The following is a 57,671-nucleotide window of genomic DNA, read 5'->3' as shown; positions in this document are numbered from 1 at the left end:
CTTTATGAACTCCAGAGTTAAACAGGCTCAGAAAGAGGGTGTTTCAGTAGGAGATATCTCGGCAGGTCTTTCCTATTCTGTTATTAAAAATGCCATTACCAAGGTTATCAAGATCAAGAATCCCGATGATCTCGGAAAGAAGATCATCGTTCAGGGAGGAACCTTCTATAACGAAGCGGTTCTGAAAAGTTTTGAGTTGATTTCAGGACGGGAAGCCGTCAGACCTGATATCTCCGGAATCATGGGAGCCTTCGGGGCAGCCATTGTAGCAAAAGAGAGAAGTGATGAAGACTCAATCTCAACCATACTCAGTGCAGAAGAGGTCGACTCATTCCAGGTGGAGACAAGCCTGGAGAGATGTGGTTTCTGCGGTAATAACTGTCAGCTGACCCTGAGTACCTTCTCTGATGGAAGAGTCTTTACATCGGGGAACCGTTGTGAGAGGGGTGCTGGTATTCAGAAATCCGAGGAAGAGAAGCTTCCTAATCTCTATGACTATAAATATAAGAAAGTATTTGCATATAAACCCAGGAAGAAAGAGGATGCCGTCGCCACAGTGGGGATACCCCGGGCACTGAATATGTATGAGAATTATCCCTTCTGGTTTACCTTTCTGGACAGTCTGGGCTACAGGGTTATCTTCTCTAAACCTTCAAGCAAAGCCCTTTTTGATTCGGGTCTGGAGACCATTCCCGCAGAATCTGTATGCTATCCGGCAAAGCTGGTGCATGGTCATATAACGGATCTTATAAAGAAAAAAGTAGATCTGATCTTTTATCCCTCCATCCCCTATGAGAAGCAGGAGGATCCATCTGCAACCAATCATTATAACTGTCCCATAGTTGCTACTTATCCTGAGGTTATCAGGACCAATATGGATGGCCTCTCCTCTGAGGGGCCTGAGTTTCTGGCTCCTTTTTTGAGTCTCAATGATACGGATAAACTGGCAAAGAGACTTACTCAAATATTTGCTGAACGTGGTTTTTCACGTCAACAGATTTCAAAAGCCTTGAAGCTTGCTGTACAGGAGAGAGATAAAGTCAAACAGGACATTCAGAAGAAAGGGGAGGAGACTCTCGATTTTGCCAGACGAAATGGTATCAAATCAGTAGTCCTTGCCGGAAGACCCTATCATGTTGATCCTGAAATCAACATGGTATCCCCACTCTGATAAATGAAATGGGCATGGCGGTTCTCTCTGAAGATTCTGTTTCACACCTTGGAAATGTTGTCCGCCCCTTAAGAGTATTTGACCAGTGGGTCTATCATACCCGTTTGTATGCAGCAGCCCATTTTGTTGCTACTGACCCTCTCCTTGAGATGGTTCAGCTAAACTCATTCAGCTGCGGTATTGATGCCGTCACCACCGACCAGGTTCAGGAAATACTCCAGGGAGAGGGGAAAATATTTACTGTTCTGAAAATTGATGAAGGCAATCAGCTTGGAGCAGCCCGAATAAGACTCAGATCACTTAAGGCAGTTATGGATGAACGGGCCAGGAAATCCTCTGTATTGAAGAAAACATATAAGCCTGCAGAGAGGGTTCCTTTCACAAAAGAGATGAAGAAGAATTATACGATTCTGGCTCCTCAGATGTCACCCATTCACTTTCAGTTTATCGAAAAAGTTTTCAGGCTCAGTGATTATAATCTTCATATTCTACCGTCGGTAGATAAGGATGCTATCGATTATGGCCTGAAGTATGTAAATAATGATGCCTGCTATCCCACCTTAATTACAATCGGGCAGATTCTGGAAGCCATTGAGTCGGGTGATTATGATCCCCATAAGGTCGCAGTAATATTAAGTCAGACCGGAGGCGGATGCCGGGCAACCAACTATATTGCCTTCCTGAGGAAAGCACTGGCTGATGCGGGGATGTCCCATATTCCTGTAATATCTCTCAATGCTCTGGGAATGGAAAAAAACCCGGGATTCTCCCTGTCATATAAAATGATAAATCTCAGCATTCAGGCCCTTGTCTATGGGGATACCCTTATGAGGATACTTCTTAAAACACGCCCCTATGAAATGTTTCAGGGCAGTGCAGATAAGCTATACGATAAATGGGTGAAGATCTGCCTGGACTCCCTTGAGGGTGGCAGCAGAAGAATTTTTAACCGGAATATCAAAGGAATGATCCAGGAGTTTGACAGGCTTGAACTGTTTGATCTCAAGAAGCCCCGGGTCGGTCTTGTGGGAGAAATACTTGTGAAATTTCACCCCACTGCAAACAATCAGATCGTTGATGTTGTGGAAAGTGAGGGCGCCGAGGCTGTTGTTCCGGATCTTCTGGATTTCTTTCTCTACACATCCTATAACTCGAAATTCCGTTTTACTTCCCTTTCAGGCAGCCGTAAATCGATGGTAATAAACCGTATGGCGATCGCCTTTATTGAGTCCTACAGGAAAAAGATGCGGACCTGCCTTAATGAGAGCCAGCGTTTTGCGGCTCCCGCCTATATCCATGAACTGGCTGAGAAGGCCAGTTCCATTGTCTCTCTGGGAACCCAGATGGGGGAAGGATGGTTCCTGACTGCCGAGATGATAGAACTTATTGAAAGCGGGGCTGATAATGTAATCTGTATGCAGCCCTTTGCCTGTCTTCCTAATCAGGTAACCGGAAAAGGGATGATCAAGGCTCTTAAGGAGCAGCACCCCCAGGCCAATATTGTTGCCATCGATTACGATCCCGGGGCAAGTGAGGTCAACCAGCTCAACAGGATTAAATTGATGCTCTCTGTTGCCTTCAAGAAGATTGAATCTGAGGAAGGTATATTGGAAACTGCATCTGCGGCAGCTGGTGAAACTGAGGCTGAGGCTGTTCTGGTATGATGGTGTACGATGAAAAGATGGGAACAAAAGAGAAATTAATTTATGCAGCGGGAAGATGCCTCCTGGAGAAAGGGAGTCATGCGGCAAGTGTCAAAACTATTGCATCCATGGCCGGGGTGAACCATGGCCTGGTTCATCATTACTTCGGTTCCAAGGAAGGACTCTTTATCGCGCTGTTGAAAAAGTACTTCGAGCTTATTATCCCATCATCCGTTCATATTCATCCGTCCCGGGATGAGTTGATCAGTTATCTTGCAGAGACGGTGATTCTGAATTCAAGAATGATGATTGAACTCAGAGCCTTATCTTTTCATATGCCTGAACTGGACAGAGAGCTGATTCTCCTCACAAAAGAATTGAGGAGAAGGTTGATGAGCATACTTGGTATCAATTATGACAAAGCAATTCTTCTACAGGGGGCTGTCTCAGGTCTGGGATTCCAATCAAGCATTGACACATCTCTCGACGTTGAGAAGTACATTAGGATGATTGTGGATCTTGTTAATGATAATTAAGACAGAGTTCCGGTCTTTACATCTCTTCAACAAGCTGAATCTTATATCCGTTGGGGTCAAGAACAAAAAAGAATCTAATATTCGGATTGGGCTGAAAAGGTCCTGAGTGAATATCTATTTCTTTTTCTTTCAGAAACTCCATAAACTTATCAGTTGATTCAATTTTGAAGCCCATGGATAAGGAATCTCCAGTTTTGATATCCTTTACTTTCTCATTATAGATTAGTTCGAGTTCTGTCTCTCCATCAGCTAAAAAAGCGAATTCCATCCCCGGAGCAGGACTGAACTTTCTTTTTAATGTTAATCCCAGAATATTCTGATAAAAATCCAGGGATCTTTCCATCTCTTTTACGCTGAGTGTTGTCCATAAGTATTTCATTTTATTACTCCATTTTTACCATAATAGCAGATATTCAATTCTATATGGTATTGCTTTTGCCAGGCATTGCAGCCAATGCTTTTAAAATTTCATCCTGAGCCTTCTGGGCCATCTCTTTCCTGTTCCCTGATTCGACTGTATTCTCCAGATAATGGACCCGGGCAGTAAACCAGGGCATCATCAAAACTCTGCATACATGGACTAAAAAGGGGGTCCAGTCTCCCCAGGCTATTATACGGGATGCTCTGGGCCAGCCCCGGCAGCTCTCATACTCCAATGCGGCACAGTAAACCGGTTTTTTGAGCCTCACAGCGGCTTCAAAGAGTGAAGATTTAAAGGGAAGGCTTTTCTCTGTCTCACCGTCTATGGTGGTCGCTTCGGGGAAGAATATGACAGATTCTCCCTGTGCCATTTTCTCTTCCACCCCTTCAATAATGGGTTTAATATCCCTGACGGATTCTCTATCAATATAGATATTCCCAAGTGATCTGATCAGAAATCCTATGATTGGCCAGCTGGATGAGTCCTTTGTTACGATGAATGTCACAGCTCTGTCGTTAAGGTAGATAAAGGCATCCATCCAGGAGCGGTGATCGGAAACCATCAGAGATCCTGCCGGTGGAATCGTACCATTCTTCTTCACTCTGGCTCCGACAAATAGTGTGCAGAAACTGCCTGAAAAATGGTGTAGAAACTTTCTGCTTCTTTTCAATTCCAGTCCTGTTGTCTTCGTTATAAGACCGAGAATCACTAGAACTGATGCCATCAGGATGAGAAAGAGGAGTAAGAGGGGTAAACGGATAAGAAGAAGGGGCGGGCCGGCAATCCAGAAGTAGAAGGGTAGCTTAATGGGGTATCTTTCCGGATAGGTCGGCGGCATTATCTATTCTCCAGCTGATATAATTATCTATGAACACGATACAATATACAAATCGTAGTTCAGTGACAATCCTTTTTCACTCAGCAGAGAGATCATATTCCATAAGTTTTTCAATACCGGGAATAATGGATTTCACATATTCCCTGATATCCTTTATTTCATCTTTTGGAAAGCGGAAACCTATGGCTCCCGGGTGGCCGCCACCATTTTCAATGTTGAATTCTTTCAGTATAAGTCTGAGATCAAGATCCTTATAGGACTGACTCCGTCGTATTCGGAATTGAATCAGATCAGAATCTTTCTGGTCATCGTAATAGGCCACAAGGCTGAGCAGACGGCTGTGTTCGGCTAGAGAGTCTGCAGTATAACGGGCAACGGTCACAATGGTTTCATGATCGTATAGCTCTCTCATCTCCTCTATCACATCCTGAGGAATTATTACCGTACCGATTTTCGGCGATATCTCAGCCATCTGCTTCATCATCAGTCTGAAGCAGGCATCCTCCTGGCGGGAGAGTTGCTGCAGTCCGTCGAAGACCTCGTCCATAGAGGAAAAATTACTGGAGTTTTTACGGGTTATATTTGAAAGGATTTCACTGAACATGGTGCTGAAAAGCTCATAGAACCAGCGCTCTCTCCGGGTTTTCAGGTATTTGCCCATCTTGGAATCACCTATGATTCCTGTGAGTACCGCCAGTACGAAGTTCCGGGAAAAGAGTTCCTGAATATTATATTTGTCTATCAGGTCTTCCCTGTTTTTAAGTTTGAAGGCAAGCATTCCTACCAGTTCGCTGGCCGATGAGGCTTCATCCACCAGACAATATCCCTTGTCACCGCTGCATTCACTGTCCGCTTCCAGATGATGATCAATTTCTATTTTTAGAATCTTCTGATCTTTAAATATTTTTTCACGTTCAGGGAATTTCTCCTTCATTACCGGTTTGGGAGTATCCATCACGAATACCGTGGTAATCTTATGGGGAATTTTCTCAGTGTTATAGAGTATCTGGATGGCATTGTAGCGACATATATTCAGGAGGTACTGAAAGTTCTCATTTATCTTCTTAGGGATCATTATGTATGCGATCTTTGAAAATTTATTCAGCAGAAGAGCCATGGCAATCATGGATGAGATACAGTCTTCATCAGGGTTCTGATGTCCCATAACAAGAAATGAATCCCTCTGATCGATGGCCTCGAGTATATTGCTGATGATCTGGTTCCGTTTCTTAATGCTGAAAATCCAGGATTTAGTCAGTGTCCTGCCCTCCTGGTTTTTCCAGAGTCTTGCTGTATTCCGGCCCTCTTCCTTTGCTTCATAGAGTGCTTTATCCGCAAAGCTTTTCAGTTCGTCAGCAGTCTCCCCATGACAGGGGTAGCATGATATCCCTATACTCGCGCTGACATTTTTCAGTTCTCCATTCATCTTTTTCAGCAGAGTGATTTTTCTCAGTTCCTTATTCAGTTCAGAACAGAGCTCAAGAGCTTTATGTCCGTCGGTTCCGGGAAGAATAAATGTGAATTCGTCTCCACCGTAACGGGCCAGAATGTCATCTTCCCTGAATAGCTTTCTAAAGACCCTGATAACCTCCAGAAGAACTTTGTCTCCCAGTTCCTGGCCGTAGAGATTATTCAATGTTCCGAAGTGATCCAGGTCTATCATTATGACAGACAGAATATCTTCTGCGGCTTCGGCCTCGGTAATTCTCTCAACCAGGGCTTCATCAAGGAAACGTCTGTTGTAGAGACCTGTAAAGTCATCTGTTATGGCCCTGACTCTGGCCTGTTCACCCCATGTAACCATGTCGGAGAGAAAGGCCCCCGTATTTTTCAGCCGTAAAGTAGTGGTGTTAAGCATAGGATGCATGATGGCTATTCCGGCTTTGGGATTGTCTTCGATAAATTGGTAAAAGTCATCGGCCTTCAGGCTGAGTACTGTTGTATCTGCTTTGGGAGTACAGGTTGCAGATCTGGGGGATCTGTCGAATATGGACATCTCTCCAAGAAAGTTGCCTTCGGGTATCTCTGCAATCTCAATAAGCTCGTCTTCTGCTGTGTTTACCAGGATTGCCACTGAGCCTGACAGGACGATATACATGATATCCCCGTTGTCTCCTTCATTGAAGATCGGCTCTCCTGAGATGTATTTTTCTTCATTCATATGGGAGTAGAGATTAAGCAGGTCTTTTTCAGACAGGGTAGACAGGATTTTAATTGATCTAAGAACTTCAACAGCCGTTTTACTCATTCTGCTCCATCTTCGGGAAAGAGTATGCAGTTCCCTCCACGATTTCGTCCGATCAATGGGAGTTCGTGGGTTTTAAATACAAGCTCTTCGGGATCTGTATAATGATCGGGAAACAGGGCTATACCGACACTGGCACTCAGTTTAAACTTCTTTCCTTTTGTCACTTCGCTTATATCCAGGCCTTTAAGAAAATTCTGTACTCCCTTTGCCGCATTATAGGCCTCATCCCTATCAACATCAGGAAGCATGACGGCCATGGCGTTTCCCTTATAGCGTACAGTACGCTTGTCGTCTCCCGTATAGTCTCTCAGCTTCCTCGCCATTAATTTAATAACGATATCACCGGCTTCATGACCGTATTCGTCATTCAGTTCCTTGAAATTATCCGGTTTGGAGATGATCAGGGCAAAGGATAATCCTATGGATATATTCTTTCTGACTCGTTCAAGCAGGTATGTATCGTTGTAAATTCCCGTAAGTTTGTCTCTGTATACCTGCTTTTTCAGTTCTTGTATGATTGGGGAATTTTCTTTTACAAGGGCATTAGCGCTGCGGATGCGGCTGGATATACCTGCAAGCAGTTTATGCAGAATACGAGCGGATATCTCGGGATGATTGTTCAGTATGTCGGCAAAGGAGGTGCCGGATTTCGGGAAGATAAGGAGTTCCGTATTCCCTGTCGCATGGGCGGATACTCCTCTGTCGCTTTCGGTAAACATATCAATTTCACCAAAGCAGTTACCGTCAATGAAGCGGGCAATATCGATAACAGGTCCGTAGGGTTCCTGTTTGGATATCAGTACCTCTCCCGATCTGACTATATACAGAGCATCTCCGGGCTCATCGATTTTAAAGACAGAATCTCCTTTCCTGTAAGTTCTAAACTCGCTGTGGTCGGCAATGACCTCAAGTTCATGATCCAGAAGGGAAGAGAACATATCCGTTTTTTTGAGAAGCTCAGATTTTAGCGGCAGCAGTTTATCAGCCATGTCTACCGTTTTTAATCTCCTTCAATAATGATTGTGCGTACAATTATATTTCTTTTAGTCATAAAAAGAAAGGAAAGTATTAAAGATCATCAATCTCTTATAATTTAACTCTGCTGCACAATACAGTACTACCTATTTTTGATCAATTTCAGGATTACCAGTCAATCTCCATAACTGCTTTGAGGATCTCAATTTTTTTAAGATTGGTATCATTGGCATTGACGGCAATAACCAGATTTTTTTCCGGTACAAAAGCGAGTATTGCTGCGTAGCCGGGGCCTCCACCGCTATGCCCATACACCCTTGAACCAGTCATTTTCCATACTTTAAGTCCGTATCCAAATTGTTTAATCTTTCTGTACTTTCTCTCAAGCTCGTTTTTTGTAAAGGGGCGCTGCATCTCTTTAAGGAGTTCCTTATTCTCTATCTGCTGACCTTCCAACCCTTCTGCTTCCATGAGAAAATATCCAAATTTTGCCAGATTTTCAGCCGTACCGCTCAATCCGGTTGATGGAGTGTAGTCAGTATAAACAGGTTCAAACCACATCCTGTGATTATCCTTCTCCCGGACAAGCTGCTTTAACAGACCCCTGTCGCCGTAGACCCTCAGTAATACGGTGAAGATATCTATTACAGGTTGTGATCCTGTGGCCGTTCTTTTTTGAAGTTCAGCTGTCCTTACAAAGGAGGTGCTTTCCAGGTTCAGGGGCTTCAGGATATTTTCACTTACATAATTCTCATAACTCATCCCTGTTATTTTTTCGATAATCACACCCAGGACAATATAGCCGGTGTTACTGTAACTGGTATCACTCCCGGGAGTGAAATTTACAACCCTGTAGTCTTCTTTAATCCTGTTTTCAAAAAACTCACTCTGTACAACAGGAGCCTCGGAGGCAAAATGAAGCCATTTCAGGCCCTCGGGGATAATCTCAGGGAGTCCTGATTCATGGTTCAGAAGCTGTTCCACCGTGATTGTTACTGATTCTCCGTCCTTGTTAACTGTGTTGTAAGCCGGGAGATACTTTTTAACAGGATCACCGAGGCTCAGTTTTTCCTCATCAACAAGTTTCAGTACAGCAGTGGATGTAAAAAGCTTTGTGGCCGAATACCAGGGATAGACAGTGGTTGTCCGTGCAGGGATATTCCGTGGAATATCGGCCATCCCGAATGCCTTTTTGTATACCCATTTTCCATCTTTCAATACTGCAATGCTTAGAGAAGGAGGCGTACTGTTTGATGTAATTTCTTCCAGGTAAAGGTCCAGCTCCTGTGTTGTGGATATTTTCCGGGGTGGAGAAGGTTGTGAAGGTTTAAGAATCAGAAGGAGAACTGCTCCCAGAATCAATGTTCCAATAATTATAGCAACGATAATAACTGCTTTTTTCATTTATATATTCCTTGAATAGTCTTTATGACTCTTACTACAAGATCCATGCCAATTCTGTTTCTTTTGCTTTCAGCTGTCTTGAGGCAGATTCCTCGGGATGATTCTGGTTTATTCCGCCATCTTCTGGTGAATGGAAATAGATGATAGACTCCTGTCTATGATGCAGGAAGATGAGAATCAGAAATTCCTTATGGAAATGGCGAATACTAAAATGCCCTTCGGCAAATATGAAGGGCGCTATCTGATAGATCTGCCTGAAGCCTATGTTCTCTGGTTTAAGCAGAAGGGTTTTCCCAAGGGAAAGCTGGGGCTGATGCTGGAATCCGTAATGGAAATCAAGGCGAACGGTCTGGAGTATCTTGTCCGGCCTCTGCGCAAACGGCAATTCTAGAATAGATTATCAGAGTCTTTCAGGGCAACAGGAGGAGAAAGGATCTCCTTCCATATTACGGCTTTTCTCAGGGCTGACTGTTTTTCAATTCTGCCAAATACAGAGTTCTTTTCAGTTCTTAGCTTTTCGGCGGCAGGAATCACAATTTCGGGCTGAATAATCCTGTATTGTTTTACATCATTATTATTGCTGAGAATTCTTTGCGCATAAGATTCGACACTTTGATAAACCGGATCTTCCCGGGGTGGACGATCAGCCTTTTTTTTATCAGCTTTCATAATAAATTTCCTGAACAGCGGGTTAAATACAAAAACCAGCAGCATCAGCAGAGAAAAAATACTGACTATGAGGTCTCCTTTGTCCATTTACTTACTCTCATCCTTATTCATATCGCCTCCGATGCTGTTTCTCATGGAAGTATCCGCCTTGACATTGTTCATTCTGTAATAATCCATGATTCCCAGATTCCCCTTGCGGAATGAGTCGGATATCGCTTTTGGTATCTCCACTTCAGCCAGGACAACCTTGGCTCTGTTTTCCTGAATCTCTGCCATCATTTCCTGTTCTCTTGCCTTTGCTGCGGCACGTCGCTGTTCTGCAACAGCCTGAAAACGTCTCATATCCGCTTCGGCCTGGTCTGCCTGAAGCTTGGCTCCGATATTGGAACCCACATCTATATCTGCAATATCTATGGAAAGAATTTCAAAGGCTGTTCCCGCATCCAGCCCTTTCGCCAGGACTGTTTTTGAGATATTGTCCGGATTCTCCAGCACATCTTTATAGGTCGCAGCGGATCCGATGGTAGTTACAATCCCTTCACCTACACGGGCTATAATTGTCTCTTCTGTAGCTCCCCCGATAAGGCGTTCTATATTGGTACGTACAGTTACACGGGCTTTGGCCATCAGCTGAATCCCATCCTTTGCAACTGCTGATATGGCCTCTTTGCCTTTTTCCGGACTGGGACAGTCGATTACCTTCGGGTTTACACAGGTCTTTACCGCTTCCAGGACATCCCTTCCTGCCAGGTCTATGGCTGCGGCTTTGGAAAAGGAGAGGTCCAAAGTTGCCTTATTGGCTGCGATCAGAGCCTTACTTACACGGATGATATCTCCACCTGCCAGTAGGTGGGTTTCCAATAGATCTGAATCCATATCCAAACCGGCTTTTACCAGCATTATACGGCTGTCTACAACAACTTTTGATTTTACTTTCCTGATCCACATTCCTATGATTCTGCTCATCTTTACAGGAGCTCCTGATATAAGAGCCCGAAACCACAGACCGAAGAACATGATAAAAACCATCAGGATCAGAAGACTGAAAAGTCCAATAACAATATACAGTGCAATAATCATATCAACCTCTTTTGACTACCAGACGCAGTCCCTCTTTACGTACAACAATGATCTGTGAATCTTTTTCTATAAATTCGCCGTCTGTCTGAACAACCAGTACTTTTCCATTAAAATCGGCCTTTCCCACAGGTCTCAGATTGGTCAGTGCTACAGCTCGTGCACCACTGCTGATCTCTTCTTCCTCTGACTCTTCAATCTTTTTCATCGCCGGGCTGGTATTCTTTAATACAAGTCTTCCGAAGAGATGGGAGTGGGGGAGTGTGACCATCAATACCCCGATAAGTATCAGGGACCCTACCAGACTCAGGGATACAAAGAGCAAATTCTTTCTGAACAGATCCCACTGCCATGTAAACTCGGGGATCACAAAATCCTGCCGTGTTAAAACAAGAGCGAGGAGGATCAGAATGATTCCGCTGACTCCTGTAACTCCGAATCCGGGTATTATGAAAACTTCAATAAGAAGAAGAACTACCCCCAGCATAAAAAGGATCAGTTCCAGTGATCCCAGATTCCCGATTAATGTACTTGAGGCAAAGACAATGGCAAAACAGATCAGGGCTATGGTTCCGGGTACACCGAAACCGGGACTCGTTACTTCCATATACAAGGCGACCATTCCCAGCATCACAAGCAGGCTGGCAACGGCTGCACTGCTTAGAAAGGCAATTACCCAGTCGGCATTTGTTTTTTCGAGAATAACCAGAGAGTCATTATCAACAGAAAGGAGTTTATGCAGATCTGCTCTGCCTGAAACGGTTGCCGATGAGACCCCGTACTTCTCCATCTCTCCTGCCGTGAGGGTAAGGAGTTTTCCTACTGCGGAAACAAGCTTTCCCTGAACCGGTGCTACTCCGCTGATTCTTTCAGCTTCTGCTATCTCATCAGGAGTCAGGAGGATCATGCTCTCTCCTGTATCCACTTCATACAGTTCAATATCCGGATCAACCATGGCAAGAGCAATAGATGAGGAGTAGCCGTTCTTCTCGGCAAGGGCCGACATCTGTCCACGGACAGCGCTCACAACCTTTTCTTCGGCCATAACCATACCTTCGGCACTCTGATAAACAGGAGCCGCAGCACCGATCGAGGTCCCCGAGTCCATATAAATGCTGTCACATGAAAAGGATATCAGTGCCCCTGCAGACCAGCTTACACCGGTCCCTCCCGCTCCCGAGGGAATATAGGCTACAGTCTCAGCCCATTGGACGGAACCTATAAGTGATGTAATCTCCAGAGCCGAATCCACTCTTCCCCCAAAAGTGTTTAATTCGAAGATGATAAGAGAGGCTTCTGCAGCCTCTGCCTTCAAAATGCTTCTTTTGAGAAATACGACAAGAAAGGGGCTTATCTCTTCATTGACAGGAATAATAAATACGGGGGCTTCCGAAGACGAAGGCGTTTCTACAGCTGGGACTTGAGAAGAGAGGATGAAAAAAAGTGAAGAAAGGAAAAATAATCTTCTGAACATACAATTCCTCTACTTGATAATTATAATTCACCAGGGTTCTGATGTCAAAAAATGACCCCGAATCAAATCTCATACCAGTTATGCGTGACCCTGATCGGTTCTCAATTTTCTCCTTATCTTCTTCATTTCCCTATGTAGCACTTTCCTGAGCATTTTCTCCTTCGGCGGTGGACCAAGGGGGATGCTTTTACCATTGATATATAGGGCGTCGGTAATTCCTCTTTTCTTAATATCCCCGGGCTCAATATTTTCAAATACTGAATATTCAAGAGGACCTTCATAATCTTTCAGAATCTTTTTGATCCTTTCGTGGCCGATATTTGCCGCGGGACAGACCCCGTTAATATAGGAAATGACTTTGAGTTTCTCATCAGATTCAGGATTCAGATCAGAGGATGCTTTACGCCATACAGGTTTTACAGCATCTTCAGACAAAGGCTTCCACATAAGGAGGGCCATTCCATCTTTGTCTATGGCTCTATATCCCTGCTTTTTATACCAGGATGCCCTCATCCATACGGGGATACTCAATCCCCAGGCAGAAACACCTTTTCCACCGCGACTGAGGATATCTTCTTCCGCCGCTTTAAGCAGGGCCCGGCCTATTCCTTTTTTCCGCCAGTCTCCCACACCCTTTCCCTTATAGGCATGAACCCAGCAGCAGTGAATATGGTAATTCCCAACCCCCTCCACAGCAGTAAATTCTGAAGGAACATACTGGATCATCCCCACGTATTCCCCTTTACCGTTGCGGGCCATCTGAACCCCCAGTCCCCGGTCTTTCATCTTCTCCACCCAACGGCATTTCAGATCTCCGGCTTCTTTCATCTCATGGGACCACTCTTCAAGACAGCTGCAGTAGGGCCCCAGGCTCTCATCATTCAGAGATTCAATTGTAAATAGATCTTCTGTCATGATAATTTCTCCTGTTACAACTAAATATTACGGTCTAATCATCCAGCAGTCGTTTCTCTCCTTCCAGAGCCCTCAGGGGGGCAATATCCTGGCTGACCTCGATGACACCTTTATAAACACCCTCTTCAAAGAGGGGAAAGTAGCGGATATGGATGAATTTTTCTCCCATTCTGATCCAGAACTCAGCAGAATCACGGCGCTGTGCCTTAAAGTCTTCTACAATCTTCTGTACCACATGGACTGAGGAGGGGGGATGGCAGTTCTGAACATCCCTGCCGATGATACCCGGTGAACGGGGGAAGATTCTCTCCCTGCCCTGGCTGTAGTAACGAACCTTGTCATTCTCATCCACATAGGTCATATCCAGAGGAAGATTCTTCAGCAGCAGGTCTATCTGGCCGGGTAAAAGCCGTCCTACTGAGAGATCAATCTCCGGCCCCGCAGTTCCATTTGATCCCCGGGATTCTTCAGAACCTGAAGGCTTTTCAGCCTTTGACTGAGGTAGGGGCACTCCGAAGGAAGTGCCGAACTCTTCAAGTTCTCCCAGCATCTTTATAAACCGCTCTTCCGTCACAGCACGGTAAACAACGGGATAGAGGATAAATTCCTCTCTATAGGATATGGACGACATCTTAAGGAAAATATCTCCAAAGACTTTGTTGAACTCCTTATCAAGGGGGTTTTCCTCACTCTCAAGGCGTTTGATCAGAGACTTCAGTCCATTCATTATCAGATCGTGTAAATGCCACATCAGTTTGCTGCATAGAAACTCATCCATACAGTCTTCCATGGCGGAGAACAGAGGGTATTCTATCTTGCGGTAGTGAGCTGTGATTTCTGCTATTATGTTCAGCTCCAGAAGAAGCTCCTGTCGTCTCTCTTTATCTTTACCATCTTCCGGGTTGGATACTGTCAATTCCTTGAAAAGCTTTGTCAGTCTGCCGCGAAGTTCAGTAAGCTTGTCATTTTCCCTCTGCAGAAGGCTCAGGAAGTGATCTTTTTTAAGTTTCAGAGGAGTCTGTTTGTCAAGACCTTCGGCACATGCTCTGATAAACCGGGCAACGGCAGTCTCAATTTTATTAAAGTCGTCATGCTCTCTTATCAGAAAATCAATTGCCTGATTAACCTGCCAGGGATCTGCGGATTCAATAGAAGGTCTGAATTGTTCATACTGATCTCTGCTTCTGTTTCCACTGTAGAGCCCTTCAAGAAAATCAATCAGAGGATTCTCAGCTTTTATACCTGCACTCATTGTCAGCTCCTTCCTTTTCTGTCATAGCTTTCTGTTTTAAGTATTAATAATATAAGCCCTTAATGCCAGTAAAAGCTTCAGAATGAATATGACTGCCGGAGTACAAGGTAAAATGATCGTTTGCTTTCTCCTCAGGGATGTATCATTATAAAACTAAAGATAGTTAACCATCAAATGAGACAGGAATCCGTAGTTAATGAAAAAGATTTTCAAAGCAATCCTTAAATACATATCATCTCTCAAACTCACTGTAGGGGTAATTATCAGTATTATTGTTGTCAGTATTCCGGCAACACTCATTATGCAGAATCAGAGTCATGATTTTTACCTGCAGCGATTTCCGGGGAATTGGGGACATCTTATTCTGGCCCTGGAGCTGGATCATTTCTTCTCATCTTTTATCTTTCTGGCTCTTATTGGAGTTTTCTGGATCAACCTTTTCAGCTGTACTGTTAAACGTTTCATCAGGCAGGTTAAGAACTTGGGGAAGGGACTATTCGGGCCTGACATTCTCCATATCGGATTACTACTTCTTATTGCTGCCTCTCTGATCAGTTTTATGACAAGACAGGAAGGCTCAATATTTCTGAAAGCAGGAGATTCCATGGTTCTGCCCAGTGGACGCTACATGAATATGGAAGAATTCATATTTGAACAGTATCCTGACGGAAGACCCAAAAGCTGGATCTCCAGAGTTAATATTTCTGAGTCTTCTGATATGACGGGAGAGGCTGCTGAGATTGCTGTAAACAGACCATTGAGGATTGACGGTCTTGTGCTGTATCAGGCCAGTTATCGGCCTTCAGAGATAGTGGGTCAGTATGAGACCGGACTGCTGGTCACATCTGACCCTGGAAGGTTTTATATTCTCGGCTCATTCTTCATCATTATATGCGGACTTATGATGATATTTATTCAGTCCCACCGCAAAAAGGGAGTATCAAATGATTCTTAGCCTCGTGACTTATATATGGGCGGGCCTTTCTGTGCTGCTTCAGGTTATCTCCTTTTTTGCAGATAGTCTTCGTAAAAGACTTCTGGTTCCTGTTTTGAATCTGAGTGCTTCTGTACTGCTTCTGATTGTATTGATTTACCGTTCTGTAAAGATCAATTATGTAGCTCTGACAGGAACTTTTGAATCACTTCTTTTTTATGCTTTCTGTATTTTTCTGATTTCAGGTTTCTACGGCCTGCAGAAGAAGGTGAAGGTTATTCAGGTTATTCAGTTTTTCGCAACTATAACGGCTCTTGCTCTTCTGCTGGTCGCCTCTTCTCCCCTGGTATCAAAGGATTTAAATCCGCCTGTTCCTGCATTGCAGTCAGCCTGGCTTATCCTTCATGTAGCCTTCTCATTTATCGGGGAGGCTTTTTTTGCCTTCTCATTTATTACGGCCCTGATGGCTCTCTTTTCAAAGGATGAGGAGAAGATGAAGGAGTACGATGTTCTGACCTATAGAGCCATCATCGTTGGCTATCCAGTCTTTACAATCGGAGCACTGCTTTTCGGTGCCATCTGGGCAGAAGCTGCCTGGGGAGCATTCTGGACCTGGGACCCTAAAGAGACCTGGGCACTTATCACCTGGCTGTTCTATTCTCTGTATCTGCACTTCAGGCTGTTTGCCAAAAAGGGCGTACGTCTCTGTTCCTGGATAGCTGTTATCGGATTCCTTTCTACTCTTTTTACATTCTTCGGAGTCAATTACCTGTTGAGCGGACTTCACAGCTACCGCTGATTAAAGAGCTCTTTCCTCTTCAGTCTATCGAATAAAAAAGCCCATCGGAGATGGGCTTTTATGATTAAATTTATCCTGAATTAAATATTATAGGCTCTCAGTATTTTCTGTGTGGACTTATGAGCCAGGTCTGTTGCCATGCTCAGGTTGCTGTGGGCCAGCTCGGAGTTATGAAATCCGGTGGAGTTGGCGCTGGCTGTAAAATCCCAATACCACTGGGCTTCTCTCAGGATCGCCTGGGCGTCACTGATTGCCAGGTTGGATAAGCCGTCACTTGCAGCTTTTTCGATGGTCAGGTGAGCCTCTTCAATTGCCAGTCCTGCACGTCTCAGGCTGTCAAATACTGAATCCTGAATATAACGGGCTCTCTGGAGCATCCAATCTTCGGTTTTTCCCTTATGACAGCTCAGGCAGGATGTATCGATTGTTTGAAGAGGACTGGTTATCCAGTGCTGGGTAATGGTTTCACTGCTGCCGTCGGCCGCAGTTACCGCAGTCTCAGGCATATGGCACTCTGCACATGAGAGACCGGCTGCCGCGTGAATCCCGGACTGGAAGGTCTCGTAGTCGGGGTGCTGAGCCTTGACCAGTCTTGTATTAGAAACAGGGTTGGTATAATCGCCTGTAAATCCTGAAGGTTCTTCCTGGTAGTAAGAGTACATCTGCTCAGGAGAGAGTCCCCTGGCCCAGGGAAAGATCACCTTTGTTGTTCCTGGTTCAAAATAATATTCAGAGTGGCACTGGGCGCAGACATAGGTTTTCATATCCTGTTCACTGGCTTCTTCTACGGGTTTACCTCTCATGGCCATGGCTTCAATAAAGGCAGGCTGTATGACTCTCAGATGCCTGGTTTCAGGATCATGACAGCTGAAGCAGTCGATGCCCGAATGTCCGCTCTCTTTAAAATCATACATCTTCATGGATGCATAATCCCAGCCGTATTCATCAAAGATCAGTTCAAGATCTGAAGTCTTACATGTGATACAGGCGCCGGGGCTTTTTTCAGAGGTTCTTGCAGTTTCAAAGATATCTTCCCAGGCATATACGTGTCCCCTGTCTTCTTTATAGTCTTTACTGAAGGCAATGCCCCTGAAGTTTACTTTAATTTCAGGAGTCCATTCCCATCTCTGAATGGGTTTACTCCCGTTATATCCGGTGGGTGAGGATTGTTCTATATGATTTTTATCATTACTTGCTGCCTGCAGAGGAAAGGCTTCCTGCCATTTTACAATGTCTCTGCCCAGTACATCTGCCGATGCTGCGGTGGATTCCAGAGTCTCTGATGACTCCTGATATGCCTGTTCTGGACTAGCAGTTTCGGGTTTACATGCTGTAAGGAATAATAATATAAGTCCTGATAAGAAAAGAAGAAATATCTTTTTCACAGTAAACCTCCGTAATATTTTAATAATAAATCTTATTTCAGCTGCAGTCAAAGTTAATATGCCTTAACCATTAACAATCCTGTAATCTTTAATTCATTTTTATCTGTTGCAGATTTCAATTCCCTCTCTATTTTTTCTTTTTTGTTCTAAGAGATTCTGAATCTTTACAAAAGATGCCTCTTTATATATAATCACATGCTAAATCAATATGATGAGAAGGACTGTCCATGCCCATTAATCGTGAATTAATAATTCCCCTCGGAGAACTTGTAGATTACGAAGGAAATATGTACGAATTAACTAATGCTACCATACATAGAGCTGAACAGATCTCTGTTGCCGGTAGTGATTTACTGGAAAAGAACAAAGGAAAGATTGTCTCTACTGCTTTGGAAGAAATTATTTTAAAGAAAGTTGAGTACGAATACCAGAAATAATGCCCCTCTCCCTCCTGTTATCTGCCTCTTTGGTCCGACGGCGGTAGGGAAGACGGATCTTCTGGAGGAGCTTTTCAGTACTTCCGGTGAGATTATCAGTGCCGATTCCATGCAGGTTTATCGTCAGCTGGATATCGGCAGTGCCAAACCCGAACCCTCTTACTTACAACGCATGCCTCACCACCTCATTAACATCCTGGATTATAAGGAACAGTTTAATGCCGGAGACTTTGTTCGCCGTGCGGAAGAGTGTATTCTTGATATTCACAGCAGGGGTAAACTGCCCGTAATTTCAGGCGGAACGGCATTCTATTTTAGAAATTTTCTGTATGGACTGCCTGATATACCCCCTGTACCCGAGGGCTTGAGGGATGAATTGAATCTCCGGCTGGAAAAAGAGGGGCCTCAGGCTCTTCACCGGGAGTTGGAAACTGTTGATCCTGAAACCGCACAGCGTCTGGAACCGGCAGACAGAGCCCGTATTGTCCGGGCACTGGAAGTCTTTAAAGGATGCGGAAAGCCCCTCTCCAGCTATAAAGCAGGAACATCCCCCCGTGAAGATCTGGAATATCTTTTGATCGGTCTTGAACGGCCCAGGGTTGAACTCTATGAGAGAATCAATCTGAGGGTGGATATTATGTTTAATCAGGGTCTATATAAAGAGGTAAAGGATCTTTTTACCGGTGGAGCAAAGGAAGATGATCCGGGGATGAAGGGAATCGGCTACAGTGAGTTTTTTCCTTTTCTTAAGGAGGGGTGTATGATTCTGGCAGATGTTAAATCCCGTATTCAGCAGAATTCCAGGCGTTATGCAAAGCGTCAGATGACCTTTTTTCGCTCTCTTCCGGAGGTTAACTGGTTCCATCCGGAGGATATGGAAGGCCTTGGCGAAATGATTAACAATTTTACTAAAAAGAGGTCTTGACCTGAAGGGCCAAAAACAGCATAATATTCAAGCTCTTACATCTGTAGATGGATTTTATAATACCTGTGGGGCATGAACCGACAGGATGGACACATAAGGAGATTACGAATATGCCCTGTGGTAGAAAACGTAAAAGAAAGAAGATTGCAACTCACAAAAGAAAGAAGAAATTAAGAAAGAATAGACACAAACACAAATAGTTTGTAGACATTGTGAGATAGGGCGGTATTATTTAATACCGCCTTTTATTTTGGCACTTCTTGTGCTAATATCCCCTCTCAGAGGTGATTTGTGAACAAATACCCAATTCTGTCCGGTATCAATCATCCGGATCAGCTTAAAAGCCTGTCAATGAAGCAGTTGAAAGAACTTGCTGCGGAAATCAGGACCTTTATAATTCAGACTGTCAGTCAGAACGGCGGTCATCTTGCATCAAACCTCGGGGTCGTTGAACTGACCCTTGCTATGCACCGTGTCTATATATCTCCCAGGGATAAATTTATCTGGGATGTGGGACATCAGTGTTATACCCATAAACTTCTTACCGGACGTTTTGATCAGTTTCATACTATCAGGAAAGAGGGTGGACTGAGCGGTTTCCCCAAACGGGAAGAGAGTCCCCATGATATTTTCAATACAGGCCATGCCTCAACTTCCATATCAGCAGGTATCGGAGTACTCATCGGAGACCGTCTTCAGGAGAAACAATCCAAGGTCCTCTGTGTTATAGGAGATGGTGCCCTTACGGGTGGTCAGGCTCTTGAGGCTCTCAACTTTACAGGTCATATCAAGAATGATCTTGTGGTCATACTCAATGATAATGAGATGTCTATTGGTAAAAATGTGGGAGCTATCTCTTCCTACATGTCCCGTCTGGCTCTGACCGGAGGCTATAAAAGGTTCCGTAATGTCGTTGACTTTACAATCTCTCATATTCCCTTTTTCGGGAAAGCCCTTCTCCGTTCGGTATACCGTCTGAAACGGGGAGTAAAGGGTGTTGTCTATAAAGAGAATCTTTTCACGGATCTTGGTTTTAAATATGTGGGTCCTGTTAATGGTCATAATCTTGAAAAGCTGACGGATGTCCTGCAGCATGTCAGGGATATTGAAGGACCGGTACTTCTTCATGTTCTTACCACCAAAGGGAAGGGATACAGCCCTGCGGAGGGTGATCCCTCTTCCTATCACGGTGTCGGTCCTTTTGCGATTGAAACCGGCAAGGTGGATCCATCATTAAAAACTGACCCGGATCAGGTTACTACAACGGCCGCCTTTGGCTGTGCAGTTATGACCGAGGCTGAAAAGAATGGAAATGTTGTGGCTGTTTCAGCTGCCATGGCTTCGGGTACCGGGCTGATGCCTTTTAAAGAGAAATACCCCCATCGCTTTTTTGATGTGGGTATTGCCGAAGCTCATGCACTTACATTTGCAGCAGGTCAGGCGGCAGCGGGGCTCAGACCGGTTGTCGCTATCTATTCCACATTTATGCAGAGATCCGTGGATCAGTTGATTCACGATATTGCACTTCCGGGACTTCCTGTTGTGATTTGTATGGACCGTGCAGGACTTGTGGGAGATGACGGAGAAACTCATCAGGGCATTTTTGACATTATTATGTTCAGAAATGTTCCCGGTATCTCCTTTCTGGCTCCCTTGAGTGTTCGTGAGATTGAGATGGCCATGGAATGGGCCTGTGCTTCAGATAAGCCGGTTCTGATCCGTTATCCCAAGGGTGTGTCATACTGCAGCGGTGAAAAACAGGATACTCCTCTGGTGGAAGGGAAGGGTGTCCTTGTCAGTGTAAGAGAGAAGTCCTCTGTTCTGCTGATCTCCCTGGGTGGTCTTCTTGAAGAAGTTGTGGCGGCCTCAGATATACTGGAAGAAAAGAACATCAGCTGTGATGTCTACCATATGCGTTTTATCCGTCCACTGGACAGGAAATCCCTTATCGATTTAATGAGCCGCTATGAGCAGATTCTGTTTGTGGAGGAAGGGCTGGCTGCCGGTGGTATGGGCGAGGAGATCGCCTCTATGCTGCGGGATGAGAGCCTGGATGTTCTCTATACGGCAATGGGTGTTCCTTCCGAGTTTCTGTCACAGGCAACACGTAAGCAGTTGATTAAGAGATGTGGACTGGACAGGAAATCAATTGCCGCCAAAGTTGAGGACGTTCAGTCGGAACTCCGCTTCAGCAAGGTTGTGGATATGGTAAAGAATGATAAATGGAGTCCCCATAATATTTAAGGATCTTCATCCTTTCGGATATAAGTTATTGCAGTGACAAAAAAAATCCCCGAAAGGGGATTTTTCATTTATAGAACATTGACTGGCAGTCAGATGGGGATTCAGTTTTTCATAAATACTGCTGTATAGATCTGCCTGTCCAGGGTATTCCCCATGTCAAAATCATCAAAATCTTTAAGTATGGATTTAACTGTGCTTTCCGGATCTGCGGAAGCATGATTACTCAGAACTCTATAAAGGGATTTCTGTCCGTACACATCTCCCGATACCTCAAGTTCCCTGTCTGTAAGACTGCAGGATACCAATATAATCTTGTCTCCCGAACCTACGGCAATCCTGAAGGGTTTTCCGTCTTCTCTGGTATGGGCTCTTACTCCCAGTCCTTGTGTAAAGGTGACCGGCTTTTCTTCGGAGCGGATAGGAATCACCTTCTGGCTCCCTGACTTCTGCAGATAGATCCGGACTGTACCGGCTGTGGCACAGAGAATCTCTTTTTCAAGGAAGTAGAGATAGGTGGCGGAGATGCCGCATTCCGGATTTTGATTCATCTTGCTTACTCTATCGTTCAGAGCCTTGAAGAAGAGAGCCGGCTTTTCCTGCTTCATATTGCTGAAAGCATTCTGTAGAAACAGAAGAGGGATAAGGGGTTCTTCAACTGAATTTTCAGCAAAGAGAAGAGAGTAGTTTCTGCTCCATGCCGCAATGGCGGGCCATTCATTTCCTTCAGCCTGGAGGCTCTGAAATCCGCTCCATCCATCGGGTACCTTCAACTGTTCGTTTTCGTCGTTATCAAGCAGCCGGCGGGAGCATTCAAGACTGTAGGCTGGTATATGCTTTATATCTTCAATTTCTTCATCTTTATTCAGTAACAGATCTTCAAGCTTCTCTTTCTGATTTTCCTCATCTTCGATCATCTGGCTGAGAATTTTTCCGCGGTCCTGTTCTTTTCTGTAGCGTCTCTGTGTCAGGTTCAGCGAGAGGAACAGCTGCCAGGGAATCATCAGAGCAGGCAGTGCAAAATAGATTTTATCTGCAAAGGAGATAATATCTGAGAATCCGCTGCTGAACCATGTCCAAACGACCACTCCGACGATGGGTACGAGCAAAAATATTCCGGCAATTCCGGAATTGTCACTTTTTCTCTGGAAAGAGAGAGAACTGTTAATCAGTGAATCCAATATCAATGCTGTTGCCAGCAGGGGAACAGGCCAGGGACGGGAAAGCAAATCCGGGAAATGACCCGAGAGAAATGTGACAATCAGGGTTCCTGACAGGAGTATTGAAGTTACGATGTAGGACCAGAATTTGGTTCTGTGATAGAAGGCCCTGCGGGACCATTCTCTGAACAGCTGATAGTAGATAAGCAGGAAGAGGGTTGTTGCCATGGGTGCTGACCAGAACTCGGGAGGTAGACCAACACTGTTACTCCAGAGAGGAATACTGTATACCCCTGCTCCGGCCAGGGCCGACAGAGAGTGGAATAGATACGATTTATCTCTGCTCTGCATCAGAAATAAAACAAAACTCAGTATAAATAGAAATGCACCGATTCCCATGCTCAGAAGATAAAACAGTCCTGTATGATTTAAAAAATCTGTAATTTTCAGGGATGACAGAGGCTCCAGGGTGATTCTTTTTATAAAATCACCATATTCCACTCCTGTGGAGAGGCGGCAGGAGGCCAGAAAGGGGATAGTTGGTATCAATATTGTATATAATTTATTTTTTTTCATTCTCTTTTCATCAATTATAGCTTATGGGTCTGTGTTCTATATCGACAATTATATATAAAAAATATATAGTTAAAAGAATTGTAACCTGAAATACGACGAATCTGGGGTTACATATACAGGAGAATCCCTAAAATGGGGCTCCCAGGCTGGATGAATTTACAATATCACTGGTTTCTCTGTCAGAAAATAATATGTTTTTTCAGTAAGAACCTTTTAATACGATTTTTTAATTCCGACCGGACTAAACAATAAGCTACAAAATTTGTGAGATAAAATTTAAATGAAATTTAGCGAATTCGAATTTAACGAAAATATCCAGAAGGGTATAGAAACTGCAGGCTTTAAAGACTGCATGCCAGTACAGGAACAGACGTTCCAGACAATTATGAGCGGTAAAGATGTATTTGCCCAGTCACAGACAGGAACCGGTAAAACAGCGGCCTTCCTGGTTTCCATTTTTCATATCCTGACAGAAGATAAACACTTCAAAGGTCAGAAAGCTTTGATTATCTGTCCAACAAGAGAACTTGTTGTACAGATAGAAAAAGAAGCACAGATTCTGGGACAGCATCTGGATTTCAGAATCGGCAGTTTTTATGGTGGTGTAGGCTACAATGAGCAGGAACGTCTTCTTGCAGATGGATGTGATATCCTGATCGGTACACCTGGACGTCTTATTGACTTCAGTAAATCCGGAAAAATCAGATTCTCTGAAATGGGGATACTGGTCATTGATGAAGCAGACAGACTTTTTGATATGGGATTCCTTCCCGACCTCAGAAAAATCCTGAGCAAAATGCCCCCTACCGATGCCAGACGTACAATGCTGTTCTCTGCAACACTCAATGCAAAAGTAGGAAACCTTGCCTGGGAATACATGAATGATCCCGGTGAGATCGTTATTGAACCCGAGCAGCTGGCTGTAGAAGCCATTACTCAGGAACTTTACCATGTAAGTGCTGAAGAGAAGATGAGTCTTCTTCTGGGACTTCTGAAAAGAGATAAACCCGACACAGCCATTGTTTTTGCAAACACAAAACATGTGACCTATGAAGTGGCAAAACGCCTGGAACATAACGGTTATCATGCAAAATGTCTCATGGGCGACCTGCCCCAGAAAAAGAGACTTAAAATTGTTGAAGAAGCCAAAGAGGGTAAAACTCCCTTTCTTGTAGCAACCGATGTTGCAGCAAGAGGTCTTCATATCAACGACCTTTCCATGGTTGTAAACTATGACGTACCCACTGATGCGGAAAGTTATGTACACCGTATCGGAAGAACAGCCCGTGCCGGTAAAACCGGTAAAGCCATAACTCTTGCCTGTGAAAAGTTTGTATATGGCCTCCCTGCCATTGAAAAACTGACAGGACAGAAGATCCCTGTCTCCTGGGCGGAAGAAGATCTGATGGAAGAAGACAAGAGTGAAGGTATGCGTTTCCACTTTGATAAAAGAGCCGGTTCTCCCGGTGATTATCAGGGCAAACGTGACAGCAGAGGAAGAGATGGCGGTGCAAGCCGCGGTGGTGTAAGCCGTAAATACAGCGGTGGAAACAAGAGACCTCTGGATCCCAGAGCAGCTCGTGTTCAGTCTGCAGTTATGGCAGTTTCCGGTTCCATGGATTCAGTTGAAGAAGAGATCAGGAAGGGACAGAGCCAGGGTGGAAACTCAGGTAGTGTAAACTCAGACAGTGTAAAAACAGGCAATGTAAAAACAGGCAATGTAAAAACAGACGGTGGAAACCGAAAGAAAAAATCCGGTTACAAAGGGCAGAAGGCTACTGATAACCGAAGCAGAAATAGAAATGACCACAGAGCACCTGCAAGCACAGCCATGGAAAGAGTCAGCAGTAAGAACAGTATCGAAGACAGACTGGCTTACTACAAGGCCAAATATGGTGAAGACTTCCAGTCCGATGGAAATACAATAAAACCCAGTGCCGGTTCTTCCAGAAAATCTTCCGCTTCCCAAAAGAAAGGCGTTTCCGGAAATAATCGGAACAGTCAGGGGGGAAGCAGATCTCGAAATGATAGACCCCAGGGTGGTGGAAAGTCATCTACAGGAGTTTCCAGACCTTCTTCCAAGGGTGTATCAGCTCAGAAAACCGCTCCCAAGACTGCACCAAAGGCTGCAGTGAAGAAGAAAGGATTTCTGTCAAAACTCTTCGGAAAGTAATTTTTATTCAATAATAAAACTGATAATAGGTCTGCCTCCAGGGGCAGGCCTGTTTTATTTATAAATATTCACTGAATATTCTATTTAAAAGCATATTGTTTTTCTAAATCTATTTACAGTTCATTTTTTCATCCTTATACTTCAGACGCATTTATATAAGAAATAACCGGGATTCTATATAAGACTGGTATTTACAAGGAGAACGAAATGAAAAAAATCTTAATGATATTGATGATTACTCTTTCTGCAGTGATGGCTTTTGCCACGGGAAGCAATGAAGCTTCTGAAGGTGACAATTCTCTGAAATATATTCAGGACAAGGGTGTTTTTGTACTTGGACTGGATGACAGCTTTCCCCCCATGGGATTCAGAGATGAAAATGGAGAGGTTGCCGGTTTTGATATCGATCTTGCTAAAGAGGTCTGCAAAAGAATGGGTGTTGAGCTCAAGATGCAGCCCATAGACTGGGATGCAAAAATCCTTGATCTGAACAGCAAAGATATTGATGTAATCTGGAATGGACTCTCCATCAGTGATGAAAGAAAGGAAAAAATCAGTTTTTCCAAACCCTATATTGCCAACAGACAGATTATTATAGTTCAGGCTGCATCGGGTATTGATACTAAAGCCGATCTGGCGGATCAAAAAGTAGGTGTTCAGCTGGGAAGTACTGCTGATGATGCTGTTAACTCTGATGAGGCAACTGTAGCAACCTTAAACGAGCTGGTTAAATTCCAGGACAATATTCAGGCACTTATGGACCTGGAAGTGGGGAGAATTGACGCTGTTGTTGTTGATGAAATCCTTGGACGTTACTATATCTCCAAGAAACCCGGTGTTTATGACGTTGCAAAAGAAGACTTTGCTGCTGAAGAATATGGAATCGGTTTCAGAAAGGGTGAGGATGCCTTTGTTGCCGAAGTTAACCGTATTATGGATGAGATGGTCAAAGACGGATCAGCCGCAGCCATCTCTAAAAAATGGTTTGCTGAAGATATTCTTTTAGAGCGTTAATGGAATACCTGATCAGTTCAACACAGTACATCCTGCAGGGATGTACTGTCACCTTCAAACTGTTTGCTATCACACTGATACTCTCCCTTCCTCTGGGATTTGTCTGTGCTATGGGGAAAACCTCCCGTATCAGGACTATCCGAGTCCTGATGGAGTTATACACATCTGTGGTCAGGGGAACACCTCTGCTGCTGCAGATCTTTTTTGTGTATTATGGACTGCCCATTCTGATACCCGGACTCAGGCTTGAACGCTTCTCCGCTGCGGCTCTGACCTTTATATTGAATTATGGAGCTTATTTTACAGAGATTTTCCGTGGTGGAATGCAGTCCATCGACAGAGGACAGTTTGAGGCCTCCAAGGTTCTGGGCATGAACTATGTACAGACAATGACCAGGATCATACTGCCTCAGACCCTGAAGCGGGTACTTCCGCCGGTGGCTAATGAAGCCATTACTTTAGTAAAGGATACGGCTCTTGTGGTGGTTCTCGGTATTGGAGACATCCTCAGGAACTCAAAAGAAATTGTGGCCAGAGATTTTACAATTTCTCCCTTTATCATAGCTGCGGTTGTTTACCTTGTAATGAATTATACGGTTGTTCTGATCTTCAGAAAACTGGAGCAGAGGTATTCGGTCTATGAGTGATTCAAGTGAAAAAAAGAATGAAATGATACGGGTGGAAGGCCTTTGTAAATCCTTCGGAACCCTTGAGGTCCTGAAGAGTGTTGATCTATCTGTCGCCAAGGGTGAAATAATCTCAATTATAGGTCCCTCGGGCTCGGGTAAGAGTACATTCCTGCGCTCTCTGATTCATCTTGAGCAGGCCTCGGAAGGAAGCATCCGCATTGAGGGTGAAGAGATCAGAAGAGCAAACGGAAAGCCCGTCCCTGAAGCTCAAATCAGACAGCATTGCCGGAAACTGGGTATGGTGTTCCAGAACTTCAACCTTTTTCCTCATAAGACAGCTCTCGGCAATGTAATGGAAGGACCTCTTACTGTCCTTAAAAAGAGTAGTAAGGAGGCTGAAGCTGAGGCATTAGCCCTGTTGTCGAAGGTCGGTCTGGCGGATCAGGCTGATCAGTATCCCTGTACTCTTTCGGGAGGACAGAAACAGAGGGTGGCCATAGCTCGTGCCCTGGCGATGGAGCCGGATATCATGCTTTTTGATGAGCCCACTTCCGCATTGGACCCCGAACTTATCGGTGAGGTTCTGGCGGTTATCAAGGCTCTTGCCGCAGAGCATATGACCATGATTATAGTCACCCATGAAATGAGCTTTGCCAAAGAGGTTTCAGATCAGGTTATCTTTATGGACGAAGGGCGAATTCTGGAAAAAGCGGTTCCCGAGAAGCTCTTTAATAATCCGGATCATCCCAGAATTAAAACATTCCTCGATAAAATGATCTGATCAAAAAAAATAATCAGAGGCAGAGGCAGGTCGTCATTCGGCCGGCTTCTGCTCCCTCTCTTCTCCATGATGAGAGTTCACTTTCACAGCAGCTGCAAAGACCGCTGCCCTCGCATTGTTTCTTATCTAAGCCCCGTGAATACAATTGTTGAAATACCGCCTGTTCGAGGCTTAAGCGCCAGTGATTCTTCCCATCCGGAGTAAAGGCGGCTCCTGTTTCTGGAAATGATTCGGTCATGGCCTTATATACGGGAAGGTCCACCTGATAGCAGCAGGCATCTATGGCAGGTCCGGCAAGGGCAAGTATATCTTCTGCCCCAGATCCTCTCACTGTTATCATCTTTTCAAGAACTGCCGGAACAATGCCCGAAGCGGCTCCGCGCCAGCCTGCATGTACCAGTGCTCCGATTTTCTGTTTTTTGTCATAGAGGATTACAGGAAGGCAGTCGGCTGTGAATATCATCCCCTGCAGCCCGGCTTCCGTGAGTATAAGGGCATCACAGTCTTCAAAAGCGTCCGAAGCCGACAATGCACCCCGTCCCCGGTCTGCGGCCGTGACAGAAACAGAATGGGCACTATGAACCTGATTTCCGCAGATCCATGCCTCAGCTTTAACATCTGCAGCACGGGAGAGGCGGGATCGGTTCTGTATAATCTGTTGTTGAGATTCATTTCCAGGGGCATGAAGGGCTGTATTCAATCCGGCAGCCGTAAATGCTTTGACATCGAGCCTGTCCAGTGAGGTCCAGCTGTAAAGAATTATGCCGTCTTTTTCCCTGCGGATCATAGACTACTCGGAATCTCCGTTTACATCTTCCGGAGTCAGGCCGAACTGTTCCCCTGACTCTATATTTCCCACCGGTTCAACATGGACCATGATATCAAAGATCTCATCGGGGAGGGCTTCTTTTATATTCTCTTCAACCATGACCGCTATATTATGGGCCTCTGTTAAGAGGATTCCGCCGCAGACCTCTATATCAAGATCTATATCGTAGAGCATATTGAGTTTCCGGATTCTGGCTCTGTGAGGATTCACAACTCCAGGGGTTTCCATGGCGGCATTGAATACGGTGTTGTACACACTCTGGTCGCTGACACTGTCCATCAGTTCAATACTGGTTTCCATAAATAATGAATAGGCACTCTTCAGAATCCACAGACTGAGGAGCAGTCCGGTAATACTGTCGATAATGGGCATCTTGAAGTAATATGTTCCTGCCAGACCAATCAGTACTGCAAGAGACAGATAGATATCATTCTGCATATTTTTCGCATCGGCCATAAGCATGGAACTGTGGGTCTTCTTCCCTGCATTTCTTTTATCCAGGGCCAGAAGTATTTTTATTATGATGGAAATACCGGTTGCCATGAACGCCCACTTTCCGGGGATCTCTCTCTGTGCACCTTCAAGTATACTTTTCATGGTTGAGATCAGCAGTTGAGCTCCTGCAAATAAGATAAAGAAAGAGAGAGCCTTGGTGGCGATGGCTTCGGCCCTGGCATGTCCCCAGGGATGTTCCTTATCCGGCGGCTCACTTATGATGTTTGAGGTTAACAATGTGATCAGGGAAGTGACAATATCGGTGGCGGAATCTATCCCGTCGGCTATTACTGCCACAGAGCCGCTGAATAATCCGACAATGATTTTCAGAACGGCCAGAAATGCATTTCCTATAATGCCACGCCAGGATGTCTGCTTTATTGTCCTTATCCGCAGATCATCTTGTTCTTTTTTCATTCGGAAAAGTACCAATAGGCCCGGCCGTTTATGGGTTTGATCAACTGTACGGGGTATTCCGTATTGATTTTTTTTCCACTGTGGAGCACCTCGTCCATAATTGTCTGTTTCTCGCTGCCGCCCCTGAGAAGAAAGAGAAGGTGATTGCTGTGATTCAGTGCGGGAACAGTCAGAGTCACCCTTCTGTGATAAGGTTCCAGAGGACCCTCGTCTGCTGTAGCAACAGCCAGTCTTTTTTTCTCCTTCAGTTCGGGATATCCCGGAAAAAGGGAGGCTGTATGGCCGTCGGGGCCCATGCCCAGAAGAACCAGATCGAAGCAGCTGTTTAATTCCAGGTATTCTTTTACCCGCAGATGATAATCAAAGGCGGCTTCATCGGGGGGCAGGGTCTGATTGATTGCATAAATCTGAGACTCATCGTGGGGAATCAGAGAGAGGAAACTCTCTTTAATCATTCGGAAGTTACTGTCTTCATGATCTTCGGGAACACAGCGTTCGTCTCCAATAAAGAAATCAATATCCTTCCAGTAGAAATCTTCAGAGTTATCTGCCAGGTATCGGTATATTCCTGCAGGTGTACTGCCTCCCGAAAGAACCATAGAAGCTCTTTTATTATGTACCAGAGACAGCTTCAGTATGGCAATTATATGTCCTGCCGCCTGACGGCAGAAGTCATCGTATTTATCAAAAATCAGTGCACCAGCCATGGTGTAATTCTCCTATTCTTCATTATTATATTTACATCACAGCATGTCATTCAGGCATACCGTCCAATAGATTCAACTTTTTGTTTATCAGTGTATTGTGATTGCCCTTCAGTATTTCTTCAAGCACCCTTATGCTCCGTTCTGTAAGAATACCCATCATTGGCATCTCTTCAACAGAGAAACGGGAGAGAACCCATGAAGATACATCTCCCCGGGAGGGTCTGGAAATACCGAATCGCAGCCTGTAGAAGGCATCGGAGCCAAGATGCTGTTTCATGGATCTTAATCCGTTATGGCCTCCGAGTCCCCCCCCCTTACGGATCTGAACGGTACCGAAGGGAAGCTCCAGGTCATCATGGATAACCAAAACCTCTTCAGGGTCCAGTTGAAAGAAGTCGGCGGCTTTACGTACGGGTTCACCTGTTTTATTCATAAAGCAGAGGGGCTGCAGCACACGGTACTGGCTGCTTTCCAGACGGAAGTTACCCAGACGGCTGTTAAACTTTTCACTCCAGCTCAGGGAATGTCTCTGTTCCAGAGTCTCCAGACAGAGCCAGCCTGCGTTGTGACGGGTTTCCTTATACTGATTTCCGGGATTTCCCGCAAAAACCAGCATCTTGATATCAATTTTAGCTGAGGACAAAGCGTCTCTCCTCTTCATTCAGTTCAAAATGGTTAAAAATCATCTCGTCCATTAAGGAGGAGGTATCCTGACCTTTTTCTGCATTTTGTACAAGTGTTTTTATCCTGCTTTTTTCATCTAATTTCCAGAGGGGGATGGGGAGATATTCCAGATGCCTTCTGAGCATTTTGACAGAGCGGTACTGTTTCAGCCAAAGGAATTTAAAAAGAGATGAATTATACCAAAAGGCAAGCTCCTCTATTTCAATAGATAAGGAGGATTCAGATTCACCATCCAAATCTGCTGTTTCAGGAAGTACAATACTGTTGGCTGAATTCAGAGTAATAAGACCTTTCCGGTCTATGGAGAACAGAGGTGTATATCCTATAAAGCGGTATATCAGTTTTGCCTCGGCATACTCTTCCAGCTTTCTGCTCTGCTGCAGGGGACCCTTATCGACTCTGAGCCAGCAGCATGGAGAATCAGCAGCAAAAGGCTTAATTTCCTTTCCTGTCAGAAGAGGAGGACATCCTTCTGCCGGGCTGTCTGCCACGAAACGTCTGTTATCTCCTGTGACTACCCCGAGAAGCCAGCGGCAGTCTTTCGGAAGTGACCGGCTTTTGCCATGTTCAATCTTTGTGATCAGTGCAGCTTCCTGATCCGAGCAGTGGATATTGAAGATATGATCAGGATTTTTTTTATAGCGCCCGAGGCTGTGAGTTTCGTTACTGTTTATTCTGATTTTTCTCTGCTGTCCACCCTTCAAAATATCACAGCTGAAGACTTCACTATATACGGAATGAAACAGCCGTCCTCTGGGACTTATTCTGACAGGAGCTGCATGGTCTAGAAGGTAGGTCCGGATATCTTTATGAGTCTGTACATAACACAGGGATTCAGGAAGGAGAAAAGAGGCTGCTCCGCCAGGAGGAAGCTCTTCTACACATCGTCTTAAGAACAGGGATGCCGTTTCACCGGAGCTTAATTCGGGATAACGCTTTTTCATCACTCTTTTTGCTTCGGGCTGCAGATGGGCCCCCCAGGGAGGGTTGGTTGCTACCAGACAGTTCTCAGACAGATTCCATGAGGGTGTCAGCAGGCTGTCGGTTACAGTGATAACAGTCAGGTCGGTCATAGAGGGAAATCGGAGGAAAAGATTGATTCTTGTGATAAATACGGCCATGGGGTCCAGATCCATACCCGATATTCCCTCTGAACTTCCTTTCAGTTCTGCAAAACGGCAAAGAAAAAGTCCTGAACCGCAGCAGGGATCAAAAATGGAGTCTTTTTTATTGATATAGGGGCGGAGCATTGAATCGATAACCCGACGGGGTGTAAACCAGGCTCCCTGTCGGGATCGTCCACCTTCTTTTCTCAGGCTCTGATAGATAAGACCGGGAAGATCGTACTCTCTGTTCAGACTCTTTTTGATGAGTCCGGAAAGATCAGAGAAGGGGGGAAGTGGGGCAGCAGCTTCATCTTTTGGAAGATCATTCAGGCGCATCTGCAGCTCTTCAGCAAGCAGAGCCGGAGCATCTGATGTTTTCAGAATATTTTCCAGTGTATTTAAACTGCCCGAGGGCCGGTCAGGTTCTGAATATTCCAGAACTCCTTTGAACTTTAGAAAATGGATAATGAAATAGAGAAGCCTTCCTTCCAGACTCAGTTCCAATGAATCAAGAAGATCGGTCATCTCATTCAACAGAGGGGCATTGCCCGGATTCTGTAGAAGTTCTTTGGGGAGTATCTGTTTGGAAGAACTGAGCTTATTGGCTCTGCTGACCAGGCTTTCTACGCCCTGCTCTTCAGATTCACTGCGGTTCTGCCAGTTTTTCAGGGTGTGCACGCTGATATTCAGTCTGTCTGCCTGTTCCCGGAGTGTCATAATCCTCTCATACTCTCTTATTCACTTCTCCCTGTCTAATATGTTAAGATAGGGGGTAACCGGCTTTAGTGCGCGGGAAGTCACAGTATAGCCCGGGAGGGCAGGACCCTGCATCTAAAGCTTTCAAAAACTTTAAAAAAATCAGTATGGAGAGTGCATTTGTCACAAATCAGCCATTATACAGTTCAATCCGCCCCCAGAGCAGAGGGAAAAGGGCTGAGTCTTACGGCTCAGATCTTTGGAGCCCCCCCTACAGAGGGCCGTTTTCTTCTTTTTCCAGGAGGCCATTCTTTCCGTCTTAAGAATGTCCGCAGCAGTACAGAGGAGAAGGATGTTATTCTCGAGCTTAAGGGAATCTCCCGAAACAGAGTGAGGGAAGGGGATATTCTTATTCCCGAAGGTCTGGCTGCCGGTGAAGGGCGGAAAGCTCTTGTGCTCTGGAAACAAAAAATCCGGGATGCATCTTCCCTCTCTCTGCAGCTTCGGGATACACCTGACCTGCAGAGTCCTGACAGTGTGAGCATTTCTGAAGGTGACAATGTTGTTCTTTTAAGTTCCCGTCTCTCCTTTATTCAGATACCCGGGCAGATCTATGAGGTAAGCAAAGGCTCGCAGAAGGGGGAGTTTCTCCTCTTGATGGCCGAACCATGGAGTCCTGATGAGCTGAAGAAGATGAAGGCGCGTCTTGCAAAGAATAAGAACTTTCCCGGGGAAGAAGCGGTCTTTTCCATGAATCTCAGAGTTCGCGGTGCCATGCCCCTTCCTCCCTCACTGCAGAAATCTGAATTTGAGGGATCTGTGAAAGTAGGCGGCTGGGTGCTTATGTCCCGGACCTATGACAAAGTTCTGAGTGTTCTGGATAAACGAACCCGATCAGAAGAAGGGCTTACTGAAGAACAGCTTTCAGAGCTTCTGAACCTGCCGCTGTCCCTTTGCAGGGAAATCAGCGGCAAAAGAATAGAAGAGGGACTTATTATCAGAAAAAAAGGCTTTCTTCTGAACAAATGTGAAGATCACAGAGACTTTCTCTCTCCCATGAGCCGGATGTGGCTGGAAGGTCTTGTGGCCGCCGGGAGTGAGGGGCTGCCTATAAAAGAGACATTCCATCTTGGAAGCAGACTGCATGCTATGGAACGACGTGGACTTCTCAGAGTCTTTGAAGGTTTTGTAATTGATGAAGAATCATACAAGTCTCAGACCGGCAGACTCATGGAGATTCTTCCCCGTGATAAGGACTTCGAAATGACCGATATCAAGGGGTTTGAAAATCTGAGTCGAAGCCGTCTTATCGCCTTTCTGGATACAATGGAAAATGACGGCCTGATTAAAACAAGTGAAGGACATACTCGAAGGGTAGTTGAGGAGAGTGAAGCTTGAAGAAGCTGTTCCCTTTTTCTGCATTTACAGGACTTCTGATTCTCCTTTTTTCCTGTTCAGGAAGTCCCCCGACCATTATCAATACCGACTGGATGGTTGTGTATACAAAGGATTTCAGCAGAGGCGGTGTCTATGCTGAGCTTAATTTTTTCGCACAGCTTGAAGATAGCGATGGTATTGAGGATATAAGTGAGATTTCCATCCATAGGGATGACCTTGGATGGTCCTGGAATCTGAATCCTGATAACTGGGTCTCCTATTCGGTGGAAGGTGAAAGCTGGCTTGGTTCCAACGGTCTAACCCGGGGTGGAAGCATTCCCGGAGGTGATTACAGGCTCCTGATTGTTGACCGCAGCGGTCAGAGGAATGAGACTGTTTTCAAGGTGAGTGACCCCGCATTGGAAGCGGCTTCACTCACCTTTCCCAGTTTGAAAGTCATTGATGACAGTCTGTTGATCTCCACAGGAGGAAGAGAACCGGTTGTATTGTGGTTCTATAATGATAAGGGTGTTTTAATCACCGAGAAATACAGTGCTCCCGGCCGGTTTCGTATTGATGAAATCATCAGCTCCGAGGAGAAACAGATTGCCCGGTGGGTGATGATTTATTTTCAGGATGAAATAGGCGGTTACGGCCTCAAGTCCGGTCCCTTTCTGCTGGCTCCGGAGGAAGACCGGGCTGCTGATTCAAGCGATGGAAAGGCTTCTCAGCCCTGAGTCGTGAATTTTTCCTTGAACCACTTGATGGGGTTCTTTAGGAAATGTGATCCATGTTCTTCAGTATACTTTGCGGCTGCTGCTTCCAGGGGATATTCCTGACCGTATTTCTCTTTCAGGTAATGCCACTGTTTTACAATCCATATATAAAGATCCGCTTCGGTTCTTCCGGGGAATCTTGATAAAAGGTTGGCCTTCCGGATTGTCTCAACAACCGGAACATAAAGATTGTCATACCAGGATCGTGCGGCAACAGGCAGAGCTATCTCCTCTTCCTGATCCATATTAATAAAATACTTGTGACCCAGAATATGCTGAAGCATCTCCTCATAACGTCCCGGTGCGGTGAAGAATATTTCTCCCTCTTCGATTATCCCGTCCAGGTCGGTCTGATTGATGATCTGATTCCGTTCAAAGGCAATGACAGAACGTTTAAGATCCATCATATCCATACCGCTTTTAATCTCTATTTCTGTAGAAAGTTCAAAAACTTCAGCATCAATGGAATAAACACCCTGAGCCTTGGCAACAGATACACGATGATTCCCATCTCTTACAAAAAACATATCGCCCATTTTATACAGCTGGATGGGAGGTAGGATCACATCACCCATATAGGCTTTATCTATGCTTTCCCAGCGTTTCCTGAGATGTTCTTTTTTAGGAAGAAATGCCTTGTTGAAATCACTGTAGCGTCCTTCACTTCCGGCAATATCATCCACTTTAACAGTCTGCATGCCGCCATAGCTTTCTGATTTTGTTTTAATCAGTGACTTAACATCATAAAAGGAGAGGAGTTCCCGCTTCTCAGGGCGGAGAATATTCATAACCGTGTTAAAAAGAGCTTTGCTTTTAGCCTTGTTGAAATCTGCAGAAGCCTGAGAGTTTGTCATGTCATTATTCATCATTCACCTCAAAATCCAATACATAATGGTCATAGGTATTAATTACTGTCGTGTTTTTATACTGAGTCACACGCTTCTCATTTAATGAGTATAAATGAATATGTCCATGAAGGAGATAGGGTGGGCTGAATTTTTCCATAAACCATAAAAAACTTTTGAATCCCTTATGGCAGGGATCATCCTTGTCGTGAATCCCGCGGGGTGAGGCATGGGTTAATAGAATATCAAGGTAGCGGCCATGGCGCATCTTGTTCCACATAAGACGTGGAATCATTTTGTATATTTTCATGTACATCTGGAATTCTGTGTACTGGCTTGGATCTTTATTATAGCGCCTGCTGCCTCCCAGACCGGCAATTAGAAGATTCTTCGATTTGATCCTGACAACCTTATCCCCGATATATGTTGCACCAAAACTGTGCCCGTAGAGACTGTCCATGGCAGCACCGTCGGGCTGGTACTGGAGTGGGGATTCTCTCTTCTTAAAAGCATTGAAGTGTTTGAGGTTATGATTACCGAACACAAAGTAGAGGGGCTTATTCAGACTGCTGACAATAAAGCCGTAATAATCCATATTCAGGTCGCCGGCTCCCAGAACAAGTTCCACATCTCCAAATCTTTTTTTGATATTGGGAGAGTAGACGAGAGGATCCTTATGGTCTGCGACTATGAGTATTTTCATTTAAGCATTTACTTCTTTACAGCCTGATCAAGATATTCCTGGAGCTTCGTTTTATCAATAAAATCAATGGGTCTTGATTCGGTAAATTCCTTTGCAGCTCTGGTAAACATGAAACTGGTTATCATAATCCCTCTGGAGGCCTTAAGTGTCTGAATCTCTTCGTTGAATTCTCTTACCTGGGGCTGATCGATATTATCTGTGATTCTGTAGAAATGGATCAGTATGGGCATCTTCTTTGTATTACGCCATTGACCGGTTGATTTTTCGGTTGCTATGACCTGACATCCCAGTTTCGTAAGAGACTGATCTGATATGGACAGATTCATCCCTTCCAGAATCTTTTTACACAAGTCGAGGAAGTTCTGGTTTGAAGATGTGAGAAAATCTTTCATGCTGTCATTTTCTCTGAGATCCTGGAACTGGCTCAGTTTTTCGGCAACATCCTTAAAAGACTGTTTTACAGCATAGATCTTTTCCCACTGTTCAATCGCTTTGTCAATATTTCTCTGTTTTTCATGACACATGGCCAGATAGTACCGGGCAAAGAGGGTGGAGTCGTCTGGCTTTTCATTTGTCAGTTTCACAGCCCGTTCCAGTTCTGTTGCCCCCTTATCATAATTATTAATGGCGATGTAGCAGATCCCTCTTTCTATAAGAGCCTTTACCTTAAACTCGCTGTCTTTCTGTGCCTGCTCAAAGGACTGAATGGCTGAGGTGTAATTCTGAGTCTCCTTGTGCATCCTCCCCAGAAAAAAGTGAGCCTTGTAATTATCCGGGCGAAGTTTAATAGCCTTAGCCAGAATAATTTTGGCATCGTTATATCTCTTTCCCTTATAAAGAAGGGTCCCGAGGTTGAAATGGGCCTCAGAATTTCTGGGGTCCATATCAATTGTTTTCTTATAATATTGTGCGGCCTGAGCACCTTTGTTCCGTTTCTCAAAGAGTTTTCCCGCATTGAAGTAAAAGTCAGGGTTATGGGGCTCCATCTTTATCAGAAGCAGATACTCTTTAAGAGCCTCTTCGGGAAAGTTGAACTGATCGTAGAGTCTGGCAATATTGGGACGGAATTCGTTTTCTTTGCAGTATCCCTTGAAATCGTTTATATTCCCGACGGTTTTCAATTCCATGAGTGCCAGTTCGGCCTTGCCATCCTGTTCAAGAGCCTTTGCCAGAAGATAATGAGCCTCGGAATTTCGAGGTTCCTTAGCAAGAATCTGTTTGGCCATGCGTACAGCCTGGGCATTTTTATTTTGTTTCACAAAATCGGCCAGAGTGGTAACCCTTTTGGGAGCCATCACGGATTTGACGACAAAAAATATTGCTACTGATAATCCTGTACCGAAAATTATAATTAGAATGATGATTATACTCATTAATTCTCCGAAAAAACCCGACCTTATCAGAAGCTGACTTCATTGTATGGTAAAGGAAAGGATTTTTTTGTATGTTAATAATCTAAACAGTTTCTACGGATCTGTCAAACCAATGAGGGCTGAGGGAAATTATGGTTAACAAAGCATTTCCTATACTTTTATTTCTTTTTGTTTCTTCATTTCTTCAGGCTGCTGACTTTTATCAGGCAGGTTTGAAGGATTACAGGGAAGGCCGAAAGGAACAGGCTGTTCTCAATCTGAAAAAAGCACTGGATGAAGATCCCGCCAATGACGGTGCCTGCCTGTATCTGGGAGTCTTATATCAAAATATGGGCAATATCATAAAGGCTGAAGATTACTATACCCAGGGCCGTTTTATGAATGGTCTCAACTATAAGGATCTGACTTTCAATCTGGCTAATCTATATTTAAATCAGAAAAGATATGAGGAGTCGGAGCCTTTATATGCCAAACTTATTCTCAGTCCGGGTGTTCATAGAACCAATTCACTCCTGAATCTGGCAAATATGTCGGTTCAGACTGCAAAATATGAGAGAGCCGTGGATCTTTACCTCGAATATCTGCTGGAAGATCCTGATACTCCCCAGCGAGCCAATATAGAACAGATGATTTCTCTGCTTCAGCAGACAGTAGATTCTGAAGAACAGCGGCGTCTGGCCGAAGAAGAGCGAATCAGGACAGCCGAAGAAGCGGCAGAACAGCAGGAGCTTGCAGAGCAGGAACGTCTTGCAGAAGAAGCCAGACAGAGAATGCTTGCTGAGCAGAAGAGACTGGAAGAGGAAGCCCGTCAGAAGGCACTGCTGGACAGCATATTAAATAGTCTTGAATCCTCGGGACAACAGACGAAGAACTTCACTGCAGACAGTGAAAAAGTAGAAGAGAATTTTGAAGAATCGGATCTTGATGATTGATTCCTTTAATTAGAACGTAGGAGATAAAATGTTTGATGACAGACGAAAGTTTTTCATAATCGGAGGAGCGATCCTCCTTATATTGCTGCTGGGCGGACTTGCCTTTTTTATTCTGAAATCACCAGGTGGAGAATCAACAACTGTTGTCGTAGAGGACAGCGGATCATCCTCAAAGCGTGAAAATATCATGACCCTTGCCAAGGAATATATGGAGCAGCACCAGTATCAGAGAGCATTGGATCTCCTGGACAGTCTGCTTATTGAAGATGCCTCGGATGATGAAGCCAGAGATCTCCGGGATTCAATTCTTCAGGATAAGAAAGATTACGAAGAAGAACTTCGTCAGCAGGATCTTCAGAAACTGGAAGACCAGAATCAGCAGCTCCGGGACAGTCTGGATCAGCTGGGGAATTCCCTGCAGAATCAGGACGGAGGCGGTTCGGACAGAACTGCCGAAATCCTTGCACGTGAACAGGAGTTGAGACTCCAGAGAGAGCAGGAAGAGGCCCGTCGTGCTGAAGAGCTGCGGAAACAGCAGGATCTTGAACGTAAGGTCGAGTCCCTGGTACAGCAGGGGGAGGCCGCACTTGATGATGGGGATTTCGACCATGCCATAGATATGGCCCGTCAGGCACTTCTCCTGGACCCCAGTTCAGCAAGAGCCTCAGGCCTGAAACGTAAGGCGGAACAGGCTAAAAAAGATGCCGAATCCGCTGCTGAAAGACAGGCTCGTGAAGAGAAGGAACAGGCTATCCAGACTCTCTATGAGGATGGAAGCGATGCTTTGAAACGCGGTTCCTGGGCTGAAGCGGAAGCCAAAGGGCTGGAAATAATTAAGATGGACAGCCAGGATGCAAGAGGATATACCCTTGCCGGTCAGGCAGAGTACAGAGCTAATCCCGATTCTGCCGCTGCCAGAAGCAAGGCGAAAGATCATCTGAAAAAAGCCATCCAGCGGGATCCTTCCCACTGGGAAAACCTGGTGACCCTGGGGGATATCGCCGCTAAAGACGGGGACCTGCAGGAAGGTATCGACTATTATAAAAAAGCAATAAGCCTGAATGGACGGGATGCTGATCTTTACTATGAAATGGGTAAGATGCAGTATCGTTCCAGACAATATTCAGAGGCTCTTACCTCTTTTAAGAAATGCGAAGCAATCGATCCTTCCATTGAAGGTAACTATTTTGCCATGGGACTGACTAATCTCAAACTGGGACGGGATGCTGATGCCCTCTCTGCCATGAAGCTGAGTATTAAATATCGTCCCGATCATGCAGCATCCTACTGGGAGGCTGGAAAACTGTCTCTTTCTCAGGGGATTACATCAGGTGCAATCAGTTATTTTAAAAAGGCAACTGAACTTAAATCCGGTGAAAGTAAGTATTTCAGAAGTCTTGCCGCCGCCTACTATGTAAACAGCGATTATGATTCAGCCATTTCCACATACGAAAAGGCTGCTGCACTGGAACCATCAGATGGAGATATATATCAGAATATTGCCCTTATCCATATGGTGAAGGGAGATCACTCCTCGGCTCTGACCTCTGCAGCCAAGGCTATCAGGATAGATCCTTCAAACAGCCGTTATATCTACACCATGGGTGAGATTTCTGAAGCCCTGGGAATGAACGATCAGGCCATCCTTTCTTACAAGCAGGCCATAGCAGCTGATTCCTCATATGTAAAACCCAGAATAAATTTGGGAGTTCTCTATGATCAGATGGAGGATTATTCTACTGCTCTGACATACCTCAAGGAAGCAGAGCGCCTGGACCCCGGATCCTCCCTTGTCTATAACAATATGGGAAATGTCTTTACTCATATGGAAGATCATGATGCCGCGGTAGATGCCTATCAGAAGGCTCTGAAACTGACTCCCCAGGATGCGGAGATACAGTTTAACCTGGCTAAGGCTTATCTGAATGATAAACAGAATGAAAAGGCCCTGGTCACCCTGAAACAGGTGATTAAGCTGGACTCGAAAAACTGGGATGCCTGGGACAAACTGGCCCATGTGCAGTTTACACTGGGGATGAAGGATGAGGCAGCTGAGACGGTTGAGGATCTGCTGAAGAGGAATCCCTCCTATGAAGGTAAGGATGCCCTGCAGGAGATGGGCCAGTAATTCAGTGGCATAGATCGGCATAGATTGACCGAGGCAATATGTTGATATCACATATGATATCAGAATCTCAGCCTTGTGGATGAGCATAAAAGTGATATCACATATGATATCAGAATCTCAGCCTTGTGGATGAGCATAAAAGTGATATCACATATGATATCGTCTGCGGTATTCCAAAGCTGAGAATCCCGTCCGCCTGGAAAAAACGGGGAAAGTAATATTCATCCTGGACGTTGCAGGATAGTGGGTAGGAGAAAAGATTGTTACAGCAGACGCTGATTCCCTGCTGCTGTCAGGGCATAATGCGTCGCCATTCTCCGGCACTTAATCCCTTCAGGCTCTTGAATCTGCGGGAAAATACGGCATAGTTAGTATAGCCGACTGAGGCTGCAATGGCCTGAACTGTAAAATCAGTTTCTTTCAGGAGTCGGCAAGCCTGTTTCATCCGATATTCTATCAGGTAATCCCGGAGGCTGATTCCTGCCTTCCGGGAGAATAGTCTGGAAAAATAGCTTCGATCCAGACCGATGTATTCAGCTATGATTCCGGCAGTAATATTATGCTGATAATTCTGATGTATGTATTCTCTGGCAGCTTCAACATAATCGGGTTTCTTTTTTTGAGTGTCCTCAGAAGATTGTGATGTCTGGAAGAGTGAGCCCGGAGTGCTCGCTTTATTTATCAATGTTGAAAGTATCTGTAAGAACTTCTCTTCACATCTTCCGGAGGATTCCCGGTCTCCATTTTTAAAGTGATTCATTATCTTTATCATTAGAGAAAGGGTTTCATCTGAAGGTGATGATCTGAATATCACAGGATGAGAACTTACCGGTAAAGAGAGAATCCGTTGTCTGGGACCAGCAGAGAATGCAAGCCACCGGTAGGTCCATGGCTTCTCTTTTGATGCCCTATAATAAATCTTTGAATGGGGTGGGAAAAGGAAACAGTTGCCTGCCTCAAGAGCTGTTGTACTGTTTGAAGAGTTTCCGACGACACCATTTCCTTTCTCTACATAGTGGATAAGAAAGTGATTACGTATCCCTCTGTAGCTATGTCCCGGTGAACACTCTTCTCTTCCTGTAAAATGGAGGGAAAAGAAAATTCCTTCAGGGTAGGGATTATAAATATCATTTGGGTGCATCATTCAAACAAAATGTCATGGTATGTCACAAAATACAATATTAAAATCTAATTCCTGCCCTATAATACAACAAATGATCATGCCTTGGAGTAGATATATATGAAAAATAAAAAACCAATTATGGGCTGGAGCAGCTGGAATCATTTCAGAACTGATATTTCTGAAGAGATGGTAAAAGGGCAGGCTGATGCTATGCTTGCTACAGGTCTTATGGATGCCGGATATTCATTTGTCAATATTGATGATGGTTACTTCGGAGGCCGAAAAGAAGATGGAATGCTTTTTGAAGATCTGGATAAATTTCCTTCAGGAATGAAATCTCTTGCCGACTATATTCATTCAAAAGGCCTTAAAGCCGGAATCTACAGTGAAGCCGGATGTAATACCTGTGCTTCCTATACAAAATTGGATAATTTTGATCCCAAGGGGAAGGGTGTCGGACTTTATGGCTTTGATAAGAAGGATATTAAGCTCTTTTTCAAGGACTGGGGTTATGATTTTCTCAAGGTTGACTGGTGCGGAGGATTGAGGCAGGGGCTGAATGCTCAAAAGCGGTATAGTGAAATATCAGCTCATGTCAGAGAAATAGCACCTGATGCCGTATTTAATGTCTGCCGATGGAAATTCCCCGGTGAATGGGTTGCAGATATAGCTGACAGCTGGCGGATCTCCGGAGATATTGAGCCGAAATTCGGCCCGGCCATTATACCTGGTACAATAATGAATATTGTTGAAAAGAATAGAAAACTTGCACCTTATGCCGGTCCCGGTCATTACAATGATATGGATATGCTTCAGGTGGGACGGGGAATGAGTGAAGATGAGGATAAGGCGCACTTTTCAATGTGGTGTATGATGTCCAGTCCTCTCCTTGCAGGAAATGACCTGAGAGATATGAGCCCACAGACTATTTCTATTCTGACCAACCCGGATCTTATTGCCATCAACCAGGATGCTCTGGGACAGCAGGCTGTAAGGGTTAAAAAACGCTTTGGAATCCAGATCTGGTATAAAGCTCTTGAAGGTGGAAGGACTGCTATTGCAGTACTGAATACTACGGGACGAATCCGCAAGCTGGAGATTGATCTCTCTATATGGTTTAACACAGAAACTGTGAGAGAGTGCTGGAGTGGGGAGACCTATGATGTGAACCAGCAGGGAGAGTTGAAACTCAACCCCCACGGTATTGCCGTTTTCCTTAATTAATTCCTGAAAATAAACATTGACAGTTTATGTAAAGATCTCTTAACATAAGAACGTAAAGAAATCTTTACATAGAGAATGCTCTAGTCAATAACAGTATTCAAAAAAGGAGTTAATTATGAAGAATCTTTCAAAAAGATCAATTTTTGCTCTTCTGGTTTTTCTGCTTGCAGGTAATTTCCTGTTTGCCACAGGTAGCCAGGAAGAAGTAAGCCCCGAACCCGCAGTTGTAGTGGAAGAAGTTCCCATGACCCATGATGAGCTTGTAGCCGCAGCAAAAGCTGAAGGCAAGGTCGTTGTCTACTCTGTATCAAGCCGTATTGCCAAGGCCGCTGAAGCTTTCACAGAAAAATACGGTATCGAAGTTGAAGCTTCCAATATGAAAGACTTTGAACTGGTTGAAAAAATATCCAAAGAGGGAAGTACAGGAGCTGCAGGTGCGGACTTTGTACTCTGCCAGGATGGCGGACGAATCATGGGCGAGCTTATGAACCTCGAGTATCTGTACAACTATGTACCCCCCACAATGGCCGATACCATTCCTGTAGAATTCCAGAGCCCTCTGGCTTTTGCTTTTATCAATAAGGTATTTATCTTTAATGACGAAATGTCTTCCGACTATCCCTTCACAAATATCTGGGCCCTTACCACCGAAGAGTGGAGAGGTCATTTTCAATTCAAAAACCCCTTCCAGGAAGGTGTTAATGCCAACTTCCTGACCATGGTTACAAAACCAGAAGTTGCGGATCAGATTGCTGCAGCCTATGAATCCTATTTCGGAAAGAAGATTGAACTGACTTCCCCCAACGCCGGTTACGAGTGGATCAAGATGATTCTTGAGAATGATCTTATTCTCACAACTTCCGACACAAAAACAGCCGAGAGCATCGGTATCAAGGGACAGAATAAGAAAAACAATGCAGGTCTCTTTGTATACTCCAAGTTCCGCTACAAAGAATCAAAGAATCTTGCACTTGAGCCAATCATGGAGGTTGAGCCTTTCTCAGGTTTCTACTATCCCATCTATGCTCTTATGAGCAACAATGCTGCAAGTCCTGCGGCTGCCAAACTCTTTATCGAGTTTCTGTTGACTCCAGAAGGATTTGCTCCCTGGAGCAGCAATCTGGGAACTTACTCCTCCAACCCCAATATTCCCCTTCAGCCCAAGGACCATCCTATGACAACATGGGTAGACATCCTTGTTGAAGAAGATCCTACCTACTGTTTTGAGAACAGAGCGGATGTTGAAGAATTTCTGAACGAGTATATTTACTGATAATTGTTTCAGCAGGGAGAAGTCTCTTTTTAGAGGGACTTCTCCTTTTTTTATCTAAATAAGGAAATGAATAGTGAATTATTTAAATAAGGCCAGATCCTTTCTGAAGAAACCTCATAATGTCATTCTGGTTTCACTGGCTTTTATACTGACATATCTGACGGTTATCCCGATGATCACCATCATTCTGGATACTTTTACGGTTCATCAGTCTGAACTGATGCGGGTCAAAGGGGCCAAGGTCGGTGATTTTACACTCTATCACTGGACCAAGGTACTTTTCTCTTCTGCCAGCAAGAAGATTTTCTATGAACCCTTTCTTAACACCATGTTTGTCTCCTTTGGTACATGCTTTATAGCTATCTTTCTGGGAGGTCTGGTCGCATGGCTTGTGACCAGGACAAACATAAAATACAAGGGGATTATTTCCACTCTGTTTATCTTTCCCTACATAATGCCTTCCTGGACTCTTGCCATGGCATGGCTCAACTTTTTTAAGAACTCCAGGGTCGGTGGATCTCCGGGGCTTTTTACTTCTATTACGGGGATTGAAACTGCCAACTGGTTTGCCTACGGGCCTTTTCCGATCATAGTGGTACTGGGGCTCCATTATGCTCCCTTTGCCTATATTCTGATTGGTGGAATCCTTCGGAATATGGATGCCAACCTTGAGGAAGCAGCCCTTATTCTAAAGGCAAGCAGAGCCAAGATCATGAGGAAAATCACAATCCCCATTGTACTGCCGGCCATGCTTTCCACTTTTTTACTTGTATTTTCAAGTGCAATGAGTGCCTTTGCTGTACCTGCTTTTCTGGGTACAACAGTCCGTTATCAGGTTCTTACCACTCAGATGTACAGAACATTGAACGGCCTTAATCCCGGGTACGGATATATTATGGCCCTGCTTATGATAGCCATCGGTATTCTTATTCTTGGTGTGAACCAGTGGATTATCGGTACCAGGAGATCATTTACAACCATTACAGGTAAGAGTTCTAATATCTCCCTTATTAACCTGAGGGGATTCAGATCCACGATCTCTGTGATTGTTCTGGGGATGATTCTTCTTGTCTGTATTGTTCCTCTTATCTCTTTTGCAGTTGAATCCTTCATCATGGAGCCGGGTAACTACTCATTCAGTAATTTTACTACACTGTTCTGGGTCGGTGCGGGTGATCCATCCATTGCTAACAGTGAGCCGGGAATTCTCAGAAATCCCTCTATTTACAAAGGGTTGTGGAACAGCATCAGGCTTTCTCTACTTGTGTCTCTGATTTCAGGTTCCGTGGGTATCCTTGCGGGATATGCTATTGTTAAAAAGAAAAATACAAAACTTTCATTAGCAGTTAATAATCTTGCATTTTTCCCTTACCTGATGCCCAGTATGGCATTTGGAGCCATCTACCTCTCTATGTTTGCCGTTAAAAGAGGTTTTATTCCTCCCATGTACGGAAGCTTTGCCCTTCTTGTGCTGGTGGGTTCTGTTAAGTATCTTCCCTTTGCCTCCAGAGCCAGTGTGGGAGCCATGCATCAGCTGAGTAATGAAATTGAGGAAGCCGGGATTATTCAGGGAATCCCCTGGAGAAAACGGATGATGAAGATTATCATTCCGATTCAGAAGTCCAGTTTTCTATCGGGCTATCTTCTTCCCTTTATCTCCTGTATGAGAGAATTGTCACTCTTTATTCTGCTGGTCACACCGGCTACCAAAATACTGACCACAATGCTCTTTCAATACAACGAGAAAGGCTGGAGCCAGTATGCCAATGCCATCAATCTGCTCATTGTTCTCTTTGTCGTTTTAAGTAACGTCATTGTGAACCGCATCACAGGTGCATCAATCGATAAAGGAATAGGGGGGCAGTAGAATGCCGGAAATTATACTAAAGAATATTACAAAAAGATTCGGGAAATCCATTGCTGTAGATAATCTGAATCTGGAAATAAAAGACAGAGAATTCGTAACACTGCTGGGTCCTTCAGGATGTGGTAAAACCACAACGTTGAGGATGATAGCCGGTCTGGAAACACCCACAGAAGGTGAGATCTATATCGATGGGAAATGTGTTTTCTCTTCAGAAAAAGCAATCGATATTTCACCTGATAAGAGAAACGTGGGGTTTCTGTTTCAAAACTATGCTCTCTGGCCTCATATGACCGTCTATAAGAATATCTCCTTCGGACTTGAAAATATGAAGTGGGATAAGAAGCGCATTGAAGATAGAGTTACAGAACTCCTGACAACATTGAGAATTGAAGAATTCAGAGACCGATATCCAGCGGAACTTTCCGGTGGACAGCAGCAGAGAGTCGCCATTGCCAGAACCCTGGCAACAGGTCCTAAGATTCTGTTTATGGATGAACCCCTGAGTAACCTGGATGCCAAGCTCAGAATGGAGATGAGAACAGAGCTGAAGAGGCTTCATGTTGATACAGATTCCACCTTTGTCTATGTGACCCATGACCAGCTGGAAGCCATGACTCTCTCAACAAAAATATGTCTTTTAAAGGAGGGACTGCTTCAGCAGTTTGATCCTCCCATGGATGTGTACCGCCGTCCCTCAAATTACTTTGTTGCCGATTTTGTCGGATCTCCCAATATCAATGCCCTTACAGTTAAGGGGAGTTCGGTCAATCTGGATGAGATTAAACTGAGCAGCGGGGAACTGGAATTCCTTTTTGTTCCTTCATCTTCGAGCATCAGTCTCGAAGAGGGACAGGAACTGCTGCTGGGGATACGTCCGGAAGATATTTCAATAAGCGATGACGGTGATGTGGAGGCTGCTATTTATTCAACTCTGCCTTCGGGAATGGAGACCATAGTTAAGCTTGAACTGGAAGGCATGATGCTGACCTGTGTCGTATTTGGATCGGTAGATTTTGAGATGGGTGAAAAAGTAAAGATCTCTTTCCACGGTGCACAAAATGTTCTCTTTGATAAAAAGAGTGAAAAAAATCTAGCCGTTGGTAAGTTGTTGTGATAAAGAGGAGGGTATGACTGAAAAGCAGAAGATACTTATAGTCGATGATGAAGATCATATCCTCCAGATGCTCCGTATGAATATGAAGAAACAGGGCTTTGATTCTTTCTGTGTTGAGTCTGGAGAAGAGGCCCTGTCCATCTGCGAAAGTGAAAAGCCTGATCTTATTCTGCTGGATGTCATGCTTCCCGGGATAGACGGTGTGGAAACATGCCGACGCCTGAAGAATCATCCTGACAGCCGGAGTATTCCGGTTATCATGCTCAGTGCCAGGAGCCAGGGGCAGGACAAAATAAACGGACTCATGGGGGGTGCTGATGATTATATCACCAAGCCTTTCAGTCTGGAGGAATTGTTTCTCCGTATCCGGGCGGCTCTCAGGCAGGTGGCCCTTCTCCGTGAGGAGAAGGCTGTAGAGTTTCGCTGCGGATCTCTCGTTCTGAATGCCGAGAGATATCAGGTCATATCAGATGATAGTAAAATTGATTTTACTTTGACTGAATTCAGAATCCTCCACCTTATGATGAAGAGTACTGATCGAACTGTTTCCAGAGAAATACTCTGCAGAGATATATTTGAAAAGGACCCCGGAGAGATCGGCAGGACCATGGATGTCCATTTTCGTAATATAAGAAAGAAATTGACAGATAATATGGTGAAAGATTGTGAGATCCTGACTCTCAGGGGAGAAGGGTTCCGGATGACAGGACCTGCATGAATGGAAAGAAACACCTCTATATTATATTGATTCTCCTTATAGTCCTTGCCCTGAGTGGTCTGTTTTTTTATCTCTATACAACCAATCTTTTTATCTCTTCTGTGAAGGCACGCGGCAGAGCTGATATCCGTCAGCTTGCTGTTCTTCTGGAAGATGATTCCGTGACTGCTCAGAGAACGGTGAAGCAGCAGGCAGCTCTGATGGATGCCCAGATTATCATTATCAATTCCGACTCTTATCTGATGGCTGATTCCCGTAAAAGTAATAGTGCCATCGCAGGAAAATATATTGATGCGGATATCTCTGAAGCAAAAAAGCATGGTCAAACACTGAGTTCAAGGCGTGATCATCGTGCCGGATTTTATATTATCACTGTAGCTGAGAAACTGACTGTTTCAAATCGAGAGATAGTAATTTCTGTGATCTACAGGATTAGGGAGACAGGGCAATTTTTCTGGGTACTTCTATTATTCCTTCTCATTTTGAGTGTCATTGTTGTGGTACTTGTCCTTGCCTATGCAAGACTTTCTGTACTTCAGTACAGGAAACCACTGAGTGAGTTTTTGAAGTTTACTCAATCATCGGGTGGCGGGATGAATAAAATCTCCGTTGAGTCGGAAACCCCGGAATTCCTTCTTCTGGCAGAGCAGTTCAACAATCTTGTGGATCGGTATAATCATCTGATAATTTCGGATAATAAAAAGAACAGCCGCATCAATACAATGCTGGCACATCTTAAAACCGGTATGCTTATGGTTGATGCTGAAAATTCCATCATCATGGTCAATCATGCCGCCGAGATGATACTGAGTCTGAACAAAGTCCATCTTTTTAAGATCCGGGATAAAGAGCAGGATCGAAACCAGACACTTGAAGTTATATTGAAAGAGTGTCTTGATGTAAATCAGACATATGAATCTACGTCGTTATCTGTTAAGACACCCGAAGATATACTCCTGGAAGTAAGTATTGATGCGGTGTTCAGTAAGTATGAACCAAATGAGCACAGCGGTTCTCTGGTGATACTTCAGGATGTGACCGAGATTCGAAGGCTGGAGAGGCTGAAAGATGATTTTGTGTCCAATGTATCTCATGAGCTTAAAACTCCTCTAACCATAATAATCGGTTTTGTGGAGACTCTTAAATCCTGGGGAAATCTTGATTCCGAGGACAGGAACACAGCGCTGAACATTATCGACATCGAATCTCAGAGATTGAAAAAACTGATCAATGAGCTTCTATTACTTTCACAGATAAACGGGGAGATGGGGGAGATCCGTAAGAAGTTATTTGATCCTGCAGACATCCTGGGAGAGCTTGTTCAATCTCTGGAACCCAGAGCTTTGGAGAAAAGTATTCATACGGAGCTTGATGTATCAGATGCTCTGGAACCCTTTTATTCTGTTCCCGGCTGGTTTCGGCAAATTATTATGAATCTCTATGATAATGCTCTCAAGTATTCATCTCAGAATTCAAAGGTGGTTATCAGTCTTTATGATATGGAATCAGGCAATGATCCTAAATATCTGGTTATTGAAGTCCGTGATACAGGAATGGGAATCCCTCCGGGGGATCTTGAAAAGATCTTTGAACGATTCTACCGGGGTGAAAAGAGAAAAAATAGAAATATCAGCGGCAGTGGATTAGGTCTGACTATCGCACAACATATGGCTGAGGAGCTCAAAGGCTTTATTGAGGTCGAAAGTGAAAAAGGAAAGGGCAGCTGTTTTCGTGTTATCCTGCCTCGACTGAAGGAGAACTGAAAAGTGGAATATAAGGGACATCTTTTATCAAAGAAAATAATTAAATCCTGTGATATCAGAGGGATAATAGACAAAGATCTGAACAGCATGGATTCTTATTTTATAGGCAGATCTTTTGCATCTTTTTTAACAGAACATGGACAAAAGAAATGTGTGGTAGGAAGGGATGGAAGACTCTCCTCTGAAGATTTTTCAAAGCAGCTTATTAAAGGGCTTCTTGATTCGGGAATTGATGTTACGGATATCGGTCTCGTTCCAGTTGGAACTGTATATTTCTCATTATCTTATCTGGATATTACCGCATCCGTGATGGTAACAGCCAGTCATAATCCTGCTGAATACAATGGATTCAAGTTTATCAGTAATAAGCTGCCCTTCCATGGTGATGATCTTACACGTTTGGAGCATATCTGTCGGGAGGGTGCTTTTACAGGAGGAAAAGGCCGGGTACAGGAAAAAGATATCAAGGCTGCCTATATTGACTATGTCCATTCATTTCTTAAGAAAGATAAGCCTTCAGATCTGAAGATCGTATGGGATCCGGGGAATGGAGCAGTCGCCTCTGTTATTAAGAAATTCACAGAAAATCTTCCGGGTGAGCATATTTTAATCTGTGCTGAAATAGATGGGAATTTCCCCAACCATCATCCTGATCCCTGTGTGGAGAAGAATGTGAGGATGCTGAAAGAGACAATTCTTAAACATGAAGCTGACTTGGGAATCTCATTTGATGGAGATGGAGACCGCCTGGCTGTTGTTGATGCAGAAGGACAACTTTACTATGGAGATCAGCTTCTTGTTCTCCTCGCTAAGGAGATTCTTGAGGATCATCCCTCTGCCGTAATTATGAGCGAAGTAAAGGCAAGCCGTTTCTTTATTGATGAAGTTGAAAGTATGGGAGGTAAGCCGCTTCTTTGGAAAGTGGGTCATACTAACCAGAAAGAAAAGATGCTGGAGATGGGTATCCATCTGGCAGGTGAAACCAGCGGTCACTTCTATTATAAAGAGAATGGTAATTTTGATGATGCCCTCTTTACAGCAGTGAAGGTTTTGCAGGTTTTTTATTCAAAACCGGATTCCCTGCTGAACATGAAAAAACGGATACCCTTATTCCATGACAGCGGTGAGATCCGTGTAAAGCTGCATGATAAGAATCCTGATTTGTTCCTTGATGGCGTTAAAAGATATTTAGATAATGCCGGGGATGAGTACTCTGATGTAGATGGAATCCGAAGAGAATCCAATCATGGATTCTGGATAATCCGGAAATCTAACACTGAGCCTCATCTTACTGTCCGCTGTGAAGATAAGTTCCAGGAAGGTTACAACGAGAGCCTTACTCTGATAAAAGAGCTCCTGCACGCCTCCGGTTTGAAGTCAGGCGCCCTTTCTTAGTCATTCTCAATTGTCTTTACCGGGGAAGCAGATATATACAATTGAATCAATAATCCGGGTGTTGTAGATTTTTAATCTATCACATGCCGGTGAGTGGGTGGCTTCTCCAGATTTGATATTAAAACGTCCCTGATGTGCGGGGCACTCAATGCTCTCTCCGATGACCATGCCTTTGCTGAGCAGGGCTCCAGCATGGGTGCATCTTGCATCACTGGCAAAAAAATTACCCCCGATCCTGTAAACCGCATATTCCTTACTTTCGTATTTAAAGGGGAGTACCCCGTTTGATTTGAGTTCTTCCGCTTTAATGGAAGAGACCCAGAATCCTTCTGCATCCTCAAATATTCTTATTTCCCTTTCTCCACTGTTTTCATCAGTTTTTGAGCTCTTCAGCTGGGGAAGAACAGGTGTCACATGATAATCTGATTCTTTCTGCTGTTTTATGATTGTAGGTATCAGTTCTTTATAGGCTGCCCACACACTCTTATATGGCCTGGGCAGCTGGTCTTTGACCTCATTGTTCAGCTTAGAGAGGGCATGGAAGGGGACACCCGGATATATATGGTGCTCTATATGATATTCCATATTCCAGTAGAAGAAGGAAAGGATCGGGTTTACTTTGACATTTCTGGTACAGAGACGATGATCATAGACATTTTCTTCCAGTCCAACATGCTGAGTATGGTTGAGCATTGTCGGTATAAAGGCCCCGTAAAACCTGGCAAACAGCGTAAACACCAAAGGTAGAAAGGTCTGGAAATATATAGAGGAAAATATGATGGCAGCATAACCGAGAACCCATAATCTGGAGCTCCAGATCATCTTTTTCCAATCAGATTCGGGAACAAGATTCTCTGTGTATGAGTCAATTATTCCAAGGGCATGTTTGATAATGGGTATGGGTTTTATAATCCCTATACCGAAGAACTGACCAAGGATAACAGATATCTTTATGGGCCTTGGATTGGGTACCTCAGGATCAACATCGGGGAAATAGGTATAGGTATGATGCTGGGCATGTCCCCATCTGTCAAAAATCGGCTCTGCACCGTGAGCAAAGGCTGTTATCCAATGGACCGATTCATTCAGGGCATTGGATTTGAAGGGAGTTCTATGATGGGTTTCATGCATGACATGATTAAGAAAACAATAGACTGTCCCATAAGCAAAAAATGAGGGATACATCCAATACGTTCCTATAAGTCTAAAAGATAGATATCCCAAAGCTATAAGAACCGTAAGATGCAGGGATATCCGGATCAGCCCTTTTGAATTACTTCTCTCCATAAATTTCAGAAGGGTTTCTCTCTCTATGTCGCAGCTGTACCACTTTTCGAACTTATTCTCCATACTTCCTCCGTTTATCATCTCTGATTAAAATTATAAGGCAATATCATGGGGATCTACTATGTAATAATTGGGAATACTTATTTCAAAAATGGGAATAGTTCTGAAGTTTTATATGAATGGCCAATATATCATTATTCAATTATAGCTACCGACAATGATTACAATGAGAGTCAAACCAGCCTTCCATCTACAGAATATCCCCAAAAAACTCACTTTTTATCCATATGACATCAATTTCATCCTTTTGGTCGATAGAGAATTCTCAGGTCCGGCTTTAGTATATTTCGATTAGAGAATAACAGGAGTTCACTATGAGTCGAAAATACAATTCCGGAATATTAGTATGAAACTGAAGTATCAATTTCTTTTACCTGTTTTGCTAACTATTGTTTTGATTATGTCTGCCCTTTCTATCATCACATTTGTGGCAACAAAGAGTGAGATAACAGATATTGTTGGAAACAGCCTGGAACAAATAACAGACTCATTACATAGATCTACAAATGAGTTTGCCATTGAATCAATAAATAGTATTAAAGTTTTGACTCTGAATGACCAGTTCAAAGAGATACTCAAGACCAATAATGAAGAAACCAGGAATGATACAAATCAGACTCTTCTTGCCAGCATTGATTTAATGCCGCAGTTTGAGATACTGGCTTTGACAGATACAAATGGGGCCATTATAGCCTCAAATGACCCAACCCAGGTCGGATCCCTCAATGTGGCTGACCGTGCCTATTTCAGGGCATCCATAAATGGAGAGTATTTTTCTTCGGAAATCATTAATAGCAAAATTTCTAATCAGCCGGTGTTTGTTGTCTCAACACCTATTCGGGTAGATGGTGTTATCCAGGGAGTATTATTCGGATCACTTAAAATGAATGAATTTATTTCAACTCATATCACACCCATAGTCATTGGCCGTGAGGGTTATGCTTATTTGATGGATGAGACAGGCCTGCTGATTGCCCACCCCCAAAAAGAAAAAGTATTGAAGGAAAATTTATCCAGGTACGATTTTGGATTAAAGATTCTTGATAAGAAAAATGGGACTTTTTCTTATGTCTACGAAAATGTGATGAAAACCGTAAACTTCAGAACAATTGAATCTAAAGGATGGATTGTCGCTGTTACGGCAAATGAGAAGGATATTTATTCCGGTGTCATTAAGATAGCTAAAATATCAATTATTGCTACAATGCTTAGTATCCTGCTTTTGACAGTGGTGATTTTTCTGATCGTCCAATCTATTGTGAATCCCATTAATAAGGTCGCTGCATTTGCACATCTGATTTCAGAAGGAGATTTGACCAGTTCTCTTGATACCAAATTGATACTGCGGAAGGATGAGATAGGGGGACTATTTTCTTCTTTAGACAAAATGAAAGGGCAATTTACCAAGATTGTTAATGAAATTATGAACGCAGTAGATAATGTTGCCTCAGGAAGCCAGCAGCTCAGTTCTACCGCCCAGCAAATGTCTGCAGGAGCCGCAGAACAGGCGGCCTCTGCAGAAGAAGTGTCGGCCACAATGGAGCAAATCAGTTCGACCCTGAGACAAACCACAAGCAATACCATTGAAACAAGTGAACTTTCAAAAAAGGCGGCCGCCGATTCAGGTTCCGGTGGAGAGGCTGTAGATAAAACAATAGAAGCAATGAATATGATCTCCGATAAAATTTATATAATTGATGAGATCGCCCGAAATACCAATTTACTGGCACTCAATGCTGCTCTCGAAGCTGCACGAGCCGGAAATGAAGGGAAGGGCTTTGCTGTAGTTGCTAAAGAAGTTCGCAAGTTGGCAGAGCAGAGCCGGAGTGCTGCAAAGGAGATAATTGAACTGAGCAAGACCAGTGTGAAGGTCGCAGAAACAGCGGGTAGTCTCTTGAGCAAAATACTGCCGGATATTCAAAAGACTGCCGTTCTTATACAAGAAATCAGTTACTCCAGCAATGAACAAAACACTGGTGTTGAACAAGCCAGTACAGCCATAAGGCAACTCGATGAAGTCATTCAGCAGAATGCATCCTCATCAGAAGAAATGGCTGCCATGTCTGAAGAACTCTCCAGCCAGGCTGATCAGTTAAGGTCATCCATGGGGTTCTTCAAGATAAATAATGACACCATCTCCATGAGCTTAAACAAGGAACTCCTTATTTCTTAAAACTGGATGTTTATTGACCAGGCGATTGAAGATTTAAATGGAATACAAAATAGCTGCAATAACAGACAATGTTGCAGTCTTAGCCCTTCGTAAAAAATAGGGGTGTGATTACTCCTCTGAAGGGTTAGGCACAATCATATAGACTGTATCCATAAACCTTCAGAGAAGTTGTATTCCTAATTTAAGGCTTCATCCAAGATACGGAAAATTTCTTTTTCCCCTTCGGTTTTATTTGAAATTACGGTTAGGGTTAGATTCTCTTTTAAGATATATTTGGATTTAAATCCTATGCCTACATCGCAGCCTTCCATCAAGAGAGATGTGCCAGAATCGGAACTGGGAAGATAATAGCCGAAACTGTAATCACATTTTTCGCTGATTTTAACCTGCGATTGAAGATACCCTTTCAAGGTTTCCTTTGAAAGGATTTTTCCTGAGAGAAAAGCTTTCCAAAACCGATGAATATCATCAGATGTTGAGTACATTCCCCCATCTCCTCCACCACGTATAGGCAGGTGGTATATATTGCTAACAAGCTGACCTTCAACACTGGTATAGCCCAGAGCAGTATTTGCAGGAAGGTCATTAAAAGAATAGAACCCGGAATTTTTCATTCCAGATGGTTCCAGAACATATTTTGTCATGAAATCCCTATAGAGCATTCCTGAAATCCGTTCAATTATTATTCCCAGAAGAACATAGCCTCCATTGGAGTAGGAGAAACGTTTTCCCGGATTAAATTTTGGGGATTTACCAGTGAAGAGAGGCCAATAATCGCTGGGGTTTTCTAAATAACACCAGGGGATTTCTACACGATAGTTATCAAAATCCTCAACAGTTTCTTCATCATAATAGTCATACATGCCTGATGTATGTTCCAGCAGGTTTTTAATCGTAGCCCCTGGATCAATAAAGGAGTATTTCTGTCCCAATAAATCAAGCATTGTTGACTCAAGAGTTAGTTTCTTATGATCCATTAAAACACCAATGGCTACGGAGGTGAAAGACTTCGTCCCAGATGCCAAACCAAAGGCTGTATCTGTTGAATTCATCACTTGATTAGACTTTTCCCGAAAACCGTAACTCTGATGAATAAGAGTTTCATCATCTTTCCTCAGGGAGACCACTCCCCAGAAATCCTGTTTTTGAGCTGCTGATTCTATTTTCTTAATTAATTTGTTCATTCAAGTATCCTTTGTATATTAAGGCTACTCGCGGCTATTTAAAGGTCACCCTTTCTTTTCAGCCCGATTGAATAGATTTTCGATAGTTTATTTTATCATATTTGATTGGTCAATAGAATGAATAATATTCGCTGCATGAATCAAAATAATACAGCATTATGCCTATGGAAATGAAGATCCTTGTTTCAATGTGATCAATAGCGAGGAAAATCATTTTAGTAATAGGCTCCAGTCCAGATTACATAAAAATCTTTTAAGCTCTGGATGAAGCGGCTGGTAATCTTCATCTCCATATTTCACCCATTTAAAGCACTTTGTTCGTCAGAAAGTTTAACATTGAAAACAGAAGAGTATGAAAGTATTCCTTTTACTCCCTAATACACTGCTTAACATCCTTCCCGAAAACCGCTTCTGATAACGGCCTTCTGTCTATTTGGTTCAAGATTAAAAAGGCACACTACAAAATAAACAGCATATAAATTCTTTCCTCTGAAGATCATATCTTATAGAAAAGAGGATCAAATACTCGCTATCCAATTTTTGCTGATTTATACTTTAGGTTTAATACTAAGGGGAATTTTATGCTCTTAAAAAAAGGAATTAGTTTTTGGGGTGTTTTTAGTATTGCCTCCGGTGCAATGATCAGCTCAGGAATATTTATTTTACCAGGACTCGCTTTTTCAAAAGCAGGACCAGCCGTATTTATTTCATATTTTATTGCTGGTTTTCTAGGACTGATAGGGATATTAAGTGTTATTGAATTATCTACAGCTATGCCGAAAGCCGGTGGTGATTATTATTTTATCAATAAGACATTTGGACCTATGTTTGGTACAATCTCCGGATTTTTAGGTTGGTTAGCATTATCTCTGAAAAGTTCATTTGCAATCTTTGGTTTATCAGAAATTATTTATTTATATACAGGAATCTCTCCGATAATTTCTGGTCTTATATTATGCATATTTTTTGTTGTTATAAATATTAGAGGAGTAAAAGAAGCTGCCATTTTTCAAACAGTAATGGTAATTGGTTTATTCTCTCTAATGTCTGTTTATATAATCATTGGCTTACCCAATGTAAAAATATCGCATTTTACTCCTCTTCTCACAGTTGAAATCAATGAAATATTGATCACGGCTGGTTTTATTTTTATATCATTTGGAGGATTATTGAAGGTAGCCAATGTTTCGGAAGAAGTAATAAACCCAAAAAGAAACATCCCTCTTGGCATGATATCCTCTGTAATTGTTGTTACAATTTTTTATACATTAATTACTTTCGTAATTACCGGAACGTTAGAACCTGACATATTTATGGGCTCTTTGACACCTGTTGCTGATTCTGCAAAAATTATCATGGGGAATCCTGGGTATGTAATTATAATAATAGCCTCCATGCTGGCTTTCTTTACAACTGCGAATGCGGGAATAATGTCTGCGTCTCGATATCCAGTGGCTCTCAGTCGAGATCAGTTATTACCTCGTCAGCTTGGATCTGTAAATATGAAATACAAAACACCAACAATTGCGACAATTATTACGGGGGCAATTATATATCTTTCTTTATTACTACCACTGGAGATGCTTGTAAAATCAGCTTCAACAGTAATATTAACATCCACAGCTGTCCAAGATAAAATTGCTTCATAAAAACAGCCCCATTTGACCATCTGAAAAAAACATTGATTCTGCCATTGGTTTTGGCTTATTCAACCATAGCCAGATATCTTTTTTCATGAACAATAG

47 protein-coding genes and 1 pseudogene (1 of these 48 running past the window's edge) are annotated in these 57,671 nt (G+C 43.8%); 25 read left to right on the top strand and 23 right to left on the bottom strand.

All coding sequences use genetic code 11. The features are described 5' to 3' along the window. Positions 1 to 2,835, top strand: a pseudogene (locus DV872_RS14110) (acyl-CoA dehydratase activase-related protein); it begins 1,472 nt to the left of the window's first position. Beyond that, positions 2,835 to 3,350 carry a TetR/AcrR family transcriptional regulator gene (locus DV872_RS14105; RefSeq protein ID WP_233516427.1) on the top strand — a complete coding sequence of 172 codons (516 nt, stop codon included), beginning with the start codon at positions 2,835 to 2,837 and terminating at the stop codon, positions 3,348 to 3,350. The pseudogene DV872_RS14110 and the gene DV872_RS14105 overlap by 1 nt, the downstream one beginning before the upstream one ends. Before the next feature lie 16 nt (positions 3,351 to 3,366). On the opposite strand, the gene DV872_RS14100 is transcribed toward DV872_RS14105, so the two are convergent. The 5 genes from DV872_RS14100 to DV872_RS14080 form a co-directional block, all read right to left on the bottom strand. Beyond that, on the bottom strand, positions 3,367 to 3,729 hold the full coding sequence (locus DV872_RS14100) for a VOC family protein (RefSeq protein WP_114630592.1): 363 nt from the start codon (positions 3,727 to 3,729) through the stop codon (positions 3,367 to 3,369). A gap of 40 nt (positions 3,730 to 3,769) precedes the next feature. Next, positions 3,770 to 4,609, bottom strand: a complete 840-nt coding sequence (locus tag DV872_RS14095) for a 1-acyl-sn-glycerol-3-phosphate acyltransferase (protein ID WP_114630591.1) — start codon at positions 4,607 to 4,609, stop codon at positions 3,770 to 3,772. A gap of 76 nt (positions 4,610 to 4,685) precedes the next feature. Next, positions 4,686 to 6,857 (bottom strand): diguanylate cyclase, encoded by a 2,172-nt coding sequence (locus DV872_RS14090; protein WP_114630590.1) that lies wholly within the window; start codon positions 6,855 to 6,857, stop codon positions 4,686 to 4,688. Continuing rightward, on the bottom strand, positions 6,854 to 7,846 hold the full coding sequence (locus DV872_RS14085) for a GGDEF domain-containing protein (RefSeq protein WP_114630589.1): 993 nt from the start codon (positions 7,844 to 7,846) through the stop codon (positions 6,854 to 6,856). The genes DV872_RS14090 and DV872_RS14085 overlap by 4 nt, the downstream gene beginning before the upstream one ends. Positions 7,847 to 8,000: 154 nt before the next feature. Further along, entirely contained in the window at positions 8,001 to 9,236 is a 1,236-nt protein-coding gene (locus DV872_RS14080) for a serine hydrolase (protein ID WP_114630588.1), read from the bottom strand. Between the two features lie 130 nt (positions 9,237 to 9,366). Here DV872_RS14080 and DV872_RS14075 point away from each other — a divergent pair, with 130 nt between their 5' ends. Continuing rightward, the gene (locus DV872_RS14075; RefSeq protein WP_230391564.1) at positions 9,367 to 9,627 is read left to right on the top strand and encodes a DUF3820 family protein; all 261 of its coding nucleotides are present in this window, start codon (positions 9,367 to 9,369) and stop codon (positions 9,625 to 9,627) included. Here the strand turns inward: DV872_RS14075 and DV872_RS14070 are convergent. The 5 genes from DV872_RS14070 to DV872_RS14050 all read right to left on the bottom strand — a co-directional run bounded on the left by DV872_RS14070 (position 9,624) and on the right by DV872_RS14050 (position 14,623). Then, positions 9,624 to 9,905, bottom strand: a complete 282-nt coding sequence (locus DV872_RS14070; protein WP_147283175.1) for a hypothetical protein — start codon at positions 9,903 to 9,905, stop codon at positions 9,624 to 9,626. The two genes, DV872_RS14075 and DV872_RS14070, sit on opposite strands and share 4 nt — an antisense overlap. 87 nt (positions 9,906 to 9,992) lie before the next feature. Then, on the bottom strand, positions 9,993 to 10,985 hold the full coding sequence (gene floA / locus DV872_RS14065; RefSeq protein ID WP_114630586.1) for a flotillin-like protein FloA: 993 nt from the start codon (positions 10,983 to 10,985) through the stop codon (positions 9,993 to 9,995). A gap of 1 nt (position 10,986) precedes the next feature. Then, positions 10,987 to 12,456: a nodulation protein NfeD gene (locus DV872_RS14060; protein WP_114630585.1), complete on the bottom strand. Its 1,470-nt coding sequence runs from the start codon at positions 12,454 to 12,456 to the stop codon at positions 10,987 to 10,989. Positions 12,457 to 12,534: 78 nt separating this feature from the next. Continuing rightward, a complete protein-coding gene (locus DV872_RS14055; protein ID WP_114630584.1) occupies positions 12,535 to 13,371 on the bottom strand; it encodes a GNAT family N-acetyltransferase in 837 nt (278 codons plus the stop codon). Positions 13,372 to 13,405: 34 nt separating this feature from the next. Then, positions 13,406 to 14,623, bottom strand: coding sequence for a PAS domain-containing protein (locus DV872_RS14050; RefSeq protein WP_114630583.1), 1,218 nt, complete (start codon positions 14,621 to 14,623; stop codon positions 13,406 to 13,408). Between the two features lie 196 nt (positions 14,624 to 14,819). On the opposite strand from DV872_RS14050, the gene DV872_RS14045 reads away from it, so the two are divergent. Together DV872_RS14045 and ccsA are read left to right on the top strand one after the other, a co-directional pair. Further along, positions 14,820 to 15,578 carry a cytochrome c biogenesis protein ResB gene (locus DV872_RS14045; RefSeq protein WP_114630582.1) on the top strand — a complete coding sequence of 253 codons (759 nt, stop codon included), beginning with the start codon at positions 14,820 to 14,822 and terminating at the stop codon, positions 15,576 to 15,578. Further along, positions 15,568 to 16,356, top strand: a complete 789-nt coding sequence (gene ccsA, locus DV872_RS14040; RefSeq protein ID WP_114630581.1) for a cytochrome c biogenesis protein CcsA — start codon at positions 15,568 to 15,570, stop codon at positions 16,354 to 16,356. The genes DV872_RS14045 and ccsA overlap by 11 nt, the downstream gene beginning before the upstream one ends. A gap of 80 nt (positions 16,357 to 16,436) precedes the next feature. Here the strand turns inward: ccsA and DV872_RS14035 are convergent, their stop codons facing one another. Beyond that, complete coding sequence (locus tag DV872_RS14035) at positions 16,437 to 17,741, bottom strand: ammonia-forming cytochrome c nitrite reductase subunit c552 (protein WP_158546978.1); 1,305 nt, start codon at positions 17,739 to 17,741, stop codon at positions 16,437 to 16,439. 227 nt (positions 17,742 to 17,968) lie between these two features. Here DV872_RS14035 and DV872_RS14030 point away from each other — a divergent pair, with 227 nt between their 5' ends. The 3 genes from DV872_RS14030 (at position 17,969) to dxs (ending at position 21,347) form a co-directional block, all read left to right on the top strand. Next, entirely contained in the window at positions 17,969 to 18,178 is a 210-nt protein-coding gene (locus DV872_RS14030; RefSeq protein WP_114630579.1) for a DNA-directed RNA polymerase subunit omega, read from the top strand. Further along, complete coding sequence (miaA, locus tag DV872_RS14025; RefSeq protein WP_114630578.1) at positions 18,156 to 19,103, top strand: tRNA (adenosine(37)-N6)-dimethylallyltransferase MiaA; 948 nt, start codon at positions 18,156 to 18,158, stop codon at positions 19,101 to 19,103. The genes DV872_RS14030 and miaA overlap by 23 nt, the downstream gene beginning before the upstream one ends. Positions 19,104 to 19,394: 291 nt before the next feature. Next, positions 19,395 to 21,347: a 1-deoxy-D-xylulose-5-phosphate synthase gene (dxs, locus tag DV872_RS14020; RefSeq protein ID WP_114630577.1), complete on the top strand. Its 1,953-nt coding sequence runs from the start codon at positions 19,395 to 19,397 to the stop codon at positions 21,345 to 21,347. 101 nt (positions 21,348 to 21,448) lie between these two features. Here dxs and DV872_RS14015 read toward each other — a convergent pair whose 3' ends face one another. Then, a complete protein-coding gene (locus DV872_RS14015) occupies positions 21,449 to 23,080 on the bottom strand; it encodes a SpoIIE family protein phosphatase (protein WP_114630576.1) in 1,632 nt (543 codons plus the stop codon). A gap of 280 nt (positions 23,081 to 23,360) precedes the next feature. On the opposite strand from DV872_RS14015, the gene DV872_RS14010 reads away from it, so the two are divergent. From DV872_RS14010 to DV872_RS13995, 4 genes are all read left to right on the top strand, one after another. Then, positions 23,361 to 25,253, top strand: a complete 1,893-nt coding sequence (locus DV872_RS14010; RefSeq protein WP_114630575.1) for a DEAD/DEAH box helicase — start codon at positions 23,361 to 23,363, stop codon at positions 25,251 to 25,253. A 207-nt stretch (positions 25,254 to 25,460) separates the two neighbouring features. Further along, positions 25,461 to 26,267, top strand: coding sequence for an amino acid ABC transporter substrate-binding protein (locus DV872_RS14005; RefSeq protein ID WP_114630574.1), 807 nt, complete (start codon positions 25,461 to 25,463; stop codon positions 26,265 to 26,267). Beyond that, on the top strand, positions 26,267 to 26,914 hold the full coding sequence (locus DV872_RS14000) for an amino acid ABC transporter permease (protein ID WP_114630573.1): 648 nt from the start codon (positions 26,267 to 26,269) through the stop codon (positions 26,912 to 26,914). Before DV872_RS14005 ends, DV872_RS14000 begins: the two co-directional genes overlap by 1 nt. 22 nt (positions 26,915 to 26,936) lie before the next feature. Continuing rightward, entirely contained in the window at positions 26,937 to 27,677 is a 741-nt protein-coding gene (locus DV872_RS13995) for an amino acid ABC transporter ATP-binding protein (RefSeq protein ID WP_114630644.1), read from the top strand. Positions 27,678 to 27,690: 13 nt separating this feature from the next. Here DV872_RS13995 and pgeF read toward each other — a convergent pair whose 3' ends face one another. From pgeF to DV872_RS13970, 5 genes are read right to left on the bottom strand one after another with little or no spacing between them, the layout of a single operon-like run. Continuing rightward, complete coding sequence (pgeF, locus tag DV872_RS13990; protein WP_114630572.1) at positions 27,691 to 28,464, bottom strand: peptidoglycan editing factor PgeF; 774 nt, start codon at positions 28,462 to 28,464, stop codon at positions 27,691 to 27,693. Between the two features lie 3 nt (positions 28,465 to 28,467). Continuing rightward, entirely contained in the window at positions 28,468 to 29,418 is a 951-nt protein-coding gene (locus DV872_RS13985) for a cation diffusion facilitator family transporter (protein ID WP_114630571.1), read from the bottom strand. Next, entirely contained in the window at positions 29,415 to 30,125 is a 711-nt protein-coding gene (gene pgl / locus DV872_RS13980) for a 6-phosphogluconolactonase (protein WP_114630570.1), read from the bottom strand. Before pgl ends, DV872_RS13985 begins: the two co-directional genes overlap by 4 nt. 46 nt (positions 30,126 to 30,171) lie before the next feature. Next, entirely contained in the window at positions 30,172 to 30,768 is a 597-nt protein-coding gene (pth, locus tag DV872_RS13975; protein ID WP_230391562.1) for an aminoacyl-tRNA hydrolase, read from the bottom strand. Then, complete coding sequence (locus DV872_RS13970; RefSeq protein ID WP_114630568.1) at positions 30,755 to 32,632, bottom strand: N-6 DNA methylase; 1,878 nt, start codon at positions 32,630 to 32,632, stop codon at positions 30,755 to 30,757. Before DV872_RS13970 ends, pth begins: the two co-directional genes overlap by 14 nt. 159 nt (positions 32,633 to 32,791) lie before the next feature. On the opposite strand from DV872_RS13970, the gene DV872_RS13965 reads away from it, so the two are divergent. Beyond that, positions 32,792 to 34,009: a hypothetical protein gene (locus DV872_RS13965; RefSeq protein ID WP_114630567.1), complete on the top strand. Its 1,218-nt coding sequence runs from the start codon at positions 32,792 to 32,794 to the stop codon at positions 34,007 to 34,009. Continuing rightward, entirely contained in the window at positions 34,006 to 34,725 is a 720-nt protein-coding gene (locus DV872_RS13960) for a hypothetical protein (RefSeq protein ID WP_114630566.1), read from the top strand. The genes DV872_RS13965 and DV872_RS13960 overlap by 4 nt, the downstream gene beginning before the upstream one ends. On the opposite strand, the gene DV872_RS13955 is transcribed toward DV872_RS13960, so the two are convergent. Genes DV872_RS13955 through DV872_RS13945 form a run of 3 tightly spaced genes read right to left on the bottom strand, consistent with a single transcriptional unit; the run spans position 34,716 to position 37,685 of the window. Beyond that, entirely contained in the window at positions 34,716 to 35,630 is a 915-nt protein-coding gene (locus DV872_RS13955; RefSeq protein WP_114630565.1) for a transcriptional regulator, read from the bottom strand. The genes DV872_RS13960 and DV872_RS13955 overlap by 10 nt on opposite strands. Further along, positions 35,623 to 36,312, bottom strand: a complete 690-nt coding sequence (locus DV872_RS13950; protein ID WP_114630564.1) for a metallophosphoesterase — start codon at positions 36,310 to 36,312, stop codon at positions 35,623 to 35,625. The genes DV872_RS13955 and DV872_RS13950 overlap by 8 nt, the downstream gene beginning before the upstream one ends. Before the next feature lie 8 nt (positions 36,313 to 36,320). Continuing rightward, on the bottom strand, positions 36,321 to 37,685 hold the full coding sequence (locus tag DV872_RS13945) for a tetratricopeptide repeat protein (protein WP_114630563.1): 1,365 nt from the start codon (positions 37,683 to 37,685) through the stop codon (positions 36,321 to 36,323). Positions 37,686 to 37,816: 131 nt separating this feature from the next. On the opposite strand from DV872_RS13945, the gene DV872_RS13940 reads away from it, so the two are divergent. Both DV872_RS13940 and DV872_RS13935 read left to right on the top strand, forming a co-directional pair. Next, complete coding sequence (locus tag DV872_RS13940) at positions 37,817 to 38,617, top strand: tetratricopeptide repeat protein (protein WP_114630562.1); 801 nt, start codon at positions 37,817 to 37,819, stop codon at positions 38,615 to 38,617. A 28-nt stretch (positions 38,618 to 38,645) separates the two neighbouring features. After that, positions 38,646 to 40,745: a tetratricopeptide repeat protein gene (locus DV872_RS13935; RefSeq protein WP_114630561.1), complete on the top strand. Its 2,100-nt coding sequence runs from the start codon at positions 38,646 to 38,648 to the stop codon at positions 40,743 to 40,745. A 292-nt stretch (positions 40,746 to 41,037) separates the two neighbouring features. Here the strand turns inward: DV872_RS13935 and DV872_RS13930 are convergent, their stop codons facing one another. Continuing rightward, a complete protein-coding gene (locus DV872_RS13930) occupies positions 41,038 to 41,889 on the bottom strand; it encodes an AraC family transcriptional regulator (protein WP_114630560.1) in 852 nt (283 codons plus the stop codon). Between the two features lie 96 nt (positions 41,890 to 41,985). On the opposite strand from DV872_RS13930, the gene DV872_RS13925 reads away from it, so the two are divergent. The 7 genes from DV872_RS13925 (at position 41,986) to DV872_RS13895 (ending at position 51,222) form a co-directional block, all read left to right on the top strand. Beyond that, positions 41,986 to 43,092, top strand: a complete 1,107-nt coding sequence (locus tag DV872_RS13925) for a glycoside hydrolase family 27 protein (protein WP_114630559.1) — start codon at positions 41,986 to 41,988, stop codon at positions 43,090 to 43,092. A gap of 115 nt (positions 43,093 to 43,207) precedes the next feature. Continuing rightward, the gene (locus DV872_RS13920) at positions 43,208 to 44,365 is read left to right on the top strand and encodes an extracellular solute-binding protein (RefSeq protein WP_114630558.1); all 1,158 of its coding nucleotides are present in this window, start codon (positions 43,208 to 43,210) and stop codon (positions 44,363 to 44,365) included. Between the two features lie 73 nt (positions 44,366 to 44,438). After that, positions 44,439 to 46,232, top strand: a complete 1,794-nt coding sequence (locus DV872_RS13915) for an iron ABC transporter permease (protein WP_114630557.1) — start codon at positions 44,439 to 44,441, stop codon at positions 46,230 to 46,232. Position 46,233: 1 nt separating this feature from the next. Next, the gene (locus DV872_RS13910) at positions 46,234 to 47,346 is read left to right on the top strand and encodes an ABC transporter ATP-binding protein (protein ID WP_114630556.1); all 1,113 of its coding nucleotides are present in this window, start codon (positions 46,234 to 46,236) and stop codon (positions 47,344 to 47,346) included. A 13-nt stretch (positions 47,347 to 47,359) separates the two neighbouring features. After that, positions 47,360 to 48,064, top strand: coding sequence for a response regulator transcription factor (locus DV872_RS13905; RefSeq protein ID WP_114630555.1), 705 nt, complete (start codon positions 47,360 to 47,362; stop codon positions 48,062 to 48,064). Continuing rightward, positions 48,061 to 49,827 carry a HAMP domain-containing sensor histidine kinase gene (locus tag DV872_RS13900; protein WP_114630554.1) on the top strand — a complete coding sequence of 589 codons (1,767 nt, stop codon included), beginning with the start codon at positions 48,061 to 48,063 and terminating at the stop codon, positions 49,825 to 49,827. The genes DV872_RS13905 and DV872_RS13900 overlap by 4 nt, the downstream gene beginning before the upstream one ends. A gap of 3 nt (positions 49,828 to 49,830) precedes the next feature. Continuing rightward, positions 49,831 to 51,222, top strand: coding sequence for a phosphomannomutase/phosphoglucomutase (locus DV872_RS13895; protein ID WP_114630553.1), 1,392 nt, complete (start codon positions 49,831 to 49,833; stop codon positions 51,220 to 51,222). 6 nt (positions 51,223 to 51,228) lie between these two features. Here the strand turns inward: DV872_RS13895 and DV872_RS13890 are convergent, their stop codons facing one another. After that, positions 51,229 to 52,572: a fatty acid desaturase gene (locus DV872_RS13890; protein WP_158546976.1), complete on the bottom strand. Its 1,344-nt coding sequence runs from the start codon at positions 52,570 to 52,572 to the stop codon at positions 51,229 to 51,231. Between the two features lie 343 nt (positions 52,573 to 52,915). On the opposite strand from DV872_RS13890, the gene DV872_RS13885 reads away from it, so the two are divergent. Beyond that, a complete protein-coding gene (locus DV872_RS13885) occupies positions 52,916 to 54,742 on the top strand; it encodes a methyl-accepting chemotaxis protein (RefSeq protein WP_114630551.1) in 1,827 nt (608 codons plus the stop codon). Between the two features lie 176 nt (positions 54,743 to 54,918). Here the strand turns inward: DV872_RS13885 and DV872_RS13880 are convergent, their stop codons facing one another. Next, positions 54,919 to 55,926 carry a serine hydrolase gene (locus DV872_RS13880; protein WP_114630550.1) on the bottom strand — a complete coding sequence of 336 codons (1,008 nt, stop codon included), beginning with the start codon at positions 55,924 to 55,926 and terminating at the stop codon, positions 54,919 to 54,921. 581 nt (positions 55,927 to 56,507) lie between these two features. Here DV872_RS13880 and DV872_RS13875 point away from each other — a divergent pair. Further along, positions 56,508 to 57,575 carry an APC family permease gene (locus DV872_RS13875; protein ID WP_114630549.1) on the top strand — a complete coding sequence of 356 codons (1,068 nt, stop codon included), beginning with the start codon at positions 56,508 to 56,510 and terminating at the stop codon, positions 57,573 to 57,575. The last annotated feature ends 96 nt before the right edge of the window (positions 57,576 to 57,671 follow it).

This window comes from Oceanispirochaeta sp. M1 (assembly GCF_003346715.1).
Classification (GTDB): domain Bacteria; phylum Spirochaetota; class Spirochaetia; order DSM-2461; family DSM-2461; genus Oceanispirochaeta.
This window is presented reverse-complemented; position numbering and strand designations above follow the sequence as displayed.

Coding starts and splice junctions, on each gene's coding strand:
- DV872_RS14105 (WP_233516427.1), top strand. CDS start 2,835: ATGGTGTACGATGAAAAGATGGGAACAAAAGAGAAATTAATTTATGCA.
- DV872_RS14100 (WP_114630592.1), bottom strand. CDS start 3,729: ATGAAATACTTATGGACAACACTCAGCGTAAAAGAGATGGAAAGATCC.
- DV872_RS14095 (WP_114630591.1), bottom strand. CDS start 4,609: ATGCCGCCGACCTATCCGGAAAGATACCCCATTAAGCTACCCTTCTAC.
- DV872_RS14090 (WP_114630590.1), bottom strand. CDS start 6,857: ATGAGTAAAACGGCTGTTGAAGTTCTTAGATCAATTAAAATCCTGTCT.
- DV872_RS14085 (WP_114630589.1), bottom strand. CDS start 7,846: ATGGCTGATAAACTGCTGCCGCTAAAATCTGAGCTTCTCAAAAAAACG.
- DV872_RS14080 (WP_114630588.1), bottom strand. CDS start 9,236: ATGAAAAAAGCAGTTATTATCGTTGCTATAATTATTGGAACATTGATT.
- DV872_RS14075 (WP_230391564.1), top strand. CDS start 9,367: ATGGAAATAGATGATAGACTCCTGTCTATGATGCAGGAAGATGAGAAT.
- DV872_RS14070 (WP_147283175.1), bottom strand. CDS start 9,905: ATGAAAGCTGATAAAAAAAAGGCTGATCGTCCACCCCGGGAAGATCCG.
- floA (WP_114630586.1), bottom strand. CDS start 10,985: ATGATTATTGCACTGTATATTGTTATTGGACTTTTCAGTCTTCTGATC.
- DV872_RS14060 (WP_114630585.1), bottom strand. CDS start 12,456: ATGTTCAGAAGATTATTTTTCCTTTCTTCACTTTTTTTCATCCTCTCT.
- DV872_RS14055 (WP_114630584.1), bottom strand. CDS start 13,371: ATGACAGAAGATCTATTTACAATTGAATCTCTGAATGATGAGAGCCTG.
- DV872_RS14050 (WP_114630583.1), bottom strand. CDS start 14,623: ATGAGTGCAGGTATAAAAGCTGAGAATCCTCTGATTGATTTTCTTGAA.
- DV872_RS14045 (WP_114630582.1), top strand. CDS start 14,820: ATGAAAAAGATTTTCAAAGCAATCCTTAAATACATATCATCTCTCAAA.
- ccsA (WP_114630581.1), top strand. CDS start 15,568: ATGATTCTTAGCCTCGTGACTTATATATGGGCGGGCCTTTCTGTGCTG.
- DV872_RS14030 (WP_114630579.1), top strand. CDS start 17,969: ATGCCCATTAATCGTGAATTAATAATTCCCCTCGGAGAACTTGTAGAT.
- DV872_RS14015 (WP_114630576.1), bottom strand. CDS start 23,080: ATGAAAAAAAATAAATTATATACAATATTGATACCAACTATCCCCTTT.
- DV872_RS14010 (WP_114630575.1), top strand. CDS start 23,361: ATGAAATTTAGCGAATTCGAATTTAACGAAAATATCCAGAAGGGTATA.
- DV872_RS14005 (WP_114630574.1), top strand. CDS start 25,461: ATGAAAAAAATCTTAATGATATTGATGATTACTCTTTCTGCAGTGATG.
- DV872_RS14000 (WP_114630573.1), top strand. CDS start 26,267: ATGGAATACCTGATCAGTTCAACACAGTACATCCTGCAGGGATGTACT.
- DV872_RS13995 (WP_114630644.1), top strand. CDS start 26,937: ATGATACGGGTGGAAGGCCTTTGTAAATCCTTCGGAACCCTTGAGGTC.
- pgeF (WP_114630572.1), bottom strand. CDS start 28,464: ATGATCCGCAGGGAAAAAGACGGCATAATTCTTTACAGCTGGACCTCA.
- DV872_RS13985 (WP_114630571.1), bottom strand. CDS start 29,418: ATGAAAAAAGAACAAGATGATCTGCGGATAAGGACAATAAAGCAGACA.
- pgl (WP_114630570.1), bottom strand. CDS start 30,125: ATGGCTGGTGCACTGATTTTTGATAAATACGATGACTTCTGCCGTCAG.
- DV872_RS13970 (WP_114630568.1), bottom strand. CDS start 32,632: ATGACACTCCGGGAACAGGCAGACAGACTGAATATCAGCGTGCACACC.
- DV872_RS13955 (WP_114630565.1), bottom strand. CDS start 35,630: ATGAATAATGACATGACAAACTCTCAGGCTTCTGCAGATTTCAACAAG.
- DV872_RS13950 (WP_114630564.1), bottom strand. CDS start 36,312: ATGAAAATACTCATAGTCGCAGACCATAAGGATCCTCTCGTCTACTCT.
- DV872_RS13945 (WP_114630563.1), bottom strand. CDS start 37,685: ATGAGTATAATCATCATTCTAATTATAATTTTCGGTACAGGATTATCA.
- DV872_RS13940 (WP_114630562.1), top strand. CDS start 37,817: ATGGTTAACAAAGCATTTCCTATACTTTTATTTCTTTTTGTTTCTTCA.
- DV872_RS13935 (WP_114630561.1), top strand. CDS start 38,646: ATGTTTGATGACAGACGAAAGTTTTTCATAATCGGAGGAGCGATCCTC.
- DV872_RS13930 (WP_114630560.1), bottom strand. CDS start 41,889: ATGATGCACCCAAATGATATTTATAATCCCTACCCTGAAGGAATTTTC.
- DV872_RS13925 (WP_114630559.1), top strand. CDS start 41,986: ATGAAAAATAAAAAACCAATTATGGGCTGGAGCAGCTGGAATCATTTC.
- DV872_RS13920 (WP_114630558.1), top strand. CDS start 43,208: ATGAAGAATCTTTCAAAAAGATCAATTTTTGCTCTTCTGGTTTTTCTG.
- DV872_RS13910 (WP_114630556.1), top strand. CDS start 46,234: ATGCCGGAAATTATACTAAAGAATATTACAAAAAGATTCGGGAAATCC.
- DV872_RS13905 (WP_114630555.1), top strand. CDS start 47,360: ATGACTGAAAAGCAGAAGATACTTATAGTCGATGATGAAGATCATATC.
- DV872_RS13900 (WP_114630554.1), top strand. CDS start 48,061: ATGAATGGAAAGAAACACCTCTATATTATATTGATTCTCCTTATAGTC.
- DV872_RS13890 (WP_158546976.1), bottom strand. CDS start 52,572: ATGGAGAATAAGTTCGAAAAGTGGTACAGCTGCGACATAGAGAGAGAA.
- DV872_RS13885 (WP_114630551.1), top strand. CDS start 52,916: ATGAAACTGAAGTATCAATTTCTTTTACCTGTTTTGCTAACTATTGTT.
- DV872_RS13880 (WP_114630550.1), bottom strand. CDS start 55,926: ATGAACAAATTAATTAAGAAAATAGAATCAGCAGCTCAAAAACAGGAT.
- DV872_RS13875 (WP_114630549.1), top strand. CDS start 56,508: ATGCTCTTAAAAAAAGGAATTAGTTTTTGGGGTGTTTTTAGTATTGCC.